This is a genomic window from Mesorhizobium sp. RSR565B (assembly GCF_054719465.1).
Window position 1 is genome coordinate 497,880 of record NZ_JBTTIE010000001.1, and the last position, 54,905, is coordinate 552,784.

Sequence of the window (54,905 nt, forward strand, 5' to 3'; positions counted from 1 at the left end):
ATACTTTCTGGCTCGACATCAAGGTGGTCGACGGCACCAACACCAAGCTGGAGCTGGAGGCTTATCTGAAGGCGATCTTCGACACCTTTGGTAAGCTGCTCGGTGGCGTGCATGAGGAGAGCTATGCCTTCGTGCACGAGGTTCCGGCCGCAGCTTATGGGTATGGCGGCAAGAGCCAGGAGTTCCGGTTCATCAGCGGGCGGATCAAGGCGGCTTGAGCCAACGTGAAAGCGCAGCGCCGCCCCTCATCCGCCCTTCGGGGCACCTTCTTCCCGTGAACGGGGAGAAGGAAGAGGCTCTACATTGACCTTGCCCCCCATTGCGTTACCCTCTCCTGCGAAGCGGACGAAGAGCCGCGATACCGGAACGTTGGGAGAGACGCGGCATGATCCTGACACTGGCGCTGCTTGCAGGCCTCGTGCTGGCCTGGCTGCTGATTGGCGCGATCGAGACGTTTCGTCTCGACCTGCGCTTTACCCAGGCGCTACTCTATGTGCCGTTCAAGCTCGCCTACCGGATCGATGACCGGCGCATCCGCATTGCCCGCAACGCGCCGACGCCGGTGATCTATGTGGTCTCGCACCAGTCACGCTTCGAGCCGGCGCTGATGCTGTCGCTGCTGCCCGACGACACGCTGCACATTCTCGACGAGGCCTCGGCGCGCTCGCCCTGGATGGAGCCTTGGCGCGAGCTTGGCCGCACCATCGCCTTCAACGCCGAGCATCTCTTCGTCAGCCGGCGGCTGGTCAGGGTGCTGAAGGGTAAAGGCCGGCTTGCCGTCTATCTGCCCGATGACGTCGAGCCCGATGTGAAGACGTTTCGCCTGTTCCGCGCCGTCACCCGCATCGCCATGCAGGCCGACGCCCGCATCGTGCCGATCTTCGTCACCGGCTCGCGCGACCTGCCGGTTTCCTTGACGCCAAAGAACCGGGCGCCGCGCCACTGGTTCCCAAAACTCTCGATCAGCGTGCTGGAGCCAATGACGATTGCCGAACTGGTGGCGCGCAACCCCGACCAGGCTTCCAACACCAATGCGTTGTTCGACCGCATCGCCGAGGCGCGGCTTTATGGCAGCAACCTCGATCGCGGCCTGTTCCTGGCCATGCGCGATGCCGCGGATCGCACCGGCGCCTCGCACCCGATCATCGAGGATGTGATCAGCGGCTCGCTCAGCTATCGAAAAATGTTCATCGGCGCGCGCGTGCTCGGCCGCCGTTTCGAGGCGGTGGCGGCGCCCGGCGAAGCGGTCGGGGTTTTGCTGCCCAACGCCAATGGCGTGGTGCTGTCCTTCGTCGGCCTGCTCTCGGCCGGCCGGGTAGCGGCGATGATCAACTACACGGCAGGGCCGGCCAGCGTAACCGCCGCGGTGCGCACGGCAGTCATCCGAACGGTGGTTTCCTCGCGCGCGTTCGTCGAGAAGGCGGCGCTTGCCGACATCATCGCCGCCATCGAGGCCGGCGGCGCCAAAATGCTGTGGCTGGAGGATGTGCGCGCAAGCGTCACGACGCTGGAAAAGCTCGCAGCAGCGGTGCTGTGGCGGTTCCCGCTGCAGCGGCAGGATGCGGCCAAGCCCGCCGCAATCCTGTTCACCTCAGGCTCGGAAGGCACGCCCAAGGCCGTGGTGCTGTCGCACCGCAATCTCCACGCCAACGCCATGCAGGCCGAGGCGCGCATTACCATTTCGCCGTCCGACATCCTGCTCAACGTGCTGCCGGTTTTTCACTCTTTCGGCCTGACCGGCGGTACCATCCTGCCGCTGGTGACCGGGGTGAAACTGTTCCTCTACCCGTCACCGCTGCACTACAAGATCATCCCGGAGATCGCCCGCAAGGTGAAGCCGACCATCATGTTCGGCACCGACACTTTCCTTGCCAACTATGCCCGCACCGCCAAGGATGGCGATTTCTCCAGCCTGCGCTTCGTCGTCGCCGGCGCGGAAGCGGTGAAGCCGGAGACGCGGCGCGTTTATCGCGAGCGCTTCGATGCCTCGATCATCGAGGGGTTCGGGCTGACGGAGGCCGCTCCCGTCGTCGCCGTCAACACCGCCATCCATGGTCGCGACGGCACGGTCGGACGGCTGTTGCCGGCGATGCGCATGAAGCTCGAACCGGTCGAGGGTATCGAGGGTGCCGGCCGCCTGTGGCTCGACGGGCCGAATTTGATGATGGGCTACATGACCGCTGACCGGCCCGGCGAATTGCAGCCGCTGGACGGCTGGCACGACACCGGCGACATCGTCTCGGTCGACCGCGAAGGCTTCATCACCATTCGCGGCCGGGCAAAACGCTTCGCCAAGATCGCTGGCGAGATGGTGTCGTTGGGCGCCGTCGAGATGCTGGTGCAGTCGCTGTGGCCGGAAGAGCGCCACGCCGCGGTGGCGGTGCCGGACAAGAGGCGCGGCGAGCGCATCGTGCTGGTCACCACCGCCGACGACGCCGATCCGGAAGAACTGCGCGCCTTCGGCAAGAAGGCAGGTGCGGCCGAACTGATGGTGCCCAACGACATCGTCAAGGTCGACGAGATCCCGGTGCTGGGTTCCGGTAAGACGGATTATGTCTCGACGCGGAACCTGGCGATCGAGAAGCTGGGGCTGGGCCTGGCGGCTTAGCGTATCTCCCTCCTTGAGGGGGAGATGGCCGGCAGGCCAGAGGGGGTCGCCTCGCGTGAAGCGCCGACGTCCTCTTCGCTCAAACGAGGTCGCGTCCGGGGCGTACCGACCCCCTCTGTCGCTTTCGGCGACATCTCCCCCTCAAGGGGGGAGATAACAACTACCCAATATCCGACGGCGGCACTTTTTCGCCCTCGCGCTTGGCGCGCTTCGAATACGCCCGCACGCTGAAAGGCAGGAAGATGAGATAGCCTGCGACAGAGGCGGTCAGCGTGTACCAGGGATAGGTCATCAACAGCAGGACGTATAGAACGACCGCCAGGATGATCGGCAGCACCTTGTCGCCCGGCACTTTCAGACTTTTGCCGGAATAGACCGGCAGCCGGCTGACCAGCAGGAAAGCGACCAGCACAGTGAAGCCGGTGGCGACGAATGCCGTCAGGCGGTCCGGCTCGAGACCGAGCCGCAGGAAGGACAGATAGAGCGGCAGCATAACCAGCACGGCGCCGGCCGGCGCCGGCACGCCGACGAAGTATTCGCTCTGCCAGATCGGCCGGTCATGGTCTTCGTCGAGCACGTTGAAGCGCGCCAGCCGCAGGCCACAGGCGATGGTGAACAGAAGAGCTGCGATCCAGCCGAAGGAGCCGGCGCGGTCGAGCAGGAAGGCGTAGAGCACCAGTGCCGGCGCGACGCCGAAATTGACGATGTCGGCCAGCGAATCCATCTGCGCGCCGAATTTGGATGTCGCCTTCAACATGCGCGCCAGGCGCCCGTCTATGCCGTCCAGGAAGGCGGCGAGCAGCACCATCACCACGGCCGGCTCGAAACGGCCCTCGAAGCCGAAGCGGATGCCGGACAGGCCGGCGCAGATGGCAAGCACGGTGACCAGATTAGGCAGCACCATGCGCATCGGAATTTCGCGGATGCGCGGGCCGCCGCTGCCATGGGCCTCGAACTTTTTGAACGGCGCGCCCACCGCTTACGAAATCCTGACGAGCGGGGTTGCGGCGACGCCGCCGAATTCGGCGAGCACGGTTTCGCCGCCGACCGCCGTCTGGCCGACGGCGACGCGCGGCACCGCGGTCGACGGCAGGAAGACATCGACGCGCGAGCCGAAGCGGATCAGGCCAAAGCGTTCGCCGACGGCAATGGAGCCGCCGGTCTCGGCCCAGCAGACGATGCGGCGCGCCACCAGGCCGGCAATCTGCACGGCGACAACGATGCCGTTGGGACTGTCTATGACCAGCCCGTTGCGCTCGTTCTCCGAGCTTGCCTTGTCGAGTTCGGCATTCAGGAACTTGCCCGGCCGGTGCTCGATTTTGGTGATGCGGCCGCGCACGGGAGCACGGTTCACATGGCAGGAGAAGACATTCATGAACACCGAGATGCGGGTCATTTCGGTGTTGCCGAGGCCGAGCTCGCGCGGTGGCACGGCCGGGCCGACCGCCGAGATGACGCCGTCGGCGGGACTGACCACCAGCCTGTCATCGACCGGGGTGACACGCTCGGGGTCACGGAAGAAATAGACGCACCAGGCGGTCAGGATCAGGCCGATCCAGAACAGCACCGAGGAGAAATAGCCGAGGAACAGCGTGCCCGCACCAAAGGCGGCAATGAACGGATAGCCCTCGCGATGGATCGGAACGAAGGCATTCTTGATCGAATCGACGAGGCTCATCGGATGGGGCTCATGGGATGGGGGCGGTCCCTGTTTCAGGTCCGGCCTCAATACCGGAAAGGCTCCGCTGCCGCAACGCAACATTGGGCAAGGCCGCATCGTCCGCAGCCGGCAGGAACGGTGACGTGCTTGCCTGCCGCCGGCTTTGCCGCCAGAATTCGGGCCAACGCCGGCTGAACGCGCGGCGAAAAGGCCGACTGCCATGGCGCCAAATTCAGGCAAAACGTATCTTGTTGCCATACGATCGGCAGCCGTGGGTGCCGTTTTGACCGTACTTGTGGCAGCGAGCGACCACGCAGTTGCGCAAGGCAAGCCATCCTTCGACTGCGCCAAGGCCGCCAGCTTGGCGGAAAAGGCCATTTGCGCCGATCCGGTCCTGGCGCAAGCCGATGCCGACGTCGCGAAGAATTATACCGCGCTGCTGAAGAGGCTCGATGCTCATGCCGGGAAGGCGCTGCGGGACGACCAAAGCGATTTCATCGCCTATCGCGATCAGATCGCCGGTTTCAACGAAAGTTCGCCCAAGAACCAACAGACTTTCGATCTCGGCGAATTCCTGCGCGACCGCGCAACCTTCCTGTCCGGCATACGCAAGCCGTCCCAGGCAGATTTGATCGGCACATGGAGCAACGTGCGCGGTAGCGTCGACATCAAGGCTGTTGGCGGAGGCAAGGTCGAAATCTTGGAAGATGTCGTTTCCAATCCAGTCTCGGGAAGTGGGTCATGCGAGATCGACGGCACGGTCGAGGAGCGCAACACTCTGCGGCTGGTCGACCGTGCCGTCGACAACGACAACCCAACCGGTTTTGTCTTTACCTTCCGACGCGACGGCGATGCGCTTGTCGTCGAGCAGAGCGGCGCCGGCAAGGATGGCAGATCGGAGCCCCTGTCATGCGGTGCCAACGGCCATGCCGATGGCACGTTCTTCCTGACGGAGAAAAAGTAGGCTTGCTGTCGCTAACCCGCCGCAGCGGAGCGATAAAAGTGGGCATTGAGCTCGGCCATAGCGGCCTCAGCGAGGCTTTCATCATCCTTGCCGCGCAAGAGGACACCGCCGTTCCGCAACGATTGGAAAAGGAAGACTTGGCCTGATGCCAGCACCACCCAATTCACGATTGCTCCTTCCTCCTTCTGCACCACCGAATTCGCAGAAACGATGGCATCCGTCGGGTCGAAGCCTGCCTTGCGGAGCAGGAGGTCGACGGCGGCGGGAGCATGGTATTGTTCCGCCAGCTCAATGACCGCTGTGATCTCGGGCTCTTCAGCAATGCCAAGCTTGGCGCCAACTTTCGGGGCGTTAGCCGCTAGCGGGCTCTCGCCTGGCGGTATGACAAGCAACTCTTCTGGAGCGATGTACTCGTAGACCGTGACGTGTGTCTCCGTCGCACTGCATAGTCGGGTCTTCTCCGCGCTGGTCTGAAGTTGAAAAACCAGCTGTTTCTCTCCTTCTATGTTCAGCATCCTTGCCATGCCGAACGCGATTTTGATCTCGGGCGGCGCGATCTTGGCGCAGGCAAGGCCGGCCCCGACATCGCGCCAGCTCAAGATCATCTGGCCTGCCAAGTTGCCAACGGACTTATGAAGAAGCCTGCCTTCGCGCTTCGGATTGGCCATCACCAGCCGGTGTATGACGTCGTCGTAATCGTCACTATCGACAACTTGCAGATCAGGCCATGACGCGATCCAGCGCGCCAAAAGGTTTTCCATGGGCGCGGCCTCATCCGCAACGTAGAACGCATGATCAAGTGTATCGAGAAAATCATCCCGCCCGCCCTCGAAGCCCGTCTGCTGGGCGGCTTCGTTGGGATGGTCTGCAATCCAGCTGGACATCTTTTCCAAAGTCGCAAGCTGGCCCTTTGCGCCACAAGCAGTGAGTCCAGCTCGTGCGTTGGCAATCATGGCGCCGATTTCCTGCCCGGCATTGTGGATGAATTGACTATGGCCGCCGTTCTTTACCTCCGAAGAGTACGAGTCGGCATGAAGGACCTGCATCGCCTTGGTGTCGATTTCGGGATAACGATAGAGTCCTTTGGAAACCATCGCTGTGACGAATTGCATGACAGCGAAGACGAGAAAAAACGGCTCTTCATCAGGATCCTCGACGTTCGAACGCAGTACGACGACTGGCAACGGCAGGCCGAATTCCAACTGCTTTCCAGAATCTGATGCCGACTTCTCGGACGTTTTCTTGGATTTGCGGGAAAAGAAACCGAACATCGAAAATACTCTCTTGGTCGCAAAACTTGCGCGAACGGGTTATTTCCGACGCGACAATATCAGCTGCCCTCAAGGATTAAAGGCACTCTGATCCAGAGGCATCCGCACGATGGTTTGCCGAAATTGTCGACGGTGTCGGGGCGCCACAGATTCATACGTCCTTGGCAGGAAAGCGCTTCGCGACAATGCCGAATTGCGGCGAGTCGACAAACCAGGGTCAGAGATGCCATCCTCGAAATCAGTCGCCCTGAACGCCAAGGTCATTACAGAAGGCCTCGCTTTCGGAGAGTCTCCCCGCTGGCACGACGGACGCCTGTGGCTCTGCAACTGGGGAACCGGAGAGATCGTCGCGGTGGATGAGGACGGCGGGAACCAGGTGATGCTCACCGTGCCGGCCATCCTGCCCTATTCGATCGACTGGTTGCCGGATGGCCGATTGCTGATCGTCTCGGGTCGGGATGGCTTGTTGCTGCGGCAGGAGGCGGATGGAACGCTGGCCACCCATTCCGATCTTCGGTCGCTGTCAAACAGCCCGTGGAACGAGATCGTCGTCGACGGGCGCGGCAACATCTATGTCAATGGCGGCGGGTCGGCGCCTGCACCGGTCGAGCATTTCGGGCCCGGCACCATCGTGCTGATCACGCCGGACGGCTCGGTTCGACAAGTGGCCGAGAACATCGCTTTCGCCAACGGCATGGCGGTGACGCCGGACAACAGGACACTGATCGTGGCGGAGTCGCATGCCAGCCGGCTGACCGCCTTCGATATCGCGGAGGATGGCGGGCTTTCCAACCGCCGGGTCTGGGCCGATCTCGATGGCTTTCCCGACGGCGTCTGCCTCGATGCCGAAGGAACTGCCTGGTATGCGGATGTTCCCAACAAACGCTGTGTGCGGGTGCGCGAAGGTGGCGAGGTGTTGCAGACAGTCGATGCCGATCGCGGCTGCTTTGCCTGCATGCTGGGCGGGCCGGATGGCACGACACTGTTCATCGTCGCCGCCGAATGGCGTGGTTTCGAGAACATGATCAGCGATGCCCGCACCGGCCAGGTGCTGAGCGTCGAGGCGCCAGCACCTGGCACGGGCTGGCCCTCCTACATCTCAGGCAGACGCTGATAGTTGGCGATATCGGCCTTCACACCCAGCCGGGCAATGGTCTCCTGCGGGTTGAAGCCCGCCCGCTCGTGGGCCGCCTTGACGATCGGCACGACATTGTCGACGGCCGCCTGGTTTTCCCATTCGACAATGGTGACCAGGTTGAACTCACCCGGACCCGAAAATTGCTCGAGCACGAAATCCTGGACGAAGCCTTGCTGCAGGCGCAGCAGTTCATGCGTTGCCCTGACCTTGCGAAGGATTTCTTCACGGGCCTCGGCAGGAACGACGAATTTGTCGACCCTGAACACGGCTGCCTCGGCAAGTTTATCCATTTGAATCTGTCTCCGTTCTTGAATGACTTGGGTTCGGTGGCTCAGGAACGGGTTTGCGATCTCAACTTAGGTTGAGGTCAAGGGGAAATTTTCGGTGGTGATGATGGCGACGACGCTGCATATCTCCCCCCTTGAGGGGAGATGGCCGGCAGGCCAGAGGGGGTCGGTTCGACTGGATGCGCCCCCTTGCGACCGATGAAGGTTAGCGCTCCACGCGCGGTGACCCCCTCTGTCGCCTTCGGCGACATCTCCCCCTCAAGGGGGGAGATTGGCGCTCCGCCGCCTAGTTCACCTCCGAAGTCCTTCTGCGCACAACCACACCCAACTCATCGCTCTCCCTGGCAATCCGAAGCCTCTCTTCGGCTTCCGTCGCCTCGCGCTGGCGATCCCACATCGAGGCGTAGAGGCCATGTTGGCGCATCAGCTCGGCATGGGCGCCGCGTTCGGCGATCTCGCCGTCCTTGAGTACGATGATCTCGTCGGCGGTGATCACCGTCGACAGGCGGTGGGCAATGACGATGGTGGTGCGGCCCTTGCTGACCAGGTCGAGGGCGGCTTGGATCTCCTGTTCGGTGTGGCTGTCCAGCGCCGAGGTCGCCTCGTCGAGCATCAGGATCGGCGGCGCCTTCAAAATCGTGCGGGCAATCGCCACGCGCTGCTTTTCGCCGCCCGATAGCTTTAGCCCGCGCTCACCGACCATCGAGCGATAACCTTCCGGCAGCCGTTCGATAAACGGGCCGATCTGGGCAAGCTCGGCGGCTTTCTGCATATCCTCTTCGCTGGCACCGATGCGACCGTAACGGATGTTGTAGGCGATGGTGTCGTTGAAAAGCACGGTGTCCTGCGGCACCATGCCGATCGCGCCGCGCAGGCTCGCCTGCGTCACATCACGGACATCTTGGCCGTCGATCAGCACCTGACCACCCTGGACGTCGTAGAAGCGGAATAGCAGCCGCGAAATCGTCGACTTGCCGGCGCCGGACGGTCCGACAATGGCCACCGTCTTGCCGGCCGGTACCTCGAAGGAGACACCTTTCAGGATCTTGCGGTTGGGATCGTAGGCAAAATGCACGTCGCGGAACTCGACCTTGCCGGCTGTAACGGCGAGTGGCTTGGCATCGGGCTTGTCGGTGATCTCCTGCGGCACATCGAGCAGGTCGAACATTTGCTCGATGTCGGTCAGCCCCTGGCGGATTTCGCGGTAGATGAAGCCGATGAAATTGAGCGGCACCGAAAGCTGCATCAGCATGGCGTTGATGAAGACGAAGTCGCCGACCGTCTGCGTGCCGGCCTGCACCTCCAGCGCCGACATGCACATGACGATGACGGTGCCGAGACCGAAGATGATGCCCTGGCCGAAATTCAGCCAACCGAGCGAGGTCCATATCCTGGTCGCCGCCATTTCATAGCGCGCCATCGAACGGTCGAAGCGCTCGGCCTCCATACCCTCGTTGTTGAAGTATTTGACGGTCTCGTAGTTGAGCAGGGAGTCGATCGCCTTGGTATTGGCGTCGGTGTCGCTGTCGTTCATGTCGCGGCGGATCGAGATGCGCCAGTCGCTGGCGCGCACCGTGAACCAGACGTAGAGCCACACCGTGGCCGCCACCACGACCACATATTTCCAGCCATAGGTGTAGGCGAAGATGCCGGTGGTCAGCGCGAATTCGAGGATGGTCGGCGCCGTGTTCAGCATGATGAAGCGCACGATCGTCTCGATGCCCTTGGTGCCGCGCTCTATGATGCGCGACAGGCCGCCGGTGCGGCGCTCGAGGTGAAAGCGCAGCGACAGCTGGTGCATGTGAACGAAGGTGCGGAACGCAAGCTGACGCACCGCATACTGGCCGACGCGGGCAAACAGCGCGTCGCGCAGCTGGTTGAAGCCGAGTTGCACCAGCCGCACGACATTGTAGGCGACGACCAGCATCACCGGCGCCAGCAGGAAGGATGGCAGCGGCGGCGGCGATTTGGCGTCACCGGCCAGAGAATCGGTCGCCCATTTGAAGAAGTACGGCCCGGCAACCAGTGTCAGCTTGGCAACGACTAGAAGCAGCGTCGCCCAGGTGACGCGTGCCCTGAGATCGGCGCGGTCGGCCGGCCACATATAGGGCCACAGATTGCGCAAGGTGCTGAAGGTCGAGCTATCGGAAACGGTTTTTTCTGCCACTTGTCTTGCCTTTTGGGTGAGAAATCAGCGGCCGGAGCAGCAGGAATTGACGAGTGCGGTCAGCGATGCGGAAACGTCGGCGAGCGCGGCGCGGTCGAGCTGATAGCGCGAGCGCTGGCGGTCGGGCTCGAAGCGGACCAAGCCTGCTTCGACCAGGATTTTCAGATGCTGGGAGACCGTCGACTGCGCGAGGTCGAGATGGTCGACAACCTCACGGCAGCAGCAGGAGCGGCTGGCCGACAGATGTCTAAGGATCTCGATGCGCGCCGGGTGCGAGAGTGCGGCGAAGCTCGCGGCAACGGCGCGGCTTTGGGGCGGTGCGCAGTTTGCGTGGTCTGGTTCAGTGAGCGAGTCTGCCATCGTTCATCGGCGATAGACGATGAACGGGTGCGTGGCAAGCTAACCCGATGGGTAGAGCGACCTAATCTCCCCCCTCGAGGGGGAGATGTCGCCGAAGGCGACAGAGGGGGTCGGTACGTCCTGACGCAACGTCGTTTGCAGCAAAGAGAAGGTCGGCGTTCTATGCGCGGCGACCCCCTCTGGCCTGCCGGCCATCTCCCCCTCAAGGGAGGAGATCAAGCGCTCGGCCGCTACTGCGTCTTCACCGGCGCCGTTGTCACCTGCTCGCCCATCGCCTTGAGGTCGGCGGCTTCGCCTTCCTTGGACTTTTCCGGAACCTTGAACACCTGCCCCGGCCAGATGCGGTCGGGATCGCTGATCTGGTCCTGGTTGGCGAGATAGATGGTCGAGAAGCGCACGCCGTGACCGTAGACGCGCCGTGAGATCCGCCACAGCGTGTCGTGCCTGCGGATGATCACCGCGCCGTCGGCATGTTCAAGCTTTGGCGCCACCGTCTCTGGCACATCGGGCGTTGCCGCCGCGACGACGGCTGGAACCTCAGCGGCAGGCGCTGCCGGTGCCGCAGGTGCCCCGGCAACCGCCGGGGCAGCCGGAGCCGGCGCTTCAGCCGCCGGTGCGGCTGGTGCGGACGCGGCAGCAGCTGGTGCGGGCTTCGCAGGGGCAGCCGCGATAGTGGCTGGCGCCGCAGGCTTCGGAGCGGCCGGTGCTTCGGCAGCAGCCGGTGCGGCCGGCTCAGCAGGCTTTGCTTCGGCGGGCTTGGTCTCGGTGGGCTTGGCCTCCGCGGGCGCCACGGCGGCGATCGCTTCGCCGGGTTCGCGCTCGAACGGCACGGCGGCGCGGGCCACGACCTTCACGCCGTCGGCGTCGAGACCGTCGACATGGATGGTGTAGCTGCCGACCGGGATGTCGCGCGTCGCCTCGACCAGGAAATGACCGTCGGGCGAGGTCACCGCATCACCAAGCAGGATATCGTTGGCATAGGCGCGCACCTTGCGGCCGGCGTCAGCCAGACCGGCGACGAAGATCTTGTTGCCGTCGATCTCGACCGCCTCGACGACGATCTTGGGTGCAGCCACGCCTGCCGCCGGCGGCGCTGCAGGTACTGCTGGCGCTGCAGGGGCAGTTGCGGCTTCCACAGCCGGAGCAGCAGGTGCTGTTTCAGCGGCCACGGCAGGCGCAGCCGTAGCAGGCGCCTCAGCGGCTGGGGCAGCGGCCTGATCGCCGGCGGCCGGTGCCGCGGGCTTGGTCTCAGGCGCCGGGACGCTAAGCAGCTCGGCCGGCTTGCCGGGTTCCTCGACCATCGCCAGCACCTGGCCGGCGGCGTCCTTGGGAACCGAAACGACGGCGGTCTGCACGGAAGGGGTAACCACATCGCCGGCCGTCGCGCGCAACGCAATCGTATAGTCGCCGGGCTTCAGCGGATCGTCGAGAACGATGACGAAGGCGCCGTCCGGACCGGCGACAGTCGAGCCAAGCACCGAGGAGCCGTTGAGGATCTCGATCTTCGAATTGGGCGCAGCATTGCCGGCAACGACGATCGAGCCGTTGCTTTCGACGCGCACGACGTCGAAGCTCGGCGCAACCGGGCCGGCCGCGGCCGGCGCTGGGGTTGTTGGGGCAGCAGCGGGCGCGGCAGGTGCCGCCGGAGCCGCAGCTTCGGTCGCGGGAGCCGTTGCGTCGGCAGGCGCGGGTGCTGCGGGAGCCTTGGCATCGGTGGGCGCGGCGGGCGCCGGCGGCAGCCTTCCCTCGGTCCCCGGATCGGCCGGCTTTTCAGCCGGCGGCGTCAGCGATGCAATCGCCGCAGGCGGCGTGGGATTCAGATACGGGTCGAGTGCGCCCGATACATAGGCGGTTCCGACGACCGCGACGGTCCCACCGGCCGCGAACAGAAACGCCTTCAATGGATTAACAGCCATATTTCCCCTACCCCTTAGCCACCTGAAGCCGGTCTAGCGTGTTTTGCCGGCACCGACAAGAAAAAGCCCGGGCTTGTCAGCCCTTGGGGCTTGACCCCGCATTCAGACCCAATCACCAATCACGAATGAACACGATTCGATCCGTCTGCGTCTATTGCGGCTCGTCTCCGGGCCGCGATGAAATCTATGCCAAGGCCGGGCACCTGCTTGGCCGCTCGCTCGCCAAAGCCGGCCTGCGGCTGGTCTATGGCGGCGGCACCAAAGGCATTATGGGCGCAGTCGCCGAAGGCGCGCTCAAGGCCGGCGGCAAGGTAACGGGCATCATTCCGCGCTTCCTCATCAACAAGGAGGCGACCGAAACCGCGCTTGACCGGCTCGACGAGTTGCTGATCACCGACAACATGCACGAGCGCAAGCACAAGATGTTCGAGAAATCCGACGCCTTTGTGGCGCTGCCCGGCGGCATCGGCACGGTCGAGGAAATCGTCGAGATCATGACCTGGGGCCAGCTCGGCCATCACCGCAAGCCGATCGTCTTCGCCAACGTTCAAGGATTCTGGGATCCGATGCTGGCGCTGCTCGACCATATGGCCAGCGAAGGCTTCATCCACACCGCGCAACGGGTCAAGCCGCTGGTGGTCGAAGACCCCGAGGCCATCGTCGCCGCCATCATGGTGGCGGGGTCGTCGGTCGATGCGCCGACGGAAGGCGTGCAGTCTGTAATTGACAAGATGTGAGGACGAAGCCGGCCTTGGCGCAGGCGGCCAGGAATTGAGCCCGGTTGGTGTCGTCGGCCTGGCGCACCAACTGCGCCGCGTCGTGCTGGCGCTCAAGGCTGCCGGCTACGAAACACTGGGCAACACCTGGATCGGCGACAGCAACAAGGCCAGCCTGGCCCAGAAGCAGAAGTCCAATGCGAAGCCACTGATCGACTGCATCTGCTTGGCAAGGATCTGTAGCGTTGGGGCAGCTGACTTCGATCTGTCCAGCTTTTCTTGAGCTCCGTCTTGTGCGCAATGTAAGCACGTTGGCGACGATTTCCATTTGCAGCCCGCTTCGCAGTTGGTTATCGGAGAACATTGGGCGGGAACGGAAATTTGGAGAGCGAGACAAAGGGGAGATGAATCCGCGCGAGCGATTGACGGCCGCGAAGGGCGAGATCGCGTCGGAACCAAGGACGGCGATCCTGGTCCTCGGAATGCACCGCAGCGGCACCTCGGCGCTCGGCGCCCTCGTCGCCGCGCATGGAGCCACGCCGCCGAAACATCTGCTGCCCGGGAGCCTCCACAATCCCAAGGGACATTGGGAAAGTACCCCACTCACCATCGCCGACGACCACCTGCTCACGGCGGCCGCCTCCTCCTGGCAAGATTGGCTGCCGCTAGATCGGCAGTGGCTGCAGTCGCCGGCAGCCGAGCGATTTCGGCCCATGATGACGGCGATCATTGCCAGCGAGTTCGGCGATGCCCCCCTGTTTTTCGTCAAGGATCCGCGGATCTGCCGGTTCCTCCCCTTCATGGCCTCGATCCTGGCCGATCTCAGGATTGACCCGATCGCATTTCTGCCTGTCCGCAACCCGCTCGAAGTCGCCTGTTCGCTGCAGGAACGGGATCAAATGGCACTGCCGACAGCGTTCATGCTGTGGCTCAGGCACGTGCTCGAAGCGGAGCATCATTCGCGACACATGCCGCGCTGTATCCTGCGCCACGAAGACCTGTTGAGCGACTGGCGACATCAGATGGACCGCGCGGCCAGGGAGACCGGAATCGTCTGGCCTGTCACGTCCGATCAGGCCGACGCCGCAATCGCCGAGTTCCTGGACAAGGACCTGCATCATCAGCGGGCCTCGGTCGCTGATCTGCAAAACCATCCGGATGCCACGCCATTAGTCCGCAGCGCCTATGCCATTTTGCGCAGTATGGCGTCTGAAGGCGACAGCCAGGACTTGCGCGACCAGCTCGACAGGGTGCGGGCGACGTTCGATGAGAGCTGCGATGTGGTTGGCAAGGCCGTTGCCGCAGGGAACCTGGCCGCTAAACGGCTACACGGCGAACTGGAAAAGGGCATCGTCGAGCGTGACGCCCTCGCTGACGCCCAACAGGCCCTCATCCGAGACCGAGACAGCTTCATGGCGGAGCGTGACGCGCTTGCTCACGCCCAGCAGGACCTCATCCAAGCCCGAGACAGCTTCATGGCGGAGCGTGATGCGCTTGCTCACGCCCAGCAGGACCTCATCCAAGCCCGAGACAGCTTCATGGCGGAGCGTGACGCGCTCGCCCTGGCCCAAGACGGCCTCGTAGCCGAGCGTAGCGCGCTGGCCAGGATCCGAGACGACCTGGTGGCGGAGCGCGATGCGGCGCTTGCGTCACGCGGCTGGCGATTGACCGGACCGTTGCGATGGGTGAGCTCCATTCGTCGGCGATAGCAGCAAACACTCTAAACGCTGCTCGACAAACTGTGATCGCCTGTCAAGAAACCGTCACACGGAACCCGCCTCACTCGTGTTACGAAGGACGGTCGGCATCCGCGCGTCGGCATAGTCGAAATCTGAACCTGGTCGAAATTTCTTGGCGAGGCGAGCCGTGAACATTGCTCTCAACACGGAAGGCCTGTCGCCTTGCCTGCCCGACGAGCACGGGCTGTTCTTCATCTACCATTTCACCGCCGAGGGCCTGCGCACCAAGGACGCGGCCGAGGTTGCATGGACATGGCGCAGCTACCAGCTGTCCGACCTGCGCGCCCGTCATGAGATCGCCGCCGAGCAGGCTCTGCCCGGGCCGGTTCGCGAAGCTTTCCTCGGCGCCAGCCAGGGTTGCCACATCGATCTCGAGGATGCCTGGCTTTATGGCGACCTGCCGGATCTGCGCCACGACTATTCGGCGGAAGCGCGCGGGCTCGGCCATTTCCGTTTTGCGCTCAACGATAACACGCTGATCGGCGCGCGCAAGCAGCCACTGGAATCGGTCGATCTCATCCGCAAGGCGGTGGAGAGCGGCTCGCGCAAATTCCGCTCCCCCGCCGACCTGGTCGAAGCGGTCATGGGCCAGTCGCTCGACGGCATGGCGGCCGAGCTCCACGGTCTTGGCGATACGCTGGACGGCATCGAGGACCGTATCGTGCGCGATGCCTGGCACGGCGAGCGGCAGTCGCTGGTCGAGGCGCGCCGTCAACTGGTGGTCATCCACCGGCAGATGGCGACGCTCACAAACCTTTTTCGCCATCTCGACCATTCGCATCGCAATGAGCTGCCCGATCGGATCAATGACATGGCGACAAGGCTCTCGCACCGGGCACACACGCTCTATCACGACGGCGAGCAGTTGCAGGCACGCGCAAGGTTGCTGCAGGACGAGTTGATGGCCAAGCTGACAATGCAGTCCAACCAGCTGCTCTATGTGCTGTCGGTGATGACGGCGGTGCTGTTGCCGATGACCATCATATCAGGCCTGTTCGGCATGAATGTCGGTGGCCTGCCCATGGTCAATACGCCGATGGGCTTCTGGGTGGTCTCGGCGGTTTCGATCGTGATCGCCGCGGCGACCTACATGTTCGTAAGGCGGCTCGGGCGGACGTAACGCCCCGATCCCTTTGTTTTCACGCAATTCCCAAGGGAACGCGGCGCGCTTTTCCTGGAATGCCCATCACGCCGTAGCGCGAAGATCCTCGACGATGGTTCCGGCGGCAGCGACCTCCGCCTCATGGTCCGGCTCCCGCCAGGTCTCGGCGAGACCCGCCGCATACCATTCCTGCATGGCCGGCAGGCCAAGCAATTGCGGGGGATAGGCTGCAGCTGCCCCTTCGAAAGACAGCCCATAGGATAGCACACGGAACGCCACCGGAGCAAAGAAGGCGTCGACGGCGGTAAAATGGCCGCCGGCAAGGAACGGCCCGCCGAACAGGGCAAGGCCATCGTTCCAGAGATCGCCCAAACGGAACAGATCCTGCTTCAGCGCGTCCGACATCGGCAACGGTTTCACCCGCAAGCCGCAATTCATCGGGCATGCGCCGCGCAAGGCCGTGAAACCAGAATGCATTTCGGCGGCGGCCGAGCGCGCCCAGGCTCGCGCCTTGGCCTCGGCAGGCCACACACCATGGTGGCGCTCGGCGAGATACTCGGCAATAGCCAGCGAATCCCAGACAGCCCAGCCGTCATCCACCAGGCAAGGCACGCGCCCGCTGGGCGAGAACGCCCGGTAAAGATCGAAACTGGGCCCGGTCGGAAACGGCGTCAATTGCTCCTCGAACGGAATGTCGAGGGTGCGCATCAGCACCCATGGCCGCAGCGACCATGACGAATAGTTCTTGTTGGCGATATGCAGCACGTACATCGAAAGGCTCCCTACTTCGGGGCCAACGCCACCGGGCTGATTTCACGGCCACGAAACATCGACCAGGAATACATCGCCAATGCCGCCCAGATCAGCGCGAAGGCAATTGCTTGCGTGGTGCCGAACGGCTCGTCGAAAATCAGCACGGCGATCAGGAACACCATGGTCGGTGCGATGTACTGCATGATGCCGATGGTGGAGAGGCGCAGAAGCTTGGCGCCGAAGGCGAACAGAAGCAGCGGCACCGAGGTGACTGGGCCGCAGCCGATGAGCAAAGCCATATCGGTGCCGTTGCTGGAGATGAAATGGTCCTGGCCGTTGACGACCAGGAAGACGATGTAGGCAAGCGCCGGCACCGACAGCAAAAGCACTTCGAGCAGAAAGCCCTGGCTCGGGCCGATCGGCAGCGTCTTGCGGAAGAACCCATAGGCAGCGAAGGAAAACGCCAGCGCCAACGACACCCAAGGCAATTTGCCGGCATCGACGGTCAGAACGGCAACTGCGACCGCCGCCAGCAACACGGCCGCGATCTGCAGCCGGTCGAGCTTCTCGCCGAGCAACAACGCGCCGACGACGATGCTAACTAATGGGTTGATGTAGTATCCGAGCGCGGTCTCGACGGTGCGGTCGACCGAGATCGCCCAGACATAGATGGCCCAGTTGACGGAGATCAGGGTCGCCGTCAGCGCCGCCATGGCGATGCTGCGCGGCGAGCGGATCGCCGCCTTGAAATCGGCTGTGCGGCCGGCCCAGACCAGCACTGCAGCAGCAATCGGCACCGACCAGACGATGCGGTGGGCGATCACCTCGATCAGCGGCAGATGCGCAACCGCCTTCATGTAGAAGGGCAACAGCCCCCATAGCAGATAAGCGCCGAGCGCGAGGAGAAAGCCGCTACGGGCTTTGGAGTCGGCGTCGGGCTGGATCGTGTTGCTGGCCATGGCAAACGCTATGGCCCAGTGGGCCATCCAAAACCATCGCAAAATTATGATGGATCAATGGACTTCCGCTGATGGTTCAAGGGGCGCCGCCAGTTCCTCGCCCCACTTCGAGGGGCGAGGAACCCAAGTCCTGCAAGCTTACTCCGCCGCCACCAATCCCGCCATGTCGCGGTTCTTCATCAGCTTGTAGACGATCGAATCCATCAGCGCCTGGAAGGAGGCGTCGATGATGTTTTCCGAGACGCCGACCGTCCACCAGCGGGCGCCGGTGCCGTCATGCGATTCGATCAGGACGCGGGTGATCGCCTCGGTGCCGCCATTGAGGATACGCACCTTGAAATCGGCGAGCTCCATGTCGGCGATCTCGCTCTGGAATTTGCCGAGGTCCTTGCGCAACGCGATGTCGAGCGCGTTGACCGGGCCGTGGCCTTCGGCCACCGACATCTTCTCCTCGCCCTCGACCATCACCTTGACGATGGCTTCGGAGACCGTCTTCAACTGGCCGTTGGCATCGAAGCGGCGCTCGACCATGCAGCGGAACGAAGTGACGTTGAAGAACTCCGGCAGGCCGTGCAGCATTTTGCGCGCCAACAGCTCGAAGGAGGCATCGGCGCCCTCATAGGCGTAGCCCTCGGCCTCGCGCTCCTTGACCACCGAGATCAGCGCATCGAGACGATGGTCGTCTCTGGGCACATCGATGCCGCGCCGCTTCAGCTCGGCGAGGAAATTGGCCTTGCCGCCCTGGTCCGAAACCATAACGCGGCGGCGGTTGCCTACCGCCTCGGGCGGCACATGTTCATAGGTCGCCGGCTCCTTGGCCAGTGCGGAGGCATGGATGCCGGCCTTGGTGGCGAAGGCCGAGGCGCCGACATAGGGCGCCTGCGCTTCCGGAGCGCGGTTCAGCAATTCGTCGAAGGCGCGGGAAAGCCGGGATATCCCGGTCAGCGCCTCGGCCGAGATGCCGGTTTCAAACCGATCGGCGAAGGCCGGCTTCAGCGCCAGCGTCGGTACGATCGAGACCAGATTGGCGTTGCCGCAGCGCTCGCCGATGCCGTTCAGCGTGCCTTGGATCTGGCGCACGCCGGCCTCGACGGCGGCGAGCGAATTGGCCACCGCCTGGCCGGTGTCGTCATGGGCATGGATGCCGAGATGGCCGCCCGGAATACCTGAAACAATGACCTTGTCGACGATGGCGCGCACTTCCGAGGGCTGCGTGCCGCCATTGGTGTCGCACAACACCACCCAGCGCGCGCCGGCTTCATAGGCAGTCCTGGCGCAGGCCAGTGCGTAGTCCGGATTGGCCTTGAAGCCGTCGAAGAAATGCTCGCAATCGACCATCGCTTCCTTGCCCGCGGCGATTGCTGCTTCGACCGAAGCCTTGATGGAGTCGAGGTTTTCCTCATTGGTGCAGCCGAGCGCGACGCGGACATGATAGTCCCAGCTCTTGGCGACGAAGCAGATGGCGTCGGACTTGGACTGCACGAGCGCTGCCAGGCCCGGGTCGTTGGATGCCGACACGCCTGCCCGCTTGGTCATGCCGAAGGCGACGAACTTTGCCTTCGCCGTGCGCTTCTGCTGGAAGAAGGCGGTGTCGGTCGGATTGGCGCCGGGATAGCCGCCTTCGACATAGTCCATGCCGAACTCATCGAGCAGCTTGGCAATCGCGATCTTGTCCTCGACGGAAAAGTCGATGCCCGGCGTCTGCTGGCCATCGCGGAGGGTTGTGTCGAAGAGATAGAGGCGTTGTTTGGTCATTGTTCTGTTGGCGCGCGAGCACCCCCCTCTGGCCTGCCGGCCATCTCCCCCTCAAGGGGGAAGATCGGCAGCTTTAGCGTCGGATCGTTTCCTGCAGCGATGAAGATTTGCGAAAGCGCCGATGACAGCCAATCTCCCCCCTTGAGGGGGAGATGTCCGGCAGGACAGAGGGGGGTGCCACGCGCTGTCATTTCCTCGCAAACCCATCCGTCGCGCGTATCAGCCGATCCAGAATCCCCGGCTCCGAATAGGAATGGCCGGCGCCTTCAATGAGGTGGAAATCCGCCTTCGGCCAGGCCTTGTGCAGGGCCCAGGCATAGCGCGCCGGGCACGGCATGTCGTAGCGGCCGTGGACGATTGTGCCGGGAATATCCGCGAGCTTATGGGCATCGCGCAGAAGCTGCCCCTCCTCCAGCCAGCCGGCGTGGACGAAATAGTGGTTCTCGATGCGGGCAAAGGCGATGGCGAAGTGGTCCTCGCCGAACTTGTCGCTGGTCTCCGGCTCCGGTAGCAGCGTGATCGTCTCACCTTCCCACAGGCTCCAGGCAAGGGCGGCTTCCAGCTGCGCCTTGCCATCGGCGCCGACCAACCGCCTGCGGTAAGCGGCCATCATGTCGCCGCGCTCGGCTTCAGGAATTGGCGCCAGGAAACGCTCCCATTTGTCGGGGAACATCTCGGAGACGCCGAACTGATAGTACCATTCGAGCTCGGCGCGGGTCAGCGTGTAGATGCCGCGCACGACAAGCTCGCTGACGCGATTAGGATGCGTCTCGGCATAGGCCAGCGCCAGCGTCGAGCCCCACGAGCCGCCGAACACCAGCCATTTTTCGAAGCCGCACATCTCACGCAGCCGCTCGATGTCGGCAACCAGGTGCCAGGTGGTGTTGGCCTCGAGCGAGGCGTTGGGTGTCGATTTCCCGCAGCCGCGCTGGTCGAACAGGATGACGTCGTAAAGCTTCGGGTCGAACAATTGCCGATGTTTTGGCGAGAAGCCGCCGCCAGGACCGCCATGCAGGAACACGGCCGGCTTGGCGCCCCTGGTGCCGGAGCGCTCCCAATAGATATGATGGCCGTCGCCGACATCGAGCATGCCGGACTCGAAGGCCTCGATCTCGGGATAAAGAGTACGAAGTTCACTGTTCATTTCATTGCTCATATCTTCAGGCCGTGCGCGGGCCAGTCCGTGGTTTCGTGGTCGGGATGCTGGAACGAGATGATCTGCTCCTGGCGGGAGTAGAAATCCGGATCCTGATGCACGGGCTGGTCAAAGATCGTTTCCACCCAAGGCAATCGGACCGCGTAGTTGACCTGGATTTGCGGCGCCAGATCGGAGCGGTCGTCGAAGGCGCCGATGGCGATCTCCAGTGCGCCAGGTTGGCGATAGGTCAGCGGTGTACCGCAGCGGGCACAGAAGCCGCGATCGATGTTGACCGACGACTGGAAGTAGGTCGGCTCCTCGCGCACCCATTCGACGCCATCCTTGGGCACTGTCACCAGGGCGCCGAAAAACGACCCGAACTGTTTCTGGCACATGCGGCAATGGCAGATGGACGCCCGGCCGAGCTTGCCCTTGATGCGGAAACGCACGGCGCCGCACTGGCAGCCGCCGGTTCGAACTTCATCCGTCATGATTTTCCCTCTGGCGGCCGGTGTTCGGTGTCCCATTGGTCGGTGTCATGGTCGGGATGCTGGTAGGAGACGAGCTCGGCGAGATAAGGCGCCGACGACATGTCGGCCATAGTGTCCTCGGCCGGCAATTGCGGGATGGTATCGACATAGGGAAGTTTTGCCTCCGTGCCCCACTGGATCAGCGGCACGATATCAGCCGGATTGTCGAAGGCGCCAATGGCGAGGCCGATGCCGTCGGGCGCGGTAAAGGTCAGCGGCGTGCCGCAATTGGCGCAAAAGCCACGATCGACATGGCTGGACGAGGCGAAATATTTCGGTTCGCCGCGCGTCCAGTCGAGTTTGGCGCCACGCACCGAGACCAGGGGCGCGTAAAATGAGCCGAACGCCTTCTGGCACATGCGGCAATGGCAGATCGAGGCGTCACCCAGCGCACCCTCGACGCGAAAGCGCACCGCGCCGCACTGGCAGCCGCCGGTGTAGATCGGCCGGTTGTCGAGGCTCATGGCGTTTCACTCCGTTTCATAGTCATTCGGGCGCATGGCAGACGGCCTCGACATTGTTGCCGTCGGGATCCAAGACGAAGGCGCCGTAATAGTCCGGGTGATAATGCGGGCGCAGCCCCGGCCCGCCATTGTCCTTGCCGCCGGCGGCGAGCGCCGCGGCATGGAAGGCGTCGACCTCGGCGCGGCTGCGCGCGGTGAAGGCGACGTGCTGATGGGTCCTCGGCTTGTCATCGCTGGCCTGCAGCCAGAACACCGGCCGGTCGCGGCCATAACCGCCGACCTTGGCGCCGCCGGTATATTCCAGTGGCACCATGTAGATCAGCGAGGCGCCAAGCGGCGCCATCGCCTGGTCATAAAAGGCTTTCGACGCGCCGAAATCGGCGACATTGATGCCGAGATGGTCGATCATGAAACAAGTTCCTCCCTTGCTGGCGCCGGCACGTCGGCGCCGGCCAAGCCGGCCTCGATCACGATGTGCTGGCAGACATTGTCGATATCGCGGATGACGTCGTCGTTCCAGAAGCGCAGGATGGTCCAGCCACTGGCACTCAATTGAGCGCTGCGTGCCTTGTCGCGTTCTGCATCTTCTACGTCGGCATGCTGACTGCCATCAACCTCGACTACGAGGTGGTGGGCCGAACAGGCGAAGTCGACAATGTAGGGCCTAATCGGTACCTGTCGGCGAAAGCTCATCCCCATCAGCCGGTGAGCCCGCAACTCATTCCACAGTTTCAGCTCGGCATCGGTCATGACGCGACGCATGGACTTTGCATTCTTGCGCTGACGCGATGGAACGAGGTCGTGACCCATGCTCAGGCCACTCCGCGCTGGCGATTAGCGAAAACCGAGGCGAGGGCTGATCTCCCCCCTTGCGGGGGAGATGTCCGGCAGGACAGAGGGGAGTGCTGTCCCGCCAGCGTCTCAACCGGCAGCCATTGCGTTCTCAGAAAGTGACCGAAATGAAAGTGGGCAAGAAGGAACGCTGGCGTTCCTTCACACCCCCCTCTGTCCTGCCGGACATCTCCCCCGCAAGGGGGGAGATTGGCTGTCGCTCCGGCCTTCGCCAATCTTACAACGGTGTCTCGCGCCACCCTCACCGCTTTACCTCCCACGTCGTCACGCGTTCGCCAGTGATAGGATCCTTGCCGTCTTTCAGCTGCACGCCCTGCGCCAGAAGCTCATCGCGGATGCGATCGGCTTCGGCCCAGTTTTTCGCTGCGATCAGTTCCAAGCGCTTGGCGATCGCCTTGGCGACCGCAACCTCGTCGACCTTGGCCGCGCCGATATCGAAGCCGAGGAACAACAGCGATGCCTTCAGCGATGCGGCCGCTTCGTTGCCCTCCGCGGCCTCACCGGCAAGCTGCGTGAGCTGCTGGAAGGCGGCATAGGTGGCGAGGTCGTCAGACAGCGCCGCCACAACCTCCGCCGGAACTTGCCCTGCCGACGGGGCGAGATCGGCGGCGCGCTTCCATTTGCGCAGCGTATTCTCGGCCTCTTCCAGCTTGCGTACGGAAAAGTCGATCGGCTCGCGGTAATGCGTCATCAGCATCGCCAGCCGCAGCACCTCGCCCGGCCATTTGCGGCCGCCGAAAGTGTCGGTCTCCAGCAGTTCGGCGATGGCGTAGAAATTGCCGAGGCTCTTCGACATTTTCTGGCCCTCGACCTGCAGGAAGCCGTTGTGCATCCAGACATTGGCCATGACGTCGGTGCCGTGGGCGCAACGCGACTGGGCGATCTCGTTCTCATGGTGGGGGAAGATCAGGTCCAAGCCGCCGCCATGGATATCGAAGACATCGCCGAGATAGGCGGCCGACATGGCCGAGCATTCGATGTGCCAACCGGGCCGGCCCCTGCCCCATGGGCTGTCCCAGCCGGGCTCTTCCGGTGACGACAATTTCCACAGCACGAAATCGCCCGGGTTCTTCTTGTGAGCGTCGACGGCAATTCGCGCACCGGCCTGCTGTTCGTCGAGATTACGCTTCGACAGCTCGCCATATTCCGGCATCGAGGCGGTGTCGAACAGCACTTCGCCGGCGGCGACATAGGCGTGGCCGCGTTCGATCAAACGTTCGATGAGGGTGATCATGTCAACCTTGCCGTCGGCGCGGCGCGCCACGAACTCGGTGGCGCGCGGCTCGACCGTCGGCGGCAAGCAGCCTAGTGCGGCGACATCCTTGTGGTACTGATCGGCGGTCTTTTCGGTGACGCGGCGGATCGCTTCGTTGAGCGTCAGGTTTCCCGACGCGATCTCGGCGCCGAAATCGCGCAGCGCGCGGGCGTTAATCTTGTCGTCGACATCTGTGATGTTGCGCACATACGTGACACCAGTCTCGCCGTAGAGGTGACGCAGCAAACGGAACAGCACGTCGAAGACGATAGCCGGACGCGCATTGCCGATATGGGCAAAGTCGTAGACGGTTGGGCCGCAGACATACATGCGCACATTCGACAGGTCGATCGGGACGAACACGTCCTTCGTCCGCGTTAGCGTGTTGTAGAGGCTGAGACCCTTCGATGCGTCAGACATGCGTGCCCTTCCGGTCCGTTAAGTTCTGGAGAGAGCCTTACCTGTGCCAAGGCACAAATCGGGCTCCAGCCTGCTGGCCGGGGCGTTTGTCCACTCTGGGGAAAAATGAGGCGAAAACGTCCGGACCAGCGCGAAGCTAGCCAATAATGCAAATGCCACAAATGGCGAAAAACGTTTTCATCGGCGGCTTTATCGCCTTGGGCGGTGTTGCCGTCAAGTCGCAACTTCCAGCAAAAGCGTCGCTGGATCATAGGTCAGGAGCCGCTGAAACATTTTATTAAACATGTCGGCACAGTCATGAAACATTCGCCGGCTAGTCCACCATAGGTCACGATTCGGTCAGATTCGGCCGGCAAACGCAGACACGGAAATGTTACCAGGGAAGAGATCGATGTCACGAACCAAGCAGGAATCGAGCCGCGCCAAGCAACCGGCGCTCGCCAACCACTACCGTGCGATCGGCCCGGCCGCGATCGTCGCCGCCCTTCTCCATACCGCGAAGAATAAAAAGCCGGCGCCGAAAATCACTTCGCCCCGCGCTGCCTGAACAGGCATCGTGCCGCCGCCGACAAGGCGTGCGCCGGAACGGAAGGCTGAGGCCCCATAGCGCGCCTGAAACAACAGCTCTTCCTATTGAGCAGGTTCTTCCCGAAGGCCGGACTGGCTTCTTGGGAACGCGCTCTAAAACAGCGTCATCTGACTGCCGTCCGCGCCGGGCTTCTGGCGCCTGACCTTGCCGGGCTCGACGATGCCCATGTCCTGTATCTCCGGCCCGGTGTTGGCGACCTTGTTGACGAGGTCGGAGACCGGAATTGCCTCGAAGAAATCGGGCAGCGCGGGTTTGAGCAGGTCGGCCACATCGCGCGGTTCGAGCGTGCGGCAGTCCAGCCAGCGGTCAAAATCTTCAGGCGCGATCACCACCGGCATCCGGTCATGGATATGGGCGATGCTGGCATTGGCGTTGACGGTAAGAATGGCGCCGGTGTCCATTTCCGAACCGCCCGGCTCGGAATAGGTTTCAATCAGCCCGGCAAAGGCGATCAACCCGCCACGCCTCGGCCGTATCCAGTAGGGCTGGCCCTTCTTGCCGCTGCCGGATTGCTGCCACTCATAGAAGCCGGAGGCCGGCACCAAGGCACGGCGATGGCGCATGGCGGCTTTGAACGAGGCTTTTTCAATAGCGCCTTCCGAACGCGCGTTGATGAGCAGCGGAAATTCCCTGGTGTCCTTGACCCAGGTGGGGATCAGCCCCCAGCGCACCAGCATCGCCTGGCGATCCGGGAAATTCGAGCCCGGCATGCGCGGCGGTCCCGACAGCGCCATTAGCACCGGCTGCGTCGGCGCGATGTTGTAGCGGGCCGGAAAATCCTCCAGCTCCGCCAGGCCGAGCAAGGCGGCGGTCTGGTCCGGCTTGGCCGTCAGGGCAAAGCGTCCGCACATTGGCAAGCTCGATGAAATGATCCGATCGCGAAAGTGGCGATGGAACCGGCGTTGCGCAACCGCTAAAGCTCAATGCCGCCGGCCGGTCCACAAGGGTCTGGCCTCAAATAGGCGAAAACGAGATCGATGAACGAGCAGCGCAAGACACTTCCCGCAGTCTCGGTCGCCGTCGTGCGCGGCAGGACGGTGCTGCTGGTCAAACGGGCGCGGCCGCCGTCGCAGGGGCTTTATGCCTTTCCCGGCGGCAAGGTCGAGCCCGGCGAGACGCTGCAAGAAGCAGCGTCGCGCGAATTGCTGGAGGAAACCGGGCTGCGGGCGCAGGACTATCGTCCGCTTCGCGACATCCACATCGACGGCAGCGGCGAGAACCACCCGGTCGACTATCTGCTGACCGTGTTCGGCGCCGTTTATGCCGGCGGCGAAGCGACGGCCAGCGACGATGCCGAGACCGCCGCCTTCTATAGTCTTGATGAAATGGCGACGCTGCCGCTCGCGGGTGACGTCATGGAGGTGGCTGAAGAGCTTTTGGCCTGAAGCAGGCCGATATCTGCCGCTCCGAGAATCGCCTTGCAAGCGACAAAATGTTTCGTCAGATAGACTTATGACCCGCACCTCGCTGTTCCTTGCCGCATGCATCGCCGCCGCCACGGCTTTTGCCGTGCAGCCGGCGCTGGCCGCCGAGTCGCCGTTCGAGCCCGGGCTGATGCGACTGGCCGAGGTGCTGGGGTCGCTGCATTTCCTGCGCAATCTGTGCGGCGAAAAGGGCGACCAGTGGCGCACCGAGATGGAAAAGCTGATCGATTCGGAAAATCCCGATCCGGAGCGGCGTGCCCGCTTCATCGCCAGCTTCAACCGCGGTTACCGTTCCTTCGGCGGCACCTATACCCAATGCACGCCGTCAGCGACCGAAGCCATCAGCCGCTACATGAAGGAAGGCGAGACGCTGTCGCGCGACATCGCCTCGCGTTACGGCAACTGACGAGCGCCAGACGGCGTTTAGCCAACGCCTTTTCGAGCACCCGCCTTGTATCCACGGCACGTTGATGCAATCTTGGTGTTGCACTTGCGCAACAGTATTAACGAAACGTTAGCGCGCGAATGCGGAATTAACTCAAACTGAAGGTTTTCATCCCGCTCACCGGTCTAATCGGCTAAGTTTGAATCGGACCGAACGCAGGCGACGAAGTTTGTAAAGACGATCAAAAAAATGTCGTATTTACAGATACTTACTTAGCCCGCGTGAGATAGGGGCAGCCCAAGCCGGATCCGACCCGTCGGACCGCCGCTTGAAAAGGTGGACATCGCAAATGGAACATGGCGTCAACGACATCGACGCGCTTGTCAGGGAAGAAAAGCGCCTGACCGCGGTGGAAAGCCATAGCGAGGCCTGGGCGGAAGGTCTGTCGGCCGGCATAGAACCTGAAATCATCGCCGAGGCAGCGCTTGAAACCGCGTTCGGCGAGATGCTGCGAGCCAATGGCGAGACCTCGGCCCTTGCCCTGCTCGACCGCATGCGTGAAAAGGTGATCGCCGGCGCCTTCGAGCCGGAGCGGTTTCGGCACTAGGCGGCGCGCGTCTCAGAGGGTGCATCGCCAGCTTACCGGTTCTTTGACGACGGCGCGCCGTTTGGGCATCATGCCTGAAGAGCCTAGGCCCGAGGAGAGGCAAGCGGTGAATTTTTCGATGTCAGGCCGGCCTCGCGGCGTGGCCCTCAGCATCTGGCTTGCCGCTTCCTGCGCCGCGGGTCCGCTGGCGTTTGTCCTGACCAGCAACCCTGCCTACGCGTTGAGCGAGATCAAGCGCGAGGAGCTTCCAGTTCCTGCCGGGCCACCAGCCAATGGTGAGACGGCGCCGTCTGAAAATTCAGTGCCAATGCCCGATCTGCCCGGCACGGCGCCACCGGCGGCCAGCCAGCCGAAATCGCCCACGGAGCCCGGACAAAGCCAACCGGAGGCCCCCGCCAACGATGGCGGCGTGGCCAACCCGCGTGCCGATCCAGAAGCGCCGGTGCCCGAAGTCGTCTACGACCTTTCCAAATTGCCGGAGCCCGTCAGGCGCATGCGCGATCTGATGGTCGAGGCCTGCGTCAGCGGCGACATCGAGAAGCTGCGGCCGCTGATCGGCAAGGGCGACACCATGACCCAATTGTCGCTGGGCGAAATCGAGGGCGACCCGATCGCCTTCCTGAAAGGGCTATCGGGCGACAAGGAAGGTCAGGAAATCCTCGCCATCCTGGAAGAGGTGCTCAATGCCGGCTATGTCCATGTAGACGTCGGCACACCGCAGGAACTCTATGTCTGGCCGTATTTCTTCGCCCTGCCGCTGGACAAGCTCAACGCCAGGCAGCGGGTCGAACTGTTCAAGATCGTCACCGCCGGCGACTATGACGACATGAAGCAGTTCGGAGCCTACATCTTCTACCGCGTCGGCATTACGCCCACCGGGCAGTGGACGTTTTTCGTCGCCGGGGATTGAACGGCCGGCGAATAGCTGTCTCTCCTGCGCGGTTGAGGCGCTTATTTACAACTGTATTCCCAAGTGAAAATTTGAGGATGCTCAGCGTCGGGATCCTCGTCTTGTTCAGGATCCCTGCTTACGGCTATACTCCCCAGGGCGCTGACGCCATTTTGGCAACTACCCTTGATCAATCTCGCCACCATTCCAAAAACTTGCAGATGCCGATCTCGGAACGACATCTCCGCCAGCGGCCCATCATACTTTTCTCTGTTATGAATGACCTCTATGCGTCTCTTGTTCGAACCCAGGTCGATTATAGAGTAGTTGAATTCCGATCCGCTCAATTCAGACACACCCTGCTTCGGGGTATCCAGGGCATTTGCCGAAACTTCAGTCATACCCAGAATGATCAAGATAGCGGACATATATCTGAGCATAATTCCCCCCAATAAACGAGAATTAGAGTCTGTCTTGCCGGATGCTTTCCAGAGTAATTCCAGGAAAAGTGTGAAACGGCTTTCCGTCCGAATTGCGTCCAAACAAAGAGAGTGACGGATTTGGCAGAACAATGCACCGCTTTGGTTAGTAAATACGCCGCGGTATTGGCCTGTCCCGCCTGGCGGTCGAACGGGGATCCGTAGCCGAGGACACGTATGGTGGTTCGTTATCCGGCCGCCTAAGCCGGCAGCGCCTCGGAAAACTCCACCGGCCTGCCCTGTCCTGGCGTGACGATCTCGCCTTCCCACATCACGCGACGGCCGCGCACGATGGTGCCGATCGGCCAGCCGGTGACTTCCTTGCCGTCATAGGGCGTCCAGCCGGCCCTGGAGCCGGCTTGCGCATTGGTGATGGTCTCGCGCCGCTGGAGGTCGACAATGGTGAAATCGGCATCGTAGCCGGCGGCGATGCGGCCTTTCCTGGCCATGCCGAAGATGCGCTGCGGGCCGTGGCTGGAGAGGTCGACGAAGCGCTGCAGGGTCAGCAGGCCTGAATTGACATGGTCGAGCATGATCGGCACCAGCGTCTGCACCCCGGTCATGCCAGACGGCGAGGCCGGATAGGGCTTTGCCTTCTCGGCCGGCGTGTGCGGGGCGTGATCGGAGCCGAGCACGTCAATGATGCCTTGCGCAATGCCGTGCCAGACGCCGTCGCGATGGCGGGCCGCGCGAACCGGGGGATTCATCTGGATCAACGTGCCCAGCCGCGCATAGTCGTCGGAGGCGAGTGTCAAATGGTGCGGCGTCGCCTCGCAGGTGGCGACATCCTTGTGCTGTTGGAGGAAGATGATTTCCTCGGCAGTGGAGATATGCAGCACATGGATGCGGGCGCGGGTGTTTCGCGCGATGCGCACCAGCCGCTCGGTACAGCGAAGCGCCGCGATCTCGTCGCGCCAGACGGGATGCGATGACGGGTCGCCCTCGACGCGCAGGCCCAGGCGCTCGCGCAGCCGGAACTCGTCCTCCGAGTGAAAGGCGGCACGGCGGCGGGTGTTGCGCAGGATCGATGCGACACCCTCGTCGTCCTCGACCAGCAGGTCGCCGGTGGACGAGCCCATGAACACCTTTATCCCGGCAGCACCCGGCAGCCGCTCGAGCTCACCGACATCATCGGCATTCTCGCGCGTGCCGCCAACCCAGAAGGCGAAGTCGCAATGCATCCGGCTGGTGGCGCGGCGCACCTTGTCGGCAAGCGCCGCCTCGCTGGTGGTCAGCGGATTGGTGTTGGGCATTTCGAAGACGGCGGTGACCCCGCCCAGCACAGCCGCGCGCGAGCCCGTCTCCAGATCTTCCTTGTGCTCCAGCCCCGGCTCGCGAAAATGCACCTGACTGTCGACGACGCCTGGCAGGACGTGCAGCCCGCGACAGTCGATCGCTTCGCCGGCCGAAGCTTGGCGAAGATCGCCCATTGCGACGATGCGACCACCCTTGACGCCGACATCGCGCGCGCCCTCGCCATCATGGTTGACCACCGTGCCGCCTGTCAGGATGAGGTCGTAGGTGGTGGCCATGGGCGTTCGGTCTCTTGCGGGGGGAGTATCGTCGGCTTACGTAAAGGCCGACCGTTTTGCAAGATCAGGTTCTTTGCCGCCCATGCCTTTTGCCCTGCTCAAAGACCGCGCTCTCATTTCTGTGTCAGGCCCGGATGCCGAGCATTTTTTGCAGAACATCCTCACCACCGACCTCGACACGCTGGGCGCCGGTGCGGCAAAACCCGGTGCGCTGCTTTCGCCGCAAGGCAAGATCCTGTTTGATTTCCTGATCTCGCGTAGCGGCGAGGACGGATTCCGGCTGGATTGCCGTGCCGACGTCGCAGACGACTTCCTGCGCCGGCTGATGCTTTACAAGCTGCGCGCCAAGGCCGAGATCGCGAAGCAGGATCAAGTGCTTGTGACGGTTGCGTGGGGCGATGATTCAAGCGCCTCACCTTCTGATTCAACGACACTTGCCGATGCCCGCTTCCGCGATGTGGTTGTGAGCCGTTCCTATGGCGGCGCATCCCTAGGTGGCGATCCGGCTGCATGGCAGACGCTCCGCATCGCCAACGGCATTGCCGAAAGCGGTCCCGATTATCAGCTCGGCGATGCCTTCCCTCACGACGTGCTGCTCGACGAGACCGGCGGCGTCGGCTTCAAGAAAGGCTGCTATGTCGGCCAGGAAGTGGTCTCGCGCATGCAGCATCGCGGCACCGCCAGGCGCCGCGTGCTGATCGTTTCGGCCGACCGCGCCTTGCCCGCGCCCGGCACGGAGCTGACGGTTGCGGGGCGGCCGGTCGGCACGCTCGGCTCGACCGCGGGTACGGCCGGCCTCGCCATTGCCCGCATCGACCGGGTCAAGGCGGCGCTCGACGCTGGCCAGCCGGTACTGGCCGGTGATGTCACCGTCTCGCTCGCCATCCCGGCCTGGGCGCAGTTCAGCTTTCCCAGGGAAGCCATCGGCGCGGAGGATGCCTGATGGCTGCCGATCGCGTCGGAGCGCCACCCCGCGCGTGGCAGCGCATGCTGTCGGGACGGCGGCTCGACCTGCTCGACCCCTCGCCGCTCGACATCGAAATCTCCGACATCGCCCACGGGCTTGCCCGCGTCGCCCGCTGGAACGGCCAGACCCGCGGCGATCACGCCTTTTCGGTTGCCCAGCATTCGCTGCTGGTCGAGGCGCTGTTCAGCGAGTTGCAGCCGGACGCCTCGGCCAACGCTCAGCTGGCAGCACTGCTGCATGACGCGCCGGAATATGTCATCGGCGACATGATCTCGCCGTTCAAATCGGTAATGGGCGGCTCCTACAAGGAGTGTGAGCTGCGTCTCCAGCGCGCCATCCATCAGCGCTTTTCGCTGCCGCCCGAACTCGGCGTCGGCTTGCGCAAGGAGATCAAGCGCGCCGACCAGATCGCCGCCTATTACGAGGCGACGCTGCTTGCCGGTTTCTCGACCGCGGAAGCAACCGAGTTCTTCGGCCGGCCGCGCGGCTTCAATGCCGACCGCTTCGACTTTAAGCCGCACTCGGTGACCTCGGCGCAAGCTGCCTTCCTCAAACGCTACGCAACGCTTGAAAAGCAACGCCAGGCAACGGTTGCCGTGCATTCGGCGCAGTGAACATACGCTAAATTAACCAGCGGTAACCACAGTACCGGGTTTCGATCACGGTCAGCAGGCACGCCTCATGTCCGTTGCGCACGTCAAGGGTGGTTCGCCCGTCCGCAGACGGGGAGCCGGAGGCGTCGCCGCGCCACGGCAGATCGCCGACGAACTGCGCCACCAGAACGAGCGCTTTTCCGCGGCCGTCGAGAATATGTCGCATGGGCTGTGCATGTTCGACGCCGACGAGCGGATGATCATCTGCAACGGCAACTATATCAGCATCTTCTCCCTCGACGCGAAGATCGTGCGGCCCGGCATCGCGTTCCTGGACATTCTAAAGCACAGCGTCGACATCGGTGTCGCCTCACAGAGCGCCGAAGACCTGTATGCCATCCGCAAGCCCTATATCGAGCGCGCGCAAGCCTCGACCTACGAGGAAATACTGTCGGACGGACGTATCGTTTCCATCACGCACCGGCCGCTGGCCTCAGGCGGCTGGGTGTCGATCTATGAGGACATTACGGAGCAAAGGCGGGCCGAGCAGGAACTGAAGGAGCAGCACCGCCGCTTCGATGCGGCGCTCGCCAACATGTCGCAAGGCCTGTTGATGTACGACGCCGAAGGCACGCTGATCGTGCGCAACCAGCGCTTCCTCGACCTCTACAAGGTCACGCCTGACGACTTCCCGCTCGGCATGAGCCAGCGCGCCCTGCTCGAACAGATGGTGCGACTGCGCATCTATCCGTCGATGGACATTGACGGCGAGATCGCCAACACCAGAGCCAGCCTGCAGGCCGGTGAGGAGCGTTCGACAGACCGCAGCCTTGCCGATGGCCGAACGCTGCTGGTTGCGCGCCGGCCGCTTGCCGGTGGCGGCTGGGTGGCGACCTTCGAAGACATCACCGAGCGCCGGCGCGCCGAAGAGCGCATGAGCCACCTTGCCCATTACGACACGCTGACCGACCTGCCCAACCGCTCGATGTTTCGCGAACGGCTCGACCAGGCGATGGCCGGCGATACACCGTTGGCGATCTTCTCGCTCGACCTCGATCGCTTCAAGGCCGTTAACGACACCTGGGGACACCCGGCCGGTGACTGGCTGCTGAAATGCGTGGCGGAGCGGTTGCGGCACAGCCTGCGCAGCGACACCGATGTGGTCGCCCGCCTCGGTGGCGACGAGTTCGCCATCCTGCAGTTCAATCCCAAAGGCGCCACCGATGCGGAACAACTGGCAAAACGCATCGTCGCTGTCGTCAGCCAGCCGTTTCGCGACAAGGGCCGCGACATGCATGTCGGCATCAGCCTTGGCATCGCGCTGTATCCCGGTGACGGCAAGGACGCCGACACGCTTTTGAAGAACGCCGACATGGCGCTTTACAGCGGCAAGAGCGAAGGCCGCAACGTTTACCGCTTTTTCGAGCCCGGCATGGATGCCTTGGTGCGGGCGCGCCTGGCGCTCGAAACCGATCTCGAGACGGCACTGAAGCGGCGGGAGTTCGTGCTGGAGTTCCAGCCGATCACCAACATCGCGTCGGGCAAGATTGTCGGCGCCGAAGCGTTGATGCGGTGGAATTCACCGACGCGCGGCCTGGTGGCGCCCGACGATTTCATCGCAGCCGCCGAAGACAGCGGGCTGATCGTTCCGCTGGGCGAATGGGCGCTGAAAAAGGCCTGCAGCGTGGCCGCCGGCTGGCCGCCTGGAATGCGCATCGCCGTCAATGTCTCGGCAGTGCAAATCAGAAGCGCCGACTTTGCCCGCAGCGTGATTTCGGCGCTGGCCGTTTCCGGTGTGCCGGCCAGCCGGCTCGAACTGGAAATCACCGAGACCGTGCTGATGGATGAGAGCGAGACGGTGCTGAAGACGCTGAGACAGCTGCGCGAACTCGGTATCCGCATCGCGCTCGACGATTTCGGCACCGGCTATTCGTCGCTCGGTTATCTCAGGCGTTTTCCCGTCGACAAGATCAAGATCGACCGCTCCTTCATCCACGATATCGACAACAAGGACACGGCGGCGATCGTGCGCACGATCATCGGGCTTGGTGCCGAACTTGGCATCACCGTCACCGCCGAAGGCGTCGAGACCGAAGCGCAGCTCGACATATTGCGCAAGGCTGGCTGCGTCGAGGCGCAGGGCTTTCTGATCGGCATGCCGTCAAAGGCCGCCGACATGGCTCGACTTCTCAAGACGAGGGCAGCGTCCCGGCGCGCCTGAACATCCCCGGCGTCATTCCATGCGCGGCGCGGAAGGTGCGCGAGAGATGGCTTTGGTCGGAGAAGCCGGCCGCAAAGGCGGCACCGGCGAGATCTGAACCTTGCCGGATCAGCAGATCGGCACGGCGCAGCCTGCGGTCACGGATGAAGGCAGCAGGGGTGAGACCCAGCACTTTCCTGAAATCGCGGATAACTTGAAAGCGCGTCACGCCTGCGGCTTCAGCGAGCCGCTGCAAATCGAGGTCCGAGTTCAGATGGTCTTCGATGACCTGTTCATAGACCCGGAGCCGGCTTTTCGATCCGAAGCTTTCGACCGCCTCGCGCCGCCGGCCGCCCCAATCGCCGTGGCGCAGGATGAGCTTGCGCAAGGCGATCAGCATGGATGTTTCGGCGCTCGTGGCATCACCCGATGTCGAAGCCAAGTGCGCGACGCCTACTGCCTGGACGAGATCGGCATCATCGACGATCGCTTGCGAAAACAACGGCGGGCGATCCTGCCCGAGTTCGTCCGCGATCGCACCCATGAGCCAGGCCGACGGATAGAAGGTGCGGTAAGCCCAACCCTGGTCGGCACCCGCCTCGCCGTCATGCCATATCTCCGGATTGACGAGCAGAACCGTGCCCGACGGCGCGAGGACAGTCTCGTTGCCGATGCGGACCCGCTCGCACCCTTGCGTGATCAGGGCGACGACATAGGTCGGGTGCGTGTGCAGCTGGTAGCGATGCCGCGTGAAGCGCGCCTTGAGCATGCCAAGATCGCGAAAGCGCGGATGACGCCAGAACTGCGTCGTCTCCTGAGGCTGTTGAATTCCAGACACGGTCAATCCTGTTCAAGACGCTGCCGGCGCAAATCCTTTACGTGCTGGCATCGACAAGGCCGAATTTACGATAGCCGGCAAGGAGAGCGCAATGCTGCACAACGACCCCATCGCCGCCCTCACCCCGCAGGTGGTGGAATGGCGGCATCACATCCACGCCAACCCCGAACTCGGTTTCCAAGAGTATGAGACCGTGCGCTTCGTCGCCGACAAGCTGCGCACCTTCGGGCTCGACGAGGTTCATGAAGGCATAGGCGGCACCGGCGTGGTTGGCGTCCTCAGAGGACGACCAGGCGTGCGCGCCATCGGGCTTCGGGCCGAACTCGATGCCTTGCCCGTGCTGGAGAAGACAGGATTGCCATATGCGTCGAAGAAAGACGGCGTGATGCATGCCTGCGGCCACGACGGGCACATCGCGATGCTGCTCGGCGCCGCCAAGCTGCTCGCCGACAACAGAGCCTTCGACGGCACCGTCTGTTTCATCTTCCAGCCGGCGGAAGAAAATGAAGGCGGCGCCATGCGGATGATCGAGGACGGACTGTTCGAGCGCTTCCCCGTGGAAGCCGTCTACGCCGTCCACAACTGGCCGGGGCTGCCGCTCGGAAAGATCGCGGCCCGTGCCGGGTCGATGATGGCGGCCGTCGACACTTTCGAACTGAACTTTGAGGGGACCGGCGCGCATGCCGCCATGCCGCAGCTAGGCGACGATCCCGTGCTCGCGGCCGGCGCCTTCGTTCAAGCCGTGCAGCGCATCGTCAGCCGTTCGGTCGACCCGCAAATGGCGCTGGTCGTTTCGATCACCCAGATCCATGGCGGCAATGTCGGCAACATCGTGCCGGGCAAGGTCTGGCTGCAGGGAACCTGCCGCTTCTTCGAGCCCACTTTGTCGGACCATTGCGAAAGGCTGATCGGCGACATCGCGCAAGGCATTGCCTCGGCGCATGCACTCACCGCCAAGCTCGCCTACAAGAAAGGCTACCCGCCGCTGGTCAACACGTCGGCTGCCACTGACCGGGCCGTCCAGGCGGCAACCGCGGTTGTCGGCCGCGAGCAGGTCGAGACCGCATTCAACCCGAGCCTCGGCTGCGAGGATTTTGCCTACATGGTCCGCGAAGCCGGCGGCTGCTATGCCTGGGTCGGCGCAGGAGCGGTCAGACTGGGCGAAGGGCTGCACGGCGATCGCTATGTCTTCAACGACGCCATCGTCCCCACCGTGCTCCGCTATTTCGTCACGCTCGTTGAGCAGACGCTACGCTGACGGCCGAGCGCCTCAGCGCAAGGTCTCGACGTATTTCTCGTGGAAGCTGAAATAGCCGGGTTCGACGACTTTGAGATGGCGCTCGATCAGCTGGTGGAAGGCCGGCAGCTGATGGAAGGGCACGCCGGGATAGGCGTGGTGCTCGGCGTGATACGGCATGTTCCAGGCGACTTTGCGCACCAGCCAGTTGGTCAGCGTGGTGCGGGTGTTTTCCAGCATGTTGGCGACAAGCGGGCAGCGGCCATGCTCAGCCAGCAGATAGAGCCTGAGGAAAGGCTGGCCGAGCAGCGCCGGCACGATCCAGACATAGAGCAGTACACTTGCCTCGAACCACAGGGCTAGCGCGGCGACCACGACATAGAAAGCGATCATGGCGCGGGCTTCAGTGCGCACCTTGGGCAGGCCTTTCGGCGGCACGTAGCTGTCGTGGCAGCCTCCAATCGCGTTGGTGTAGAGTGTCTGCAAATGCCCCCACCACACCGGCAGGCCCGAGGCGTGGACAATGTATTGCCGCATCGTCTCCGGTTTCGGGAAGGCGAGTTCCGGATCGTTCTCGGGATCCTGGGTGAAACGGTGATGGGCGAAGTGGAAATAGCGAAACCAGTCGGCGGGCAGCGCGATCGCCAGGCTGCAGACCCTTGCGGCGGCATCGTTGAGCCACTGCGTCTCGAACGCCGTCCTGTGCACCGTCTCATGCAGCAGCGTGAACAGGAAGACGATAAGAATGCCTTGCGGCAACATCAACAGCGGCCAGTACGACACCTTGGCCGCAATCAGCCCGCCGATAGCCACAATCGCGCCGAGATGGAAGGCGAGTTGGACCAGACCCGGCCCGTCCGACTTGCCGGTCAGGCGGCTGCGCTGCTCATTGGTCAGGAACGCGATGACGTCGCGATGGTCTCTGGGTTCAAACTGGGCCGATACGGTCATGGCGCCAAGCTACTCGAATAAGAAAGCTTTCAAAAGACGAGGATTTCTGCGACACAGATAAGCTGACCTTACCTATCGGATCACCCAATGACCGCGCTTCCTTCCCTGAGAGGACTTCAAGCCTTCGAGGCGGCGGCGCGCTCGGGGAGTTTCGCCGCAGCGGCGGATGAGCTCTCGATCTCGGCGGCTGCGGTCAGCCAGCTCATTCGCACCGTCGAGGAGCAGATGGGTCGAAAACTGTTCCATCGCGTCAACCGCCGCGTGGTGCTGACGGAAGCCGGTGTCGAGATGCTGCCCCGGCTGACCCTGGCTTTTCGGGAGATCGGCAGCATCGCGCGTGGCAGCGATGCCTTCCGCCCGCGGCTTGTCGTATCGGTGCCGCCGTCCATGGCGATGGGCTGGCTTTCCGAACGCCTCGCCGGCTTTGTCGCCAGCCACGGCGCCGTCGACATATCCCTGCGCGGCGATGACGATCCGGTGCCGTTCGACCGCGAACTGATCGACATCCGGCTGTCCTTCGGCCCGCACTATCGTGAACACCCGAGCGAGGAGATCGTCAGGGACGCCGTCTACCCCGTCTGCGCGCCAGAACTCACCGCCAAAACCGACAGCCTCGCCGGCCTGCCACTGATTCACACCGACTGGGGACCGACCGGCGCGTCGTTTCCGTCTTGGCGCACCTGGTTCGAGGCGGCGGGCATAGAACCCGGCCGCGCAGTGCAGCGCGGCCTGTCGGCGAACTCGTCGCGGGCAGCGCTCGACCTTGCCATTTCAGGGCTGGGCGTGGCGCTGGCGCAAGGCATTTATTGCGCCGGGGCGCTGGAAGAGGGCCGTTTGGTCCGGGCTAATGCCCTATCGATCGCGCTGCGTCAGCCATATTGCCTGACGATCCCGGAACGCAGTGCAAGGCGCGACCTGGTGGCGGCGTTTCGCAATTGGCTGATTGAGGAATGCCGGCGGTCGGTGGGTTCGCCGGTGCTCGGCTGATGGACCGAACTGCTCAGAGATGGCCGGCCAGTGCGGCGACCATGTCCTTGTTCGTCGCCACGGGAATGATCTCGAACTCCACCAGGTCAGACCATTCGATGACCCAGCGCTGCAGCAGCGTGACGTCATCGGCTTCGACCAAAAGGAAGCAGCGGCTCATATCAGCCGCGATCCAGGAGTGGTGCACGACAAGCGCGTCCGGCTTCAATCGGCCGCGCTCGCCGAAACGGCGGTAGATCTCCTTGCGGTCGCAGCCGGTGAAATCCTCGATGACGATGAACTGCATTTTTCCCCCTCGGTTGAATACCGCCCGGGACGGCAAACTAACGCCCGGGACGGTCCAGCCGCTCCAGGAACCATTGCGTCAGCCGCACCCAGACTTCGTCCTTTTCGCCGGAATCCTCCCAGCCATGGTCGAGGTTCGGGTTGTCGTTGACCTCGATGACGAAGACGCCATCCTTGGTTTCCTTGAGATCGACGCCGTAAAGCCCGTCGCCGATGCAGCGCGCCGCCTTCACCGCGGTGTCGACGACATGCGGCGGCGTCTCTTTCAGCGTGAAGGTCTTGATACCGCCCTGGTCAGGCTTGCCGCTGGCCTTGTGGTTGACGATCTGCCAGTGTTTTTTCGCCATCAGATAATGCACGGCAAACAGCGGCTGCCCGCCGAGCACGCCGACGCGCCAGTCATATTCGGTCGGGATGAATTTCTGCGCGATCAGGAGATCGGAATCCTCCAGCCACTCGGTGGCGAGCGTCTTCAGTTCTTCGAAGTTGCCGCATTTCTTGACGCCGCGCGAGAACGATGAATCCGGGATCTTCAGCACCAGCGGAAAGCCCAGCGTCTGCGCCGCCAGTTCGAGGTCCGAGGTGCCGGCTATCATCACCGTCGGCGGCACCGGCACCTTGTTGTAGGCCATCAGTTCGTTGAGATAGACCTTGTTGGTGCAGCGGATCATCGACAGCGGGTCGTCGATCACCGGCATGCCTTCCTGCTGGGCGCGGCGCGCGAAGCGGTAGGTGTGGTTTGAGATCGAGGTGGTCTCGCGGATGAACAGCGCGTCGTAATTGGCGAGCTTGGCCAGGTCCTTCCTGGTGATCGGCTCGATTTCGACGCCCATCTTTTCGGCGATCTTGGCCCAGTAACGCAGCGAGGAAATCTCCGACGGCGGCAGTTCCTCATGCGGATCGACCAGCGTGGCGAAGGTGTAGCGTGCCGGCGTGCGGCCCTTGGTGTCGCGCCACTCGCGGTTGGTGTACGTCTCGAGCGCCTGCACGAAGAGGGCTTCTTCCTCCTCGGCCATCCTGGCCAGCGGCAGGAAGCCTATCTTGCGGATCGAAGCCCATTCGGCGCTGTCCTTGATGTGAACCTCAAGCGCCGGAGCGCGGAACCAGTCGAACAACAGCTTGGCGAAGCGGTCCCAGACCTTCGACGGTCCGATGCCGAAGAAGATGCAGATTTTTTGCGGGAAAACGCCTCCGAGATCCTTGCGGCATTTGTTGAGCGCCAGCTCCAGTTCCGGCAGCGCGTGCTCGTAGAGCTTGCGCTCGGACAGGTCGATCATCGTCTCGACCGTCGGGATGACCTTGTGGCCGCGCGAACCGGCGAGCAGAGAGGCATAATAGCCGCGGCTCTGGTAGGCGTAATTGTTCGACAGGTTGATGACCTTCGGCTGCTGGCCGCGAAACAGCGCCGGATGCGCAAGATAGTCACGGTTGGTGATGATCTTGTGCGGCGTCGCCGCCGGGTCGAGATCGTTCTGACGGCCGGTGAGGATGACCCAGGTCATTGTTATCAGCGTTTCCCAAGAGTGATGGCAGCACGCAGTCCGTCGCGGCCGAATTGCGCCATGTTCATGAAGATGCCGTGCGGCACGGGAATGTTGGCGGCATCGAGGATGGTCTCCTGTCTTTCGTCCTCGACCCAGGGATCGTGGATCAGGATGTGGTCGCCATCGTCGCCGATAGCCAGCACCCAATGCGGCACCTTCTTGCCGAACATCAGGAAGCCGCTGATCAGCACCAGCACCAGTTTTCCCTGAGCCAGGGCGCCGCGGATATCATCGATGGTGAACGGACGGTAATTCACCGGGATGCCGTAAAGTTCCGCGCGGCGGCGAAAGTCCACCTGGGCAAGTTCCATCACCCGGCGCTTGTCGTCGCTGCGCACCGATTGCAAGAACAGCGCGCCATAGAAGGACACGAAGATTTCCGCCGCAAGCCCGCTTTCGTAGCCGGAAACCGCAAGGCCGAAGGGCTCGCAGCCGCCCGGGCCGGACATCATGAACACGGTCGTTGCCTCGCGCCATAGGCGGATTTCCATGACCGGATCGGGCACGAAGCCGGAATCGAAATTGGCCATCGCCATCATCAGGCAGCATGGACCGCAGGTGAACTCGCAGGTCTGCTGGTAGAACGGGACTTTGGTGGCGACCGGAATATCGCCGCGCAAGGTCTTTTCGTAGCGCAGCGCGGTGGCGCCATCCTCGTAATAGTGAGGCTCGCGACCGATCTTGCGGTAGCCGCTCTGCTCATAGATGCCAATGGCGCGAAGATTGTCCTCGCGCACTTCGAGACGCAACATCATGCGGTCGTGCTCGAAGGCAGCTTCTTCGGCCGCTGCAAGCAGCATGCGGCCAATGCCGCGGCCGCTGAAAAACGGGCTGGTGGCAAGCGAATAGAGCCGGGCGACGCCGCTGCCCTTGCGAAACAGCACGATGGCGTAGCCGGCGACACGACCATCGCTTTCGGCGACCAGCATCTCGGCTGTCTCGCGTTCGATCAACAAGCGGAAGGAGCGCCGGGAAATGCGGTCACTGGAAAAGACCGCCTTCTCGATGGCGGCGAGGTCATCGACGTCGGACGCGCGGGCCTTGCGAATCTCGGCAGGCATGCGGGTTTGGAAAACCTCGATTGGGTGGAGGAAAAGACCGCAGTCAAAAACGTCGCAAACATCAGCCGAAACGCCGATATCCATCAAGCGCTATCGCACTTCGAATAGGGCCGAATTGTGACACTTTCTACCCCGGCGCATTCCCGAAACGGAATGCGCTTAACTGGCGATACCAGCCAGAAGCTGACCGTAGGCCCGCTTGGCGACCGCAGCCAGTTGCTCGCGCGGCAGCGAGCCGACGACGGCGCAGGCATAGCCCTTGTCCAGCCAGTAGACCGCCTCGGGGCCGTCGGCGTCCGCCATGTAGGTGCCCTTGGACTTGGCTGAGGAATCAGCGGTAACGAACAAGGAGATGCGCTGACCCTTGGCGTCCTCGTAAAGCAGCATCGCTGCCTTGCCCTGGCCGGCGGGCAGCAGCCGGCCGCCAACCAGCTGGAAGCCTTCCGCCACCAGATCCGGCGCCACCAGTTTCAGGCCGACGCGGTTGGACAGCCAGGTCTGCAGGTGATCCTTGTCGCTTGCCGGCACTTCCACCGCATGGCGCTGTTCGGCGGCATAGATGACATGGGCGGCGATCGCCTCTTCGGCCAGTTGGTCATCGGCGCCATCTTCCCTGCCGATGCCGTCGATGCCGGCAAAATAGCCGCCAAGACCGCCGATGACGAGCACTGCGGCCGCCGCGGCCGCAAGCCACCAGCGCGACTGCCGCGCCGCCGCTTTGGTCGCGCCTTCACCGCTAACGATTTGCTTGAACAGCACCGGCACGGGCTCGTCGAGCACACCGGCAAAGGCGGCGCGCAACGCGGCGCGGTCGGCGGTGTAGCGGGCGCTTTTCGCCTTCATTTCGGGATTGGCGTCGATCCAGGCGTCGTAGGCGGCGCGCTCGTCGCCCGGCAGCTCGCCGTCGAGAGCCATGTGGATATCGCGTTCGGAAAAATCGCGGCGGGTCATTTCTCGACGATCCTTATCGAGCGGCGGCGCGCCGTGTCATCGAGCAGGCTGCGCAGCTCCTCGCGTCCGCGCGCTATGCGCGACATCAGCGTGCCGGCGGGCACGCCGAGAATGTTGGCGGCTTCGGCATAGGAGAATCCTTCGATGGCGACCATGACGAGAGCGGCGCGACGGTCGGGGCTGATCGCCTGCAATGCGTCGATGATCTCGCGCGAGGCGGCGTTCTCCGCCTGCTCGGCGGGGACTGCCTGCGCCTCGTTTGCGTCAAGCGGCAGGATCGCCGCCTCACCGCGCCGGTTCACCTTGCGCATCTGATCGATGAACAAATGATGCATGATCGTAAACAGCCACCTCCGGGGGCTTTCTCCTGTCTGCCAGCTTTCAAGCCGCAAGAGCGCTCGTTCGAGGCAATCCTGGACGAGATCGTCGGCGGATTCGCGGTCGCGCAGAAGCGAGCGTGCGTAGCGGCGCAAGCGCGGTATTTCGCCAAGGATTGCTGCCTTCTTTTCGTCCATGACCGCTGGTTCTGAGGTCGCCCTTGTTTAACCCGATTGAACGCGCCTTCCCGGCGCGGCGCAAGCGGCCAGCGCGAAGCGGTCTGCCGCCCCGGTCACCCAAGCACTGAGATAACGAGGTGATCGGCTAAATTATTCCCCGCAATCAACAAGAGGGCCGAATTATCCTAAATCGGTCTGCGCGAAATCATGGCCTTTGTATAGCAGTGGAAGATCGCGGCTTTTCGCGCAGGCGTAAGCAAAACAGTCCCCGAGATTCAGATCCGCCTTGTGGCCAACGGCTTTGCCGTAACGGGCACTCGCGTCAATGGCCCGAGAGCTGATGTTGTCGTCAATGGCCAGACTCTCTCCCATGATCTCCACAATGAACTCATCGATCAGATCGCGGGCATGGAGAAGGGCTTCAGCGCTGGCTCTGCGCGGGCCGGCGCCAGCCCGTGCCAATGCCTGTGTTGCTTCGAAGTGAACCAACGGAGAAACCCAGACCTGCCCGGAAAAACCGGATAGCTGCTTCAGCAATTCCTCCCACCCAGGTTCCTGGTTGAGAATGGCGACGATCACCGACGCGTCGACAAACATCAGTCTTCCCACATCTCGTCGGTGAACTTCTTCATATCGAAATCGGGATTGGGCAGGCCAAGCTTCCTGGCCCTGTCCTGAAGACTGGCGATCCGATCGCGCAGCGGCACCTTCGCCCGATTGCGCTCAAGTTCGTGCACGAGCGCGACCCGCACCGCCTCCGTTTTGCTCGGAGCGTTCGTCTCGCGTTGCAATCTGCTGGCCAGCGCATCCACTTCGTCGTCGCGGATATAGAGCGGCATCGAATATCCTCCGTTGGATATTCATATATTCCATCTCGTATATCACTTCAAGTTGCAGCGTTGGCCTCCCTCGCCGCCCGCGTCAGCAGCCGCTGGTAGAACAGGCCGATGCCGATCAGCACGGCGCCAAGACCGATGAAGGACAGCGCCCTGAGCACGCCTTCCAGTTCCGACATGTCGAACAGGAAGACTTTTACCACGGCAATCGCGATCAGCGCCGCCGAGGCGATGCGCAGCACCTGCGACTTCAGCCAGACGCCGGCGGTGAGCAGCACGACGCCAATGACCAGCCAGAGCGCCGAATAGGTGTAGGTCTCGAGCTGGCCGAGGCCGCTCCACAGGCCGATGAACTCGCCCTTGAACACGCGCCTGACCGACAGTGTGGCGTAGGCGAAGACAAGCAATGCCGCCACCACCGCCAGCATCTGCGCATACCATGGCGGCCGCTTGTCCCTGGCATAGAGCGCCAGCCCGCCGACAGCGATGGCCGGCAGGAGATAAGCCAGGAACAAGAGGTTGAACACCGGGATCTGGCCGGTCGATTCGTCGGTGAACAGCGGATTGAGCACCAGGAAATGCTGGAGGACGATGAAGGCGACCGAGAGCACGCCGGCAGCCATCGAGCCGTAGCGCAGCACAGAGCTTGGCGAGCGCATGTCGATGGCCACCAGTATCGCGCCGGCGCCGATGGCGATCAGCGTATAGATCGCCTGTTCGGCGAGCGTCACCGGGCCGGTGTCGATGACGCCGCCATGCATGGCGTGGCGCACCAGCATGGCGACGGTGAGCAGCGCAAACAGGGCTGCACCCGCCTCCATCGCTAGGCGCGGCCGGCCATTACCAGTTGTTGGTAGTGCGGGGGTGGTACGCGCGAGTTGCCAGGCGGCAAAGCCGAAGGCTAGCGCCGGTACGCCGTATCCCGGCAGCAGCCAGTTGAACACCCGCGTCGTCGTCAGGAACTCGGCGCCGACGATGGTCGGATCGAAGGCGACGCGGCCGAGCACGGCGACGACCGCGCCGACCGAAATCCAGCCCAGCACCGGATAAGAACGCCAACGCGTCGCCAGCGCCGGCACGATGGCGGCAACGCCGGCAAGCAACGTGGTCCAGCCGGAACCGAAGGCCATGTGCAGCATCAGGAGCCCGGCCAGAGCCGAGCCGCAAAGCGCGAAGGAGACGGCGACGTCGCCCTTGAGCGGCGGCTGTTCGGCGCGCGCAATCCATTCGCCGCCGGCGGCGAAGACGACGACCAGAAGGGCAGCTATCGCTGCGTAGACAAGGTCGCGGTCGAGATTGCCGTAGGCGAGCCACAGCGTCAGCAGAATAAGCAGCGGCGCAGCGACGCCCCATGCCGCCCAGCATGCCGCGCGGACCCGTGCTGAGGCGGCGAAGCGGCGTGCGGCCCAGAAGCCGGCGCCGATGAAAACCAGGCCGAGGGCAATGCCGATGCGCAGCGTCAACGGATTTCCGGCCGCCACCGGCATGCCGTCAAAGCCGATATTCCCCTGGGTTATGTCGGAGCCGATGGTGGTGGGCGGAATGATGCCGAGATGGATCATCACGCTCACCACGCCGGCGGCATGCAGCAGCGGCAGCGCGCGCGGCCGGTAGAGTGCGGTGGCGACAAGGGCGACGAGGACGAAGGCGCCCGGCAAGGCGCCACCGGCGGCGACCAGCGTCGTGTCGACCGACAGGCCCAGCGCTGAAAACGCAACGAAAACGCCAGGCACGATCGAGGGCCAGTCGAAGCCCGCCTTTGCAGGTTCCGCTTCGCCGCCACGACTGCCCAGCCAAATAAAGGCAAGCACCGCCAGCGTCACCGCGTCGATGAACAGGATGACGGCAAGGTCGGCGACGAGCGTACTCATCATGTAGGCGATGGTCCAGGCGCCGGTGCCGAAGAAGGCGGCCGCAATCAGGAATTTCCAGTCGCGTATGCGGGAGATCACGGCTGTGGCGGCAAGCACGATCGCCAGGTAGACGAACAGCGCCCATGGGTTGGGCGCCTGCGAGGACACAAGCGCCGGCGTCGCCATCGAGCCGACAAGGCCGATGCCGGCCAGGGCCTGACCATGGACGAGAGCGGCGACAATGGTCGCTACGCCGATGGCGCCGAGCACGGTGAAGGCGAAGGCCGGGCCGACGAAACCGTAAATGGCGTGCGCGGCATAGACCGCACCGAACAGGATGAAGGCGCCGGCAGCCGTCAGGATCGCCGGAATATAGGCGCCTGCAGCCCCTTGCACCGGCACCTTGAAGCCGGTGCGGCGGATGAACTCGCCGCCGCCGATCAGCACCAGGCCGAGCAGCGCCGCCAGGGACAGCCGCACTTCGGGGCCGAAAATGCCGGCCTCGATGGTGTAGCGGATCAGGAACAGGCCGCCCAAAGCCAATGCGACGCCGCCGACCCAGACCGCCCAACGGGTGCCGAGCGCCGTTTCGACCTCGGACTGGCGGGCTGCCTTCGCCGTGGCGGCAGGCGCGGATCCGGTGAATGCCGCCTTGGCCGCGGCTGACAGTTCTGGCACGGCCTCGCTGGTGGCCGCATCGGCTTCGGCGGCCGGTGCCTGGGCATGTGCCGCGTCTGCTGTTGTTGGCGAAGCTATGTCGGCAGCTGGTGCGCTAGCGTGAGCGGAATCCGCCGGTGCGCTTGCAGCCTGCTCGGCCGGTTTGGCAACGGGCGGTGTCGCATGCACTCCGGACAGAACCAGGCTGCGCAGCGCTCCGAGCTCGCGCTCGATCAGACTGACGCGGCCCTGCTGGCGCAAGACGAGGACAAAAAGCACGATAACGACGACGGCGCCAATCAGGCTTTCAAACATGGCGGTTCCCCCAAACCAGGCCAGTTTTCACTGACAATTGCGGCGGCCACACGGCCACCCCAGACGGCTATTCAAGTCACGCCACCGCAATGGTGGCCGAAAAGAAGTTATCGAGCATGTTTCGTCGGCAAATTCCAGCGGCCTACGGTCTTTATCCTCACTCATCATCTGAGATAGCCAGGAATGGCATGCCGCCGCCACTTGCCCAGGAGCCATGCTATCCTCGGATGAACTACGAGGAAATCGAATGCCGAAACGAAGTGCAGGGCTGCTGATCCACCGGACAAGGGCCGGCATTCTCGAATTTCTGCTCGTCCATCCCGGCGGCCCATTCTGGGCAAGGAAGGATGAAGGCGCTTGGTCGATCCCCAAGGGCCTCGTCGAGGACAATGAAGATGAGTTGGCCGCCGCCCGGCGCGAGGCTGGGGAAGAACTCGGCGTCGCGATCGATGGGGATTTCGAACCTGTCGGCAGCTATCGGCAAGCCAGCGGCAAGATCGTCATCGCCTGGAGTGTCGAGGCGGATATCGACGCCGATGCCGTCAAAAGCAACATGTTCACGATGGAATGGCCGCCACGATCTGGCTCGTTGAAGGAATTTCCCGAAGTCGACAGGGCCGGCTGGTTTTCCTTGGCCGAGGCCAGCCGCAAGATCCTCGGCGGTCAGCGCGCCATCCTCGATGATTTCATGGAGCATCGCAAAGCCGGCTGAGGCTCTTGCCCTACGAGTACCCCCACCCTAACCCTCCCCACAAGGGGGAGGGAATGCTGCCGCATGCAGCTTTTGGTGTGAACCTGGACGGTTTGCGGAGGTCAGCACCCACCGAGTCTCCCTCCCCCTTCTGGCGCAGCGTCTGCCGTAAGGGCGGCCTTGCCGCCCGAATGATGCTTGCGCAAGGCGGCGAGGAAGCCGGCACGGGCATCGGGCTGTTCGATGCCGCGCGGCTCGTAGACATGGCGGGTGAAAAAGAAACCGGTCAGATGGAAGGCGTCCTCGAGTGCCGCGTGGTCCGCCCGCAAGCCGGAGCCGCGCTGCAGGAAGGCCGGCAGCGCCAGCATCTTGTCGCGCCACGGCGCACCGGCGGCTCGCGACACGGCACGGCCGGATTTCGGCGAGACATAGGCCAGATCCTGCCTGGCGCCGGTCGCCGCGCATTGGCTGAGATCGAGGCCGAAGCCGAGTTCGTCGAGGATGAGCAGTTCGAAGCGCGCCACCAGTTCGCCGGCGGCATCCGAATCGTCCAGATGGGCGATCATCACGGCAAGCGTCTCATACAGGCCGCCATGGGCGTCGCGCTCCGGCAGGAGCCTGAGATGCGCGGCCATGGTCTGCAGGCCGTAGACGGCGACTGCGCTGTCCATCAACCGGGCGGCATTCATCTCGATCGCCTCGGCCTGGAAGGTGCCGAGATGCTCGTCGAGGCGTGCCCGCCACAAAAGGTCGACGCGGTTGCCGGGCTGCAGCACCGGCTGCTGCTTGCGCGAGCGCCCGCCGCGCACCAGGCCGAGATGGCGGCCATGCGCACGCGTCATTACCTCGAGAATGGCGCTGGTTTCGCCATGCTTGCGGGTGCCGAGTATGATTCCCTCGTCGCGCCATTCCATGGCAGGAGCTTGTCACCGGTTGCGTGGCGAAATCAAGATTTTGGCGCGCCGCGTGCGATCTGTGCTGACATTGGATCCCCACACATCGTCGAAAGGCTCTGATCATGCGAATTTCCGGTGATCGGCCAGAACGTCGTCGATGACGCGGCGCGATCGTTCCGCCTCGGCCTGGTTGGCGTCGTGTCCGGCAACGGTGATCAGCGCTTTCCACAGCGTCCAGCCGCGGCCGCGCGCCCAGGTCGCTTCATCGACGTCGATGGCAGCCCGGAATGCCTCCCGGCTCTCGCCCTGGAAGAATGTCCAGGCGATCGCCAGGTCGCAAGAGGGATCGCCGATGCCTGAGGTGCCGAAGTCGATGATGGCGCTCAAACAGCCGTTTTGGACCAGAAGGTTGCCCCAGGCGACGTCGCCGTGAAACCAGACGGCCGACCCTTGCCAGGTGGCGGCAAGGGCCGCATCCCAGACAGCGGTGGCCGCCTGGGTGTCGATCTGCCCCTCCAGCGCCTGGAGTGCTTCCCTTGTCTGGTTGTCATAAACGCTCGGCGATCCGCCGCGGAAGAAATTGTGCTGGCCCGCGGGCGGCCCGCCCGCCGGATCGATCCGCCGGAGCGCAATGAGGAACTTGGCCAGATCGACCGCGAACTGTGGGCGATCGGCGATTTCGGCGGTCTTGGCTGTTTCGCCGTCGATCCAGCGGTAGACGGACCATTGCCAGGGGTAGTCCTCCCTAGGCTCGCCCATCGCCAGTGGAACCGGGATCGGCAGCGGCAGAAGCGGCGCCAGCCTGGGCAGCCAGCGGTGCTCCTTTTCGACCTGCAAGGCATATGGTGCGGCACTCGGCAGCCGCACAGTCATATCATTGCCGAGGTGGAAGGTTCGGTTGTCCCAGCCGCCAAACGCCACCGGCCTCACCGGCAGATGCCGCCATTGCGGAAACTGCGCGTTGACCAGCCGGCGCACGAGATCGGTATCGATGGTCGGTTTTGGATCAGGCATGTCATCGTCTCAAACTGCCGGGCGGCATTTCTAGACGATGAAGCTCAATGGGGAAACTCAAGCCCCATCTCGCGGTAGCGCTCGGGGTCGTCGCCCCAGTTTTCACGCACTTTGACGAACAAGAACAGGTGCACTTTCTGCTCGAGAATGCCGGCTATTTCCATGCGCGCCGACTGGCCGATGGCACGGATCGTCTCGCCCTTGTGGCCGAGCACGATCTTCTTCTGGCTGTCGCGCTCGACATAGATGGTCTGGTCGATGCGCACCGAGCCATCCGGTTTCTCTTCCCATTTCTCGGTCTCGATATGGGAGGAATAGGGCAACTCCTGATGCAGCCGCAGATACAGCTTTTCGCGAGTGATCTCGGCCGCAAGCTGACGCATCGGCAAGTCGGAGATCTGGTCTTCCGGATAGTACCAGGGGCCGACCGGCAGCGCTTGCGCGAGATAGTCGAGCAAGTCCTTGCAGCCGGAGCCGGTCAGCGCCGAGACCATGAAGGTGCGCTTGAACGGCACCTTTTCGTTTGCTGCCGCAGCCAGGGCCAGCAGCGCCTCGTGCTTGACCCGGTCGACCTTGTTGAGGATCAGCACCATCGGTTGGCGGACGTCCTTCAGCCGCTCGAGGATGGCGTCGGCGTCACCCCTGATGCCGCGCTCGGCATCGATCAGCAGCAACACGATATCGGCGTCCTTGGCGCCACCCCAGGCTGTGGTCACCATCGCGGTGTCGAGCCGGCGCTTCGGCTTGAAGATGCCGGGCGTGTCGACAAAGACGATCTGCGCGTTGTCATGCGTGGCGATGCCGCGCACGATGGCGCGGGTGGTCTGCACCTTGTGGGTGACGATCGACACTTTGGCGCCGACCAGTTGGTTGACCAGCGTCGACTTGCCGGCATTGGGCGCCCCAATCAGGGCAACGAAGCCGGAATGCGTGGCCTCCGCTGCCGGAGGGAGATCTTCGCTGCCGGTCACGCCGCACTCCCTTGGTTGGCCCAGATGCCCTCGCGCATAAGAAACGCCGATGCCGCCGCTTCTTCGGCTGCGCGGCGAGAGCCGCCCGTGCCGCTTGCCGGCGCAAAACCGCCGACCTTCACGGACACCGTGAAAACCGGTTGATGTTCAGGTCCCTCGCGTTTCTCGATCGCGTATTCGGGCCTGACATCGCTGGTCTTGGCGATCCATTCCTGCAGGTCGGATTTCGGATTGGGCGGCTTGGCCACCACCTTTTGCGAGCGCGGCTCCCAGTAACGCAGGACGAATTGCCTTGCGGCATCGAGGCCGCCGTCGATATAGACCGCCGCGATCAGCGCCTCGACCGCATCCGCCAGATAGTTTCCGCCCGAGCCGCGCGAGCGCGCCTTCAAGGCAGCGTCGGCCCGAACCAGATCTTCGAGCTGCATTTCAATGCCGATCTCGGAGCATGTCCGCGCATCGACCAGGGCATTGAAGCGCGGGGCGATTTCACCTTCCGGCGCTTCAGGAAACTTTTCGAAAAGCAGGTCGGCAACGATCAGGCCGAGCACGCGGTCGCCAAGGAATTCGAGGCGCTGGTTGTTGCTGCTTGCCTTGACCGCACTGGAATGGGTCAGCGCGGTCTCGAGCAAACGGACATCCCGGAAGGAATGGCCGGTTTTGGCTGTCACCAAATCGGCCAGAGTTTCACCCGTCGGGCGCTTCAAAGCCATCAATTCACGAAATGGAACAGGCGCGACAGGCGCACCAGCGACGGCCATTTCCAGATCTCGAGCGGGCTCGCCTTCCCGGCGATCGAGAAGAAGACGATGTTGGCGCGGCCGACAAGGTTCTCCGCCGGCACGTAGCCGACGCTGAGGCGGCTGTCGGAGGAGTTGTCGCGATTGTCGCCCATCATGAAATAGTTGCCGGGGGGCACGACGAACTCGCGGGTGTTGTCGGTGATCGAATTCGGTGTCAGGTCGAGCGTGTCGTAGCTGACACCGTTGGGCAGGGTCTCGCGATAGACGTCGACCGGCTCAGGCACTTCCGTGATATCAGGATTTTGGATCTGGCCGGTTTTCACACGAGGCACGCCCTGGCCGTTGATGAACAATTGGCCGTCCTTCATCTGGATCTTGTCGCCGGGCAGGCCGACGACGCGCTTGATGTAGTCGAGCGACGGATCCGGCGGGAACTTGAAGACCACCACGTCGCCGCGCTTCGGATCGGAACCCCAGATGCGGCCGGAAAAGATGTCGGGGCCGAATGGCAGCGAATAACGCGAGAAACCATAGGACCATTTGGTGACGAACAGATAGTCGCCTTCGAGCAAGGTCGGCCGCATAGAGCCGGACGGAATCGAGAAGGGCTGGAACAACAAGGTGCGGATGACCATGGCCAGCAGCAAAGCCTGGATGATGACGCTGACGATTTCGCCAAGCCCGCCGGATTTCTTCTCGGATTTTTCAGCCACGCTCATGTCGTCCTCGATTGTGCGTTGGATGGTATAGAGTCTCGGCGCGCGCTGGGCAACGTCAAGTCGGCGTTAGATAGCGGTCGTCTGATGCAATCAATGTGGCGCTTGTTCGGCGGGCAACGCCTCGATGATCACAAAGGCTTGAGCAAGCGGGAAATCATCGGTGATTGTGAGGTGGATCGCCGCTCTGTGCCCCTGTGGCAGGATTTTGGCCAGCCGTGCCGCCGCTCCCCCGGTCAGCGCCATGGTCGGCGCGCCGCTGGGCAGGTTGGCGACGCCCATGTCGCGCCAGAACACGCCCTGCGCCAGGCCGGTGCCAAGCGCCTTGGCGCAGGCCTCCTTGGCGGCGAAGCGCTTGGCATAGGAGGCTGCGCGGCCCTTGCGGCCTTCCGAGCGGACCTGTTCGACCTCGGTGTAGATGCGCTGGATGAAGCGCTGACCATGCCGTTCCAGCGACTTTTCGATGCGTCTGATGTCGATCAGGTCGCTGCCGATGCCGATGATCATTCCGCCGGAACTTCCCGTCCGCGGTGCCCGGCCTTATGCGCCCGCTCTGCCATGCGCTTCCTGCGCTGCTCGCGAAAGGCTGTCATCCCCCAGCGGGTGATGCCGTAGAAGATCAGCCCGAAGATCAGGCCGAGCGGCACAGCGCCGATCAGCATCGGCTCCAGCACCGGATGCCACAGTTTTGCAAACGACAGCGTGTGCATCATCTCACCAAGATGCGCAGGCGGTCCGTTCTTGGGCAGGCGCTCATGCAGGATCAGCTTGCCGACTTCCCAGGACGCTCCCCACAGCAGCGGGAAAGTCAGCGGATTGCCGAAGAATACCGCGCCGAGGGCGGCGGCCACCAGATTGCCGGCGACCACCCAGCAGAGCACGGCGGCGACGGCGAAATGGAAGCCGAGCGGAAAGAAGGAGGCGAAAACGCCGGCCGCGACGCCGGCCGCGACTGCATGCGGTGTCGCCTTCAGCCGCAGGATGCGCTTGGAGAAATATTGCAACGAGCGCGAAAACGAGCGGCGCGGCCACAGATAGGTACGCACCCGCTCCAGAATGCCATCAGGCTTTCGGCGTCGAAAAAGCACTCTGTTCCAGTTCCCGGTTCATCACGCCCAAATTGCAACCATCCCTGGCCGGGCGCGGTCGCTCCATCTTGCGCTTCGAGGGCGCAGAAAGGCAACAACGACTTTGATATAGCGACTGCCTTGCGGCGGAACAATGAAACGCCGCCGCGATGGTCTGCCGCAGGCGGGTAACAAGAGCGCCATTGGGGCGAAACTGAGGACAATATCGATGAAAGCTCCCCGACGACGGCAAGGCCCGCGCGAGACGACGCCGAGGCGGATAGATTATTCCCGATATTCGCTGACTTCGACCAAATTGCTGTCCGGATCGCGGAAATAGACCGACATCATCTTACCGCGGGCGCCGGTGCGCTCGACCGGACCGACTTCGATGGCAACGCCATTGGCTTCCAGACGGGCGCAAATCTCGGCAAGCGGCCTTGCGGCGACCAGGCAGAAATCGCCGGACCCAGGCATCGGCACCTTGGCTTTCGGTTCAAAAGTGTGCGTTGCCTGATGCAGATTGATCTTCTGCGATCCGAACAGCAACGCCGTCGGCCGCTCCGGCTCGTCGAGGCGCTTGAGGCCAAGCACCCGCTGGTAGAAGGCGCAGCTGTCCTCCACCGAGCGGACCGTCAGCACGAAATGATCGATGCCGGCGATCATGGTGATGTCCCCTAAATGTTGCGGCTACCCGGCTTGATCGCCAGGATGGCGGCAAGTTCCGGCGGCAGGCGGTCGGCGGGATAGGCCGGCACCTCATATTCGGCAAGCGCGATCAGCGGCACGCCGACATTGGTCTTGCCGGCCGAGCGGTCGATGATGCAGGCCGCCGCCACGACCTCTGCGCCAATCGCGCGCAGGCAGTCGATGGTTTCGCGGATCGAAAGACCAGTGGTGACGATGTCCTCGACGATGACGACGCGCGATCCCGGCGCGATCTCGAAGCGGCGCAGCCTGAACTCGCCGCCTTCGCGCTCGACCCAGATGGCAGGTACGCCGAGATGGCGCGATGTTTCATAGGCCGGGATCAGGCCGCCGATCGCCGGGCCGACGACATAGTCGATCTTGCCAGGCACCGCCTTGCGGATCTTTTCGGCCAGCGCCTTGCACAGGCGCTCGGTCTTGTCGGCATGCATGAAGACGCGCGCCTTCTGCAAGAAGACCGGGCTGCGCAGGCCGGACGTCAGGATGAAATGCCCCTCCAGAACAGCGCCCGCCTCGCGGAAAATGCCCAGCACCTCGTCGGTATTCATAACTCGCCCCATGTCCATGGTGAATGGTGAAATGGTGAATGGTGAATGGTGAATGGTGAATGGTGAATGGTAGTGAGAGCGCCTTCTTTCACTATTCACTACTCACTATTCACTATTCACCCATTCACACGCCGCGCATCGCTGACGCTCGAATTATCCTTGAGCTGCGACAGCAGCCGGTTGAGGTGCTTCAGATCCCAGACTTCGAGATCGATCAGCATTTCGGTGAAGTCGGGCGCGGTGCGCACCATCGACAGCGTATGAATGTTGGCGTCGTTGGAGGCAACGACCTGGGCGATGTCGGCGAGGGAGCCCGGCGCGTTGATGGCGGTGACCGAGACGCGCGCCGGAAAGCGCTCCTTGGTCTGCTCGTCAATGTCCCAGCGCACGTCGATCCAGCGCTCCGGCTGGTCGTCGAAGGCCTGCAGCGCCGGCGACTGGATGGGATAGATGGTGATGCCGGTGCCCGGCTGGACGATGCCGACGATGCGGTCGCCAGGCACGGCCCCTTCCGGCGCGAAACGCACCGGCAGGTCGCCGCGCACGCCGCGGATCGGCACCGCGCCATCGCGCGGCTGGTCCTTGTCCTTGCGCGCGGCTCGGGTGCCGGGCATCTGGAACAGCATGCCGGCGGCGTTGCGGATCTTCGACCAGCCCTCCTCGCGCTGCTTAGGGGCGCTGACGGTGACGCGCTCGTCCTTGTAGTCTGGGAAGACCGCCTTCATGACGTCGGTCGAGGCAAGTTCGCCGCGCCCGACCGAGGCCAGCACATCTTCGATGTCCTTGCGCGCCAGCCGGTGCAGCACCGGCTTCAGGCTTTCCTTGGTGAAGGTCTTGCCGGCGCGTTCGAAGGCGCGCTCGAGAATGCGGGCACCAAGACCTGAATATTGCTTGCGAATGGCGTTCTTGGTGGCGCGGCGGATGGCTGAACGCGCCTTGCCGGTGACCACCACCGATTCCCACGCCGCCGGCGGCACTTGCGCCTTGGAGCGGATGATCTCGACCTCGTCGCCGTTCTTAAGTTCCGTCATTAGCGGCATGATGCGGCCGTTGACCTTGGCGCCGACGCAGGTATCGCCGACATCGGTGTGCACGGCATAGGCGAAGTCGATGGGCGTGGCGCCGCGCGGCAGCGCGATCAGCATGCCTTTCGGCGTGAAGCAGAACACCTGGTCCTGGAACAGCTCCAGCTTGGTATTTTCGAGGAAGTCTTCCGGGTTGTCGCCTTCTGCCAGTTGCTCGATGGTGCGCCGCAGCCAGGCATAGGCGTTGGTCTCCTTCGAGATCGCATGGGCGGCGCCGTTCGTCTTGCCGCCGGTGTCCTTGTAGATCGAATGGGCGGCGACGCCATATTCGGCGATCTTGTTCATCTCGCGGGTGCGGATCTGCAGTTCGACGCGCTGACGCGAGGGGCCGACAATGGTGGTGTGGATCGAACGGTAGTCGTTCTGCTTGGGCGTCGAGATGTAGTCCTTGAAGCGGCCAGGCACCATCGACCATGTGGTGTGGATGGCGCCGAGCGCACGGTAACAGTCTTCGACGCTGTCGACGACGACGCGGAAGCCGAAGATGTCCGAGAGCTGCTCGAAGGACAGCGCCTTGGCCTCCATTTTGCGGAACACCGACCAAGGCTTCTTCTGCCGGCTCTTCACGCCGGCGTTGATGGCATGCTTTTCGAACAGCGCCGACAGCGCCTTTTCGATGTCGGTCAGCACACCCTTGTTGCGCTCGAATATCTCGGCAAGCCTGGCTGTGACGGCGCGATAGGCTTCCGGATTGATGAAGCGGAAGGCGATCTCTTCCAGTTCCTCGCGCATGCC

The 54,905-nt window shown here is 63.2% G+C and carries 58 protein-coding genes (2 of these 58 cut by a window edge); 19 read left to right on the forward strand and 39 right to left on the reverse strand.

Features of this window, described 5'->3' with window-relative positions:
• On the forward strand, positions 1-218 hold the 3' portion of the coding sequence (locus ACYG9R_RS02525) for a tautomerase family protein (protein WP_023824147.1). The gene continues 190 nt to the left of window position 1, outside the view; only the last 218 of its 408 coding nucleotides appear in the window; the start codon falls outside the window, past its left edge; it ends in the stop codon at positions 216-218.
• Positions 219-385: 167 nt separating this feature from the next.
• The gene (locus tag ACYG9R_RS02530; protein WP_023824148.1) at positions 386-2,608 is read left to right on the forward strand and encodes an AMP-binding protein; all 2,223 of its coding nucleotides are present in this window, start codon (positions 386-388) and stop codon (positions 2,606-2,608) included.
• Between the two features lie 160 nt (positions 2,609-2,768).
• On the opposite strand, the gene pssA is transcribed toward ACYG9R_RS02530, so the two are convergent.
• Both pssA and ACYG9R_RS02540 read right to left on the reverse strand, forming a co-directional pair.
• Positions 2,769-3,584 carry a CDP-diacylglycerol--serine O-phosphatidyltransferase gene (pssA, locus tag ACYG9R_RS02535; protein WP_023672701.1) on the reverse strand — a complete coding sequence of 272 codons (816 nt, stop codon included), beginning with the start codon at positions 3,582-3,584 and terminating at the stop codon, positions 2,769-2,771.
• 3 nt (positions 3,585-3,587) lie between these two features.
• The gene (locus ACYG9R_RS02540; RefSeq protein ID WP_348528142.1) at positions 3,588-4,646 is read right to left on the reverse strand and encodes a phosphatidylserine decarboxylase; all 1,059 of its coding nucleotides are present in this window, start codon (positions 4,644-4,646) and stop codon (positions 3,588-3,590) included.
• On the opposite strand from ACYG9R_RS02540, the gene ACYG9R_RS02545 reads away from it, so the two are divergent.
• On the forward strand, positions 4,552-5,232 hold the full coding sequence (locus ACYG9R_RS02545) for a lysozyme inhibitor LprI family protein (RefSeq protein WP_196813605.1): 681 nt from the start codon (positions 4,552-4,554) through the stop codon (positions 5,230-5,232). The genes ACYG9R_RS02540 and ACYG9R_RS02545 overlap by 95 nt on opposite strands.
• 11 nt (positions 5,233-5,243) lie before the next feature.
• On the opposite strand, the gene ACYG9R_RS02550 is transcribed toward ACYG9R_RS02545, so the two are convergent.
• A complete protein-coding gene (locus tag ACYG9R_RS02550) occupies positions 5,244-6,503 on the reverse strand; it encodes a DMP19 family protein (protein ID WP_023824150.1) in 1,260 nt (419 codons plus the stop codon).
• 223 nt (positions 6,504-6,726) lie between these two features.
• On the opposite strand from ACYG9R_RS02550, the gene ACYG9R_RS02555 reads away from it, so the two are divergent.
• Positions 6,727-7,617 (forward strand): SMP-30/gluconolactonase/LRE family protein, encoded by an 891-nt coding sequence (locus tag ACYG9R_RS02555; RefSeq protein ID WP_031199464.1) that lies wholly within the window; start codon positions 6,727-6,729, stop codon positions 7,615-7,617.
• On the opposite strand, the gene ACYG9R_RS02560 is transcribed toward ACYG9R_RS02555, so the two are convergent.
• From ACYG9R_RS02560 to ACYG9R_RS02575, 4 genes are all read right to left on the reverse strand, one after another.
• Positions 7,596-7,931 carry an antibiotic biosynthesis monooxygenase gene (locus ACYG9R_RS02560; RefSeq protein WP_023685667.1) on the reverse strand — a complete coding sequence of 112 codons (336 nt, stop codon included), beginning with the start codon at positions 7,929-7,931 and terminating at the stop codon, positions 7,596-7,598. The two genes, ACYG9R_RS02555 and ACYG9R_RS02560, sit on opposite strands and share 22 nt — an antisense overlap.
• A 283-nt stretch (positions 7,932-8,214) precedes the next feature.
• Positions 8,215-10,095, reverse strand: coding sequence for an ABCB family ABC transporter ATP-binding protein/permease (locus ACYG9R_RS02565; protein WP_023824152.1), 1,881 nt, complete (start codon positions 10,093-10,095; stop codon positions 8,215-8,217).
• 24 nt (positions 10,096-10,119) lie between these two features.
• Positions 10,120-10,455 carry an ArsR/SmtB family transcription factor gene (locus tag ACYG9R_RS02570; RefSeq protein ID WP_023805680.1) on the reverse strand — a complete coding sequence of 112 codons (336 nt, stop codon included), beginning with the start codon at positions 10,453-10,455 and terminating at the stop codon, positions 10,120-10,122.
• Between the two features lie 230 nt (positions 10,456-10,685).
• The gene (locus tag ACYG9R_RS02575) at positions 10,686-12,371 is read right to left on the reverse strand and encodes a LysM peptidoglycan-binding domain-containing protein (protein WP_460221804.1); all 1,686 of its coding nucleotides are present in this window, start codon (positions 12,369-12,371) and stop codon (positions 10,686-10,688) included.
• Positions 12,372-12,496: 125 nt separating this feature from the next.
• Here ACYG9R_RS02575 and ACYG9R_RS02580 point away from each other — a divergent pair, with 125 nt between their 5' ends.
• The 4 genes from ACYG9R_RS02580 (at position 12,497) to ACYG9R_RS02595 (ending at position 15,946) form a co-directional block, all read left to right on the forward strand.
• On the forward strand, positions 12,497-13,108 hold the full coding sequence (locus tag ACYG9R_RS02580; protein ID WP_023673582.1) for an LOG family protein: 612 nt from the start codon (positions 12,497-12,499) through the stop codon (positions 13,106-13,108).
• On the forward strand, positions 13,095-13,370 hold the full coding sequence (locus tag ACYG9R_RS02585) for a hypothetical protein (protein ID WP_023727585.1): 276 nt from the start codon (positions 13,095-13,097) through the stop codon (positions 13,368-13,370). Before ACYG9R_RS02580 ends, ACYG9R_RS02585 begins: the two co-directional genes overlap by 14 nt.
• 121 nt (positions 13,371-13,491) lie before the next feature.
• Positions 13,492-14,796 (forward strand): sulfotransferase family protein, encoded by a 1,305-nt coding sequence (locus tag ACYG9R_RS02590; RefSeq protein WP_023824153.1) that lies wholly within the window; start codon positions 13,492-13,494, stop codon positions 14,794-14,796.
• A gap of 157 nt (positions 14,797-14,953) precedes the next feature.
• On the forward strand, positions 14,954-15,946 hold the full coding sequence (locus ACYG9R_RS02595) for a transporter (protein WP_023824154.1): 993 nt from the start codon (positions 14,954-14,956) through the stop codon (positions 15,944-15,946).
• 66 nt (positions 15,947-16,012) lie between these two features.
• Here the strand turns inward: ACYG9R_RS02595 and ACYG9R_RS02600 are convergent, their stop codons facing one another.
• The 9 genes from ACYG9R_RS02600 to cysS form a co-directional block, all read right to left on the reverse strand.
• A complete protein-coding gene (locus tag ACYG9R_RS02600; protein WP_023673578.1) occupies positions 16,013-16,699 on the reverse strand; it encodes a glutathione S-transferase family protein in 687 nt (228 codons plus the stop codon).
• 11 nt (positions 16,700-16,710) lie between these two features.
• A complete protein-coding gene (gene rarD / locus ACYG9R_RS02605) occupies positions 16,711-17,640 on the reverse strand; it encodes an EamA family transporter RarD (RefSeq protein WP_023824155.1) in 930 nt (309 codons plus the stop codon).
• 138 nt (positions 17,641-17,778) lie between these two features.
• Positions 17,779-19,395, reverse strand: coding sequence for a citramalate synthase (cimA, locus tag ACYG9R_RS02610; protein ID WP_023709768.1), 1,617 nt, complete (start codon positions 19,393-19,395; stop codon positions 17,779-17,781).
• A gap of 187 nt (positions 19,396-19,582) precedes the next feature.
• On the reverse strand, positions 19,583-20,539 hold the full coding sequence (pip, locus tag ACYG9R_RS02615; protein ID WP_023824156.1) for a prolyl aminopeptidase: 957 nt from the start codon (positions 20,537-20,539) through the stop codon (positions 19,583-19,585).
• Between the two features lie 8 nt (positions 20,540-20,547).
• A complete protein-coding gene (locus ACYG9R_RS02620) occupies positions 20,548-21,024 on the reverse strand; it encodes a GFA family protein (RefSeq protein ID WP_023684470.1) in 477 nt (158 codons plus the stop codon).
• Positions 21,021-21,527 (reverse strand): GFA family protein, encoded by a 507-nt coding sequence (locus tag ACYG9R_RS02625; protein WP_023705379.1) that lies wholly within the window; start codon positions 21,525-21,527, stop codon positions 21,021-21,023. The genes ACYG9R_RS02620 and ACYG9R_RS02625 overlap by 4 nt, the downstream gene beginning before the upstream one ends.
• A gap of 22 nt (positions 21,528-21,549) precedes the next feature.
• On the reverse strand, positions 21,550-21,936 hold the full coding sequence (locus tag ACYG9R_RS02630) for a VOC family protein (protein ID WP_023684472.1): 387 nt from the start codon (positions 21,934-21,936) through the stop codon (positions 21,550-21,552).
• Positions 21,933-22,337, reverse strand: coding sequence for an endonuclease domain-containing protein (locus ACYG9R_RS02635; RefSeq protein ID WP_023684473.1), 405 nt, complete (start codon positions 22,335-22,337; stop codon positions 21,933-21,935). The genes ACYG9R_RS02630 and ACYG9R_RS02635 overlap by 4 nt, the downstream gene beginning before the upstream one ends.
• A 283-nt stretch (positions 22,338-22,620) precedes the next feature.
• Positions 22,621-24,054, reverse strand: a complete 1,434-nt coding sequence (cysS, locus tag ACYG9R_RS02640) for a cysteine--tRNA ligase (protein ID WP_023805687.1) — start codon at positions 24,052-24,054, stop codon at positions 22,621-22,623.
• Positions 24,055-24,445: 391 nt separating this feature from the next.
• Here cysS and ACYG9R_RS02645 point away from each other — a divergent pair, with 391 nt between their 5' ends.
• Positions 24,446-24,601 carry a hypothetical protein gene (locus tag ACYG9R_RS02645; RefSeq protein ID WP_023673568.1) on the forward strand — a complete coding sequence of 52 codons (156 nt, stop codon included), beginning with the start codon at positions 24,446-24,448 and terminating at the stop codon, positions 24,599-24,601.
• A 134-nt stretch (positions 24,602-24,735) separates the two neighbouring features.
• Here the strand turns inward: ACYG9R_RS02645 and ACYG9R_RS02650 are convergent, their stop codons facing one another.
• Positions 24,736-25,494, reverse strand: coding sequence for an SOS response-associated peptidase (locus ACYG9R_RS02650; RefSeq protein ID WP_023716210.1), 759 nt, complete (start codon positions 25,492-25,494; stop codon positions 24,736-24,738).
• Between the two features lie 126 nt (positions 25,495-25,620).
• Between ACYG9R_RS02650 and ACYG9R_RS02655 the strand changes: the two genes are divergently transcribed.
• The 4 genes from ACYG9R_RS02655 (at position 25,621) to ACYG9R_RS02670 (ending at position 27,969) form a co-directional block, all read left to right on the forward strand.
• Positions 25,621-26,028: an NUDIX hydrolase gene (locus ACYG9R_RS02655; protein WP_023753097.1), complete on the forward strand. Its 408-nt coding sequence runs from the start codon at positions 25,621-25,623 to the stop codon at positions 26,026-26,028.
• Between the two features lie 67 nt (positions 26,029-26,095).
• Positions 26,096-26,473: a TIGR02301 family protein gene (locus ACYG9R_RS02660; protein WP_023705383.1), complete on the forward strand. Its 378-nt coding sequence runs from the start codon at positions 26,096-26,098 to the stop codon at positions 26,471-26,473.
• Positions 26,474-26,801: 328 nt separating this feature from the next.
• Positions 26,802-27,059 carry a hypothetical protein gene (locus ACYG9R_RS02665; protein WP_023673564.1) on the forward strand — a complete coding sequence of 86 codons (258 nt, stop codon included), beginning with the start codon at positions 26,802-26,804 and terminating at the stop codon, positions 27,057-27,059.
• A 106-nt stretch (positions 27,060-27,165) separates the two neighbouring features.
• Complete coding sequence (locus tag ACYG9R_RS02670; RefSeq protein ID WP_023824157.1) at positions 27,166-27,969, forward strand: hypothetical protein; 804 nt, start codon at positions 27,166-27,168, stop codon at positions 27,967-27,969.
• Positions 27,970-28,010: 41 nt separating this feature from the next.
• Here ACYG9R_RS02670 and ACYG9R_RS02675 read toward each other — a convergent pair whose 3' ends face one another.
• Positions 28,011-28,388, reverse strand: a complete 378-nt coding sequence (locus ACYG9R_RS02675) for a hypothetical protein (RefSeq protein WP_023816816.1) — start codon at positions 28,386-28,388, stop codon at positions 28,011-28,013.
• A 239-nt stretch (positions 28,389-28,627) separates the two neighbouring features.
• On the reverse strand, positions 28,628-29,959 hold the full coding sequence (locus ACYG9R_RS02680; RefSeq protein ID WP_023816815.1) for a dihydroorotase: 1,332 nt from the start codon (positions 29,957-29,959) through the stop codon (positions 28,628-28,630).
• 82 nt (positions 29,960-30,041) lie between these two features.
• On the opposite strand from ACYG9R_RS02680, the gene ygfZ reads away from it, so the two are divergent.
• The 3 genes from ygfZ (at position 30,042) to ACYG9R_RS02695 (ending at position 33,740) form a co-directional block, all read left to right on the forward strand.
• Positions 30,042-30,902, forward strand: coding sequence for a CAF17-like 4Fe-4S cluster assembly/insertion protein YgfZ (gene ygfZ, locus ACYG9R_RS02685; RefSeq protein WP_023824158.1), 861 nt, complete (start codon positions 30,042-30,044; stop codon positions 30,900-30,902).
• Positions 30,902-31,540, forward strand: a complete 639-nt coding sequence (locus ACYG9R_RS02690) for an HD domain-containing protein (protein WP_023670260.1) — start codon at positions 30,902-30,904, stop codon at positions 31,538-31,540. Before ygfZ ends, ACYG9R_RS02690 begins: the two co-directional genes overlap by 1 nt.
• 67 nt (positions 31,541-31,607) lie before the next feature.
• The gene (locus tag ACYG9R_RS02695) at positions 31,608-33,740 is read left to right on the forward strand and encodes a putative bifunctional diguanylate cyclase/phosphodiesterase (protein WP_023824159.1); all 2,133 of its coding nucleotides are present in this window, start codon (positions 31,608-31,610) and stop codon (positions 33,738-33,740) included.
• Here the strand turns inward: ACYG9R_RS02695 and ACYG9R_RS02700 are convergent.
• Complete coding sequence (locus ACYG9R_RS02700) at positions 33,709-34,488, reverse strand: AraC family transcriptional regulator (RefSeq protein WP_050589955.1); 780 nt, start codon at positions 34,486-34,488, stop codon at positions 33,709-33,711. The genes ACYG9R_RS02695 and ACYG9R_RS02700 overlap by 32 nt on opposite strands.
• A 160-nt stretch (positions 34,489-34,648) precedes the next feature.
• Here ACYG9R_RS02700 and ACYG9R_RS02705 point away from each other — a divergent pair, with 160 nt between their 5' ends.
• The gene (locus tag ACYG9R_RS02705; protein WP_023824161.1) at positions 34,649-35,815 is read left to right on the forward strand and encodes an amidohydrolase; all 1,167 of its coding nucleotides are present in this window, start codon (positions 34,649-34,651) and stop codon (positions 35,813-35,815) included.
• Positions 35,816-35,827: 12 nt separating this feature from the next.
• On the opposite strand, the gene ACYG9R_RS02710 is transcribed toward ACYG9R_RS02705, so the two are convergent.
• Positions 35,828-36,745 (reverse strand): fatty acid desaturase family protein, encoded by a 918-nt coding sequence (locus ACYG9R_RS02710; RefSeq protein ID WP_023824162.1) that lies wholly within the window; start codon positions 36,743-36,745, stop codon positions 35,828-35,830.
• Positions 36,746-36,832: 87 nt separating this feature from the next.
• Here ACYG9R_RS02710 and ACYG9R_RS02715 point away from each other — a divergent pair, with 87 nt between their 5' ends.
• Positions 36,833-37,732, forward strand: coding sequence for a LysR substrate-binding domain-containing protein (locus tag ACYG9R_RS02715; protein ID WP_023824163.1), 900 nt, complete (start codon positions 36,833-36,835; stop codon positions 37,730-37,732).
• 13 nt (positions 37,733-37,745) lie between these two features.
• Here the strand turns inward: ACYG9R_RS02715 and ACYG9R_RS02720 are convergent, their stop codons facing one another.
• The 8 genes from ACYG9R_RS02720 to ACYG9R_RS02755 all read right to left on the reverse strand — a co-directional run bounded on the left by ACYG9R_RS02720 (position 37,746) and on the right by ACYG9R_RS02755 (position 45,731).
• Entirely contained in the window at positions 37,746-38,018 is a 273-nt protein-coding gene (locus tag ACYG9R_RS02720; protein ID WP_023670254.1) for a DUF3303 domain-containing protein, read from the reverse strand.
• 37 nt (positions 38,019-38,055) lie between these two features.
• A complete protein-coding gene (locus ACYG9R_RS02725) occupies positions 38,056-39,519 on the reverse strand; it encodes a RimK family protein (RefSeq protein WP_023692866.1) in 1,464 nt (487 codons plus the stop codon).
• Positions 39,520-39,524: 5 nt separating this feature from the next.
• On the reverse strand, positions 39,525-40,622 hold the full coding sequence (locus ACYG9R_RS02730) for a peptidase C39 family protein (protein ID WP_023692865.1): 1,098 nt from the start codon (positions 40,620-40,622) through the stop codon (positions 39,525-39,527).
• 159 nt (positions 40,623-40,781) lie between these two features.
• A complete protein-coding gene (locus ACYG9R_RS02735) occupies positions 40,782-41,573 on the reverse strand; it encodes an anti-sigma factor family protein (RefSeq protein WP_023687291.1) in 792 nt (263 codons plus the stop codon).
• Complete coding sequence (locus ACYG9R_RS02740; protein WP_023670250.1) at positions 41,570-42,088, reverse strand: RNA polymerase sigma factor; 519 nt, start codon at positions 42,086-42,088, stop codon at positions 41,570-41,572. The genes ACYG9R_RS02735 and ACYG9R_RS02740 overlap by 4 nt, the downstream gene beginning before the upstream one ends.
• A gap of 162 nt (positions 42,089-42,250) precedes the next feature.
• Complete coding sequence (locus ACYG9R_RS02745) at positions 42,251-42,667, reverse strand: type II toxin-antitoxin system VapC family toxin (protein WP_023824164.1); 417 nt, start codon at positions 42,665-42,667, stop codon at positions 42,251-42,253.
• Positions 42,667-42,909: a type II toxin-antitoxin system VapB family antitoxin gene (locus tag ACYG9R_RS02750; RefSeq protein ID WP_023670248.1), complete on the reverse strand. Its 243-nt coding sequence runs from the start codon at positions 42,907-42,909 to the stop codon at positions 42,667-42,669. Before ACYG9R_RS02750 ends, ACYG9R_RS02745 begins: the two co-directional genes overlap by 1 nt.
• Before the next feature lie 47 nt (positions 42,910-42,956).
• Complete coding sequence (locus ACYG9R_RS02755) at positions 42,957-45,731, reverse strand: DUF2339 domain-containing protein (RefSeq protein ID WP_023824165.1); 2,775 nt, start codon at positions 45,729-45,731, stop codon at positions 42,957-42,959.
• 247 nt (positions 45,732-45,978) lie between these two features.
• Here ACYG9R_RS02755 and ACYG9R_RS02760 point away from each other — a divergent pair, with 247 nt between their 5' ends.
• On the forward strand, positions 45,979-46,443 hold the full coding sequence (locus tag ACYG9R_RS02760; protein ID WP_023824166.1) for an NUDIX domain-containing protein: 465 nt from the start codon (positions 45,979-45,981) through the stop codon (positions 46,441-46,443).
• Positions 46,444-46,544: 101 nt separating this feature from the next.
• On the opposite strand, the gene recO is transcribed toward ACYG9R_RS02760, so the two are convergent.
• From recO to ACYG9R_RS02810, 10 genes are all read right to left on the reverse strand, one after another.
• Positions 46,545-47,336, reverse strand: coding sequence for a DNA repair protein RecO (gene recO / locus ACYG9R_RS02765; RefSeq protein ID WP_023824167.1), 792 nt, complete (start codon positions 47,334-47,336; stop codon positions 46,545-46,547).
• 102 nt (positions 47,337-47,438) lie between these two features.
• Positions 47,439-48,332 carry an aminoglycoside phosphotransferase family protein gene (locus tag ACYG9R_RS02770; RefSeq protein ID WP_023824168.1) on the reverse strand — a complete coding sequence of 298 codons (894 nt, stop codon included), beginning with the start codon at positions 48,330-48,332 and terminating at the stop codon, positions 47,439-47,441.
• A gap of 44 nt (positions 48,333-48,376) precedes the next feature.
• Positions 48,377-49,303, reverse strand: a complete 927-nt coding sequence (gene era / locus ACYG9R_RS02775) for a GTPase Era (RefSeq protein WP_023670243.1) — start codon at positions 49,301-49,303, stop codon at positions 48,377-48,379.
• The gene (gene rnc, locus ACYG9R_RS02780) at positions 49,300-50,016 is read right to left on the reverse strand and encodes a ribonuclease III (RefSeq protein ID WP_023692856.1); all 717 of its coding nucleotides are present in this window, start codon (positions 50,014-50,016) and stop codon (positions 49,300-49,302) included. Before rnc ends, era begins: the two co-directional genes overlap by 4 nt.
• Positions 50,016-50,765: a signal peptidase I gene (gene lepB / locus ACYG9R_RS02785; protein ID WP_023670241.1), complete on the reverse strand. Its 750-nt coding sequence runs from the start codon at positions 50,763-50,765 to the stop codon at positions 50,016-50,018. Before lepB ends, rnc begins: the two co-directional genes overlap by 1 nt.
• Before the next feature lie 90 nt (positions 50,766-50,855).
• A complete protein-coding gene (acpS, locus tag ACYG9R_RS02790; protein ID WP_023670240.1) occupies positions 50,856-51,269 on the reverse strand; it encodes a holo-ACP synthase in 414 nt (137 codons plus the stop codon).
• Entirely contained in the window at positions 51,266-51,850 is a 585-nt protein-coding gene (locus tag ACYG9R_RS02795; protein WP_023670239.1) for a DUF2062 domain-containing protein, read from the reverse strand. Before ACYG9R_RS02795 ends, acpS begins: the two co-directional genes overlap by 4 nt.
• A gap of 264 nt (positions 51,851-52,114) precedes the next feature.
• Positions 52,115-52,495, reverse strand: coding sequence for a VOC family protein (locus ACYG9R_RS02800; RefSeq protein WP_023824169.1), 381 nt, complete (start codon positions 52,493-52,495; stop codon positions 52,115-52,117).
• An 11-nt stretch (positions 52,496-52,506) separates the two neighbouring features.
• Positions 52,507-53,085, reverse strand: a complete 579-nt coding sequence (pyrE, locus tag ACYG9R_RS02805; protein WP_023824170.1) for an orotate phosphoribosyltransferase — start codon at positions 53,083-53,085, stop codon at positions 52,507-52,509.
• Between the two features lie 116 nt (positions 53,086-53,201).
• A protein-coding gene (locus ACYG9R_RS02810) for a RelA/SpoT family protein (protein WP_023670236.1) crosses the window boundary here: on the reverse strand, positions 53,202-54,905 show its 3' portion. 528 nt of this gene lie beyond the right edge of the window; 1,704 of the gene's 2,232 nt are visible here — the last part of the coding sequence; its start codon lies beyond the right edge, outside the window; the stop codon is at positions 53,202-53,204.

Excerpts from the sequence above, each read along its gene's own strand:
- ACYG9R_RS02690 (WP_023670260.1), top strand. The coding sequence starts at position 30,902 with ATGGCTGCCGATCGCGTCGGAGCGCCACCCCGCGCGTGGCAGCGCATG.
- ACYG9R_RS02590 (WP_023824153.1), top strand. The coding sequence starts at position 13,492 with ATGAATCCGCGCGAGCGATTGACGGCCGCGAAGGGCGAGATCGCGTCG.
- ACYG9R_RS02760 (WP_023824166.1), top strand. The coding sequence starts at position 45,979 with ATGCCGAAACGAAGTGCAGGGCTGCTGATCCACCGGACAAGGGCCGGC.
- ACYG9R_RS02550 (WP_023824150.1), bottom strand. The coding sequence starts at position 6,503 with ATGTTCGGTTTCTTTTCCCGCAAATCCAAGAAAACGTCCGAGAAGTCG.
- ACYG9R_RS02715 (WP_023824163.1), top strand. The coding sequence starts at position 36,833 with ATGACCGCGCTTCCTTCCCTGAGAGGACTTCAAGCCTTCGAGGCGGCG.
- ACYG9R_RS02745 (WP_023824164.1), bottom strand. The coding sequence starts at position 42,667 with ATGTTTGTCGACGCGTCGGTGATCGTCGCCATTCTCAACCAGGAACCT.
- ACYG9R_RS02705 (WP_023824161.1), top strand. The coding sequence starts at position 34,649 with ATGCTGCACAACGACCCCATCGCCGCCCTCACCCCGCAGGTGGTGGAA.
- cimA (WP_023709768.1), bottom strand. The coding sequence starts at position 19,395 with ATGACCAAACAACGCCTCTATCTCTTCGACACAACCCTCCGCGATGGC.
- ACYG9R_RS02555 (WP_031199464.1), top strand. The coding sequence starts at position 6,727 with ATGCCATCCTCGAAATCAGTCGCCCTGAACGCCAAGGTCATTACAGAA.
- ACYG9R_RS02720 (WP_023670254.1), bottom strand. The coding sequence starts at position 38,018 with ATGCAGTTCATCGTCATCGAGGATTTCACCGGCTGCGACCGCAAGGAG.
- ACYG9R_RS02730 (WP_023692865.1), bottom strand. The coding sequence starts at position 40,622 with ATGCCTGCCGAGATTCGCAAGGCCCGCGCGTCCGACGTCGATGACCTC.
- ACYG9R_RS02710 (WP_023824162.1), bottom strand. The coding sequence starts at position 36,745 with ATGACCGTATCGGCCCAGTTTGAACCCAGAGACCATCGCGACGTCATC.
- acpS (WP_023670240.1), bottom strand. The coding sequence starts at position 51,269 with ATGATCATCGGCATCGGCAGCGACCTGATCGACATCAGACGCATCGAA.
- ACYG9R_RS02700 (WP_050589955.1), bottom strand. The coding sequence starts at position 34,488 with ATGCTCAAGGCGCGCTTCACGCGGCATCGCTACCAGCTGCACACGCAC.
- ACYG9R_RS02655 (WP_023753097.1), top strand. The coding sequence starts at position 25,621 with ATGAACGAGCAGCGCAAGACACTTCCCGCAGTCTCGGTCGCCGTCGTG.
- ACYG9R_RS02625 (WP_023705379.1), bottom strand. The coding sequence starts at position 21,527 with ATGAGCCTCGACAACCGGCCGATCTACACCGGCGGCTGCCAGTGCGGC.
- ACYG9R_RS02740 (WP_023670250.1), bottom strand. The coding sequence starts at position 42,088 with ATGGACGAAAAGAAGGCAGCAATCCTTGGCGAAATACCGCGCTTGCGC.
- ACYG9R_RS02695 (WP_023824159.1), top strand. The coding sequence starts at position 31,608 with ATGTCCGTTGCGCACGTCAAGGGTGGTTCGCCCGTCCGCAGACGGGGA.
- ACYG9R_RS02635 (WP_023684473.1), bottom strand. The coding sequence starts at position 22,337 with ATGGGTCACGACCTCGTTCCATCGCGTCAGCGCAAGAATGCAAAGTCC.
- recO (WP_023824167.1), bottom strand. The coding sequence starts at position 47,336 with ATGGAATGGCGCGACGAGGGAATCATACTCGGCACCCGCAAGCATGGC.
- ACYG9R_RS02570 (WP_023805680.1), bottom strand. The coding sequence starts at position 10,455 with ATGGCAGACTCGCTCACTGAACCAGACCACGCAAACTGCGCACCGCCC.
- ACYG9R_RS02665 (WP_023673564.1), top strand. The coding sequence starts at position 26,802 with ATGGAACATGGCGTCAACGACATCGACGCGCTTGTCAGGGAAGAAAAG.
- pip (WP_023824156.1), bottom strand. The coding sequence starts at position 20,539 with ATGAACAGTGAACTTCGTACTCTTTATCCCGAGATCGAGGCCTTCGAG.
- ACYG9R_RS02580 (WP_023673582.1), top strand. The coding sequence starts at position 12,497 with ATGAACACGATTCGATCCGTCTGCGTCTATTGCGGCTCGTCTCCGGGC.
- ACYG9R_RS02675 (WP_023816816.1), bottom strand. The coding sequence starts at position 28,388 with ATGCTCAGATATATGTCCGCTATCTTGATCATTCTGGGTATGACTGAA.
- ACYG9R_RS02800 (WP_023824169.1), bottom strand. The coding sequence starts at position 52,495 with ATGATCGCCGGCATCGATCATTTCGTGCTGACGGTCCGCTCGGTGGAG.
- ACYG9R_RS02630 (WP_023684472.1), bottom strand. The coding sequence starts at position 21,936 with ATGATCGACCATCTCGGCATCAATGTCGCCGATTTCGGCGCGTCGAAA.
- pyrE (WP_023824170.1), bottom strand. The coding sequence starts at position 53,085 with ATGAATACCGACGAGGTGCTGGGCATTTTCCGCGAGGCGGGCGCTGTT.
- cysS (WP_023805687.1), bottom strand. The coding sequence starts at position 24,054 with ATGTCTGACGCATCGAAGGGTCTCAGCCTCTACAACACGCTAACGCGG.
- ACYG9R_RS02735 (WP_023687291.1), bottom strand. The coding sequence starts at position 41,573 with ATGACCCGCCGCGATTTTTCCGAACGCGATATCCACATGGCTCTCGAC.
- ygfZ (WP_023824158.1), top strand. The coding sequence starts at position 30,042 with ATGCCTTTTGCCCTGCTCAAAGACCGCGCTCTCATTTCTGTGTCAGGC.
- ACYG9R_RS02770 (WP_023824168.1), bottom strand. The coding sequence starts at position 48,332 with ATGCCTGATCCAAAACCGACCATCGATACCGATCTCGTGCGCCGGCTG.
- ACYG9R_RS02650 (WP_023716210.1), bottom strand. The coding sequence starts at position 25,494 with ATGTGCGGACGCTTTGCCCTGACGGCCAAGCCGGACCAGACCGCCGCC.
- ACYG9R_RS02750 (WP_023670248.1), bottom strand. The coding sequence starts at position 42,909 with ATGCCGCTCTATATCCGCGACGACGAAGTGGATGCGCTGGCCAGCAGA.
- ACYG9R_RS02560 (WP_023685667.1), bottom strand. The coding sequence starts at position 7,931 with ATGGATAAACTTGCCGAGGCAGCCGTGTTCAGGGTCGACAAATTCGTC.
- rnc (WP_023692856.1), bottom strand. The coding sequence starts at position 50,016 with ATGGCTTTGAAGCGCCCGACGGGTGAAACTCTGGCCGATTTGGTGACA.
- ACYG9R_RS02575 (WP_460221804.1), bottom strand. The coding sequence starts at position 12,371 with ATGGCTGTTAATCCATTGAAGGCGTTTCTGTTCGCGGCCGGTGGGACC.
- ACYG9R_RS02620 (WP_023684470.1), bottom strand. The coding sequence starts at position 21,024 with ATGACGGATGAAGTTCGAACCGGCGGCTGCCAGTGCGGCGCCGTGCGT.
- lepB (WP_023670241.1), bottom strand. The coding sequence starts at position 50,765 with ATGAGCGTGGCTGAAAAATCCGAGAAGAAATCCGGCGGGCTTGGCGAA.
- ACYG9R_RS02660 (WP_023705383.1), top strand. The coding sequence starts at position 26,096 with ATGACCCGCACCTCGCTGTTCCTTGCCGCATGCATCGCCGCCGCCACG.
- ACYG9R_RS02680 (WP_023816815.1), bottom strand. The coding sequence starts at position 29,959 with ATGGCCACCACCTACGACCTCATCCTGACAGGCGGCACGGTGGTCAAC.
- ACYG9R_RS02645 (WP_023673568.1), top strand. The coding sequence starts at position 24,446 with ATGTCACGAACCAAGCAGGAATCGAGCCGCGCCAAGCAACCGGCGCTC.
- ACYG9R_RS02540 (WP_348528142.1), bottom strand. The coding sequence starts at position 4,646 with ATGGCCTTTTCCGCCAAGCTGGCGGCCTTGGCGCAGTCGAAGGATGGC.
- ACYG9R_RS02530 (WP_023824148.1), top strand. The coding sequence starts at position 386 with ATGATCCTGACACTGGCGCTGCTTGCAGGCCTCGTGCTGGCCTGGCTG.
- ACYG9R_RS02755 (WP_023824165.1), bottom strand. The coding sequence starts at position 45,731 with ATGTTTGAAAGCCTGATTGGCGCCGTCGTCGTTATCGTGCTTTTTGTC.
- ACYG9R_RS02725 (WP_023692866.1), bottom strand. The coding sequence starts at position 39,519 with ATGACCTGGGTCATCCTCACCGGCCGTCAGAACGATCTCGACCCGGCG.
- rarD (WP_023824155.1), bottom strand. The coding sequence starts at position 17,640 with ATGGCCAGCAACACGATCCAGCCCGACGCCGACTCCAAAGCCCGTAGC.
- ACYG9R_RS02600 (WP_023673578.1), bottom strand. The coding sequence starts at position 16,699 with ATGTACGTGCTGCATATCGCCAACAAGAACTATTCGTCATGGTCGCTG.